The organism is Mameliella sp. CS4, assembly GCF_019392335.1.
Lineage (GTDB): Bacteria > Pseudomonadota > Alphaproteobacteria > Rhodobacterales > Rhodobacteraceae > Antarctobacter.
Map to the genome: position 1 here is coordinate 104,899 of NZ_JAHXRQ010000005.1, position 57,671 is coordinate 162,569.

The 57,671-nt window shown below is 65.6% G+C and carries 47 protein-coding genes (2 of these 47 only partly in view); 24 read left to right on the forward strand and 23 right to left on the reverse strand.

The window, feature by feature from the left end; genetic code table 11:
• On the reverse strand, nt 1-694 hold the 5' portion of the coding sequence (locus KZZ07_RS08795) for a LysR family transcriptional regulator (RefSeq protein ID WP_219513589.1). 212 nt of this gene lie to the left of the window's left edge; 694 of the gene's 906 nt are visible here — the first part of the coding sequence; its start codon is at nt 692-694; its stop codon lies beyond the left edge, outside the window.
• A gap of 208 nt (nt 695-902) precedes the next feature.
• Here KZZ07_RS08795 and KZZ07_RS08800 point away from each other — a divergent pair, with 208 nt between their 5' ends.
• On the forward strand, nt 903-1,343 hold the full coding sequence (locus tag KZZ07_RS08800; RefSeq protein WP_219513591.1) for a DUF4399 domain-containing protein: 441 nt from the start codon (nt 903-905) through the stop codon (nt 1,341-1,343).
• Between the two features lie 75 nt (nt 1,344-1,418).
• Here the strand turns inward: KZZ07_RS08800 and KZZ07_RS08805 are convergent, their stop codons facing one another.
• Both KZZ07_RS08805 and KZZ07_RS08810 read right to left on the reverse strand, forming a co-directional pair.
• Nucleotides 1,419-1,979, reverse strand: a complete 561-nt coding sequence (locus KZZ07_RS08805; protein WP_219513592.1) for a type 1 glutamine amidotransferase domain-containing protein — start codon at nt 1,977-1,979, stop codon at nt 1,419-1,421.
• Nucleotides 1,980-2,054: 75 nt separating this feature from the next.
• Nucleotides 2,055-4,079, reverse strand: a complete 2,025-nt coding sequence (locus tag KZZ07_RS08810) for an NADPH-dependent 2,4-dienoyl-CoA reductase (protein ID WP_219513593.1) — start codon at nt 4,077-4,079, stop codon at nt 2,055-2,057.
• A gap of 147 nt (nt 4,080-4,226) precedes the next feature.
• Here KZZ07_RS08810 and KZZ07_RS08815 point away from each other — a divergent pair, with 147 nt between their 5' ends.
• From KZZ07_RS08815 to KZZ07_RS08835, 5 genes are all read left to right on the forward strand, one after another.
• Entirely contained in the window at nt 4,227-5,318 is a 1,092-nt protein-coding gene (locus tag KZZ07_RS08815) for a hypothetical protein (protein ID WP_219513594.1), read from the forward strand.
• A 50-nt stretch (nt 5,319-5,368) separates the two neighbouring features.
• Nucleotides 5,369-6,364, forward strand: coding sequence for a deoxyribose-phosphate aldolase (gene deoC, locus KZZ07_RS08820; protein WP_219513595.1), 996 nt, complete (start codon nt 5,369-5,371; stop codon nt 6,362-6,364).
• A 127-nt stretch (nt 6,365-6,491) separates the two neighbouring features.
• On the forward strand, nt 6,492-6,782 hold the full coding sequence (locus KZZ07_RS08825; RefSeq protein WP_219513596.1) for a hypothetical protein: 291 nt from the start codon (nt 6,492-6,494) through the stop codon (nt 6,780-6,782).
• Nucleotides 6,779-7,141, forward strand: a complete 363-nt coding sequence (locus tag KZZ07_RS08830) for a hypothetical protein (protein WP_219513597.1) — start codon at nt 6,779-6,781, stop codon at nt 7,139-7,141. The genes KZZ07_RS08825 and KZZ07_RS08830 overlap by 4 nt, the downstream gene beginning before the upstream one ends.
• Entirely contained in the window at nt 7,138-9,471 is a 2,334-nt protein-coding gene (locus tag KZZ07_RS08835) for an aldehyde dehydrogenase family protein (protein WP_219513599.1), read from the forward strand. Before KZZ07_RS08830 ends, KZZ07_RS08835 begins: the two co-directional genes overlap by 4 nt.
• A gap of 25 nt (nt 9,472-9,496) precedes the next feature.
• On the opposite strand, the gene KZZ07_RS08840 is transcribed toward KZZ07_RS08835, so the two are convergent.
• On the reverse strand, nt 9,497-9,712 hold the full coding sequence (locus KZZ07_RS08840; RefSeq protein WP_074622298.1) for a helix-turn-helix domain-containing protein: 216 nt from the start codon (nt 9,710-9,712) through the stop codon (nt 9,497-9,499).
• Nucleotides 9,712-10,254 carry a DUF2975 domain-containing protein gene (locus tag KZZ07_RS08845; RefSeq protein WP_219513602.1) on the reverse strand — a complete coding sequence of 181 codons (543 nt, stop codon included), beginning with the start codon at nt 10,252-10,254 and terminating at the stop codon, nt 9,712-9,714. The genes KZZ07_RS08840 and KZZ07_RS08845 overlap by 1 nt, the downstream gene beginning before the upstream one ends.
• A 79-nt stretch (nt 10,255-10,333) precedes the next feature.
• On the opposite strand from KZZ07_RS08845, the gene KZZ07_RS08850 reads away from it, so the two are divergent.
• From KZZ07_RS08850 to rlmH, 3 genes are read left to right on the forward strand one after another with little or no spacing between them, the layout of a single operon-like run.
• Complete coding sequence (locus KZZ07_RS08850; RefSeq protein ID WP_219513603.1) at nt 10,334-10,882, forward strand: hypothetical protein; 549 nt, start codon at nt 10,334-10,336, stop codon at nt 10,880-10,882.
• Nucleotides 10,883-10,897: 15 nt separating this feature from the next.
• Complete coding sequence (rsfS, locus tag KZZ07_RS08855) at nt 10,898-11,377, forward strand: ribosome silencing factor (RefSeq protein WP_255564239.1); 480 nt, start codon at nt 10,898-10,900, stop codon at nt 11,375-11,377.
• Between the two features lie 3 nt (nt 11,378-11,380).
• Entirely contained in the window at nt 11,381-11,851 is a 471-nt protein-coding gene (gene rlmH, locus KZZ07_RS08860) for a 23S rRNA (pseudouridine(1915)-N(3))-methyltransferase RlmH (protein ID WP_219513606.1), read from the forward strand.
• 3 nt (nt 11,852-11,854) lie between these two features.
• On the opposite strand, the gene KZZ07_RS08865 is transcribed toward rlmH, so the two are convergent.
• The gene (locus KZZ07_RS08865) at nt 11,855-12,658 is read right to left on the reverse strand and encodes an undecaprenyl-diphosphate phosphatase (protein WP_219513607.1); all 804 of its coding nucleotides are present in this window, start codon (nt 12,656-12,658) and stop codon (nt 11,855-11,857) included.
• A gap of 227 nt (nt 12,659-12,885) precedes the next feature.
• Between KZZ07_RS08865 and KZZ07_RS08870 the strand changes: the two genes are divergently transcribed.
• The 7 genes from KZZ07_RS08870 (at nt 12,886) to mtgA (ending at nt 21,911) form a co-directional block, all read left to right on the forward strand.
• Complete coding sequence (locus KZZ07_RS08870) at nt 12,886-14,322, forward strand: NAD(P)-dependent oxidoreductase (protein WP_219513608.1); 1,437 nt, start codon at nt 12,886-12,888, stop codon at nt 14,320-14,322.
• 119 nt (nt 14,323-14,441) lie between these two features.
• On the forward strand, nt 14,442-15,185 hold the full coding sequence (locus tag KZZ07_RS08875; RefSeq protein ID WP_219513609.1) for a hypothetical protein: 744 nt from the start codon (nt 14,442-14,444) through the stop codon (nt 15,183-15,185).
• Complete coding sequence (locus KZZ07_RS08880; RefSeq protein WP_219513610.1) at nt 15,182-15,628, forward strand: GFA family protein; 447 nt, start codon at nt 15,182-15,184, stop codon at nt 15,626-15,628. Before KZZ07_RS08875 ends, KZZ07_RS08880 begins: the two co-directional genes overlap by 4 nt.
• Nucleotides 15,628-16,071, forward strand: a complete 444-nt coding sequence (locus KZZ07_RS08885; protein WP_255564240.1) for a GFA family protein — start codon at nt 15,628-15,630, stop codon at nt 16,069-16,071. Before KZZ07_RS08880 ends, KZZ07_RS08885 begins: the two co-directional genes overlap by 1 nt.
• Nucleotides 16,068-16,502 carry a GFA family protein gene (locus tag KZZ07_RS08890; RefSeq protein WP_219513611.1) on the forward strand — a complete coding sequence of 145 codons (435 nt, stop codon included), beginning with the start codon at nt 16,068-16,070 and terminating at the stop codon, nt 16,500-16,502. The genes KZZ07_RS08885 and KZZ07_RS08890 overlap by 4 nt, the downstream gene beginning before the upstream one ends.
• Nucleotides 16,503-16,505: 3 nt before the next feature.
• Complete coding sequence (gene gltB, locus KZZ07_RS08895; protein ID WP_219513613.1) at nt 16,506-21,041, forward strand: glutamate synthase large subunit; 4,536 nt, start codon at nt 16,506-16,508, stop codon at nt 21,039-21,041.
• A gap of 132 nt (nt 21,042-21,173) precedes the next feature.
• Entirely contained in the window at nt 21,174-21,911 is a 738-nt protein-coding gene (mtgA, locus tag KZZ07_RS08900; RefSeq protein ID WP_219513614.1) for a monofunctional biosynthetic peptidoglycan transglycosylase, read from the forward strand.
• Nucleotides 21,912-21,974: 63 nt separating this feature from the next.
• Here mtgA and KZZ07_RS08905 read toward each other — a convergent pair whose 3' ends face one another.
• From KZZ07_RS08905 to KZZ07_RS08915, 3 genes are all read right to left on the reverse strand, one after another.
• On the reverse strand, nt 21,975-34,880 hold the full coding sequence (locus KZZ07_RS08905) for a DUF7933 domain-containing protein (RefSeq protein ID WP_219513615.1): 12,906 nt from the start codon (nt 34,878-34,880) through the stop codon (nt 21,975-21,977).
• 318 nt (nt 34,881-35,198) lie between these two features.
• A complete protein-coding gene (locus KZZ07_RS08910) occupies nt 35,199-36,407 on the reverse strand; it encodes a type II secretion system F family protein (RefSeq protein WP_219513616.1) in 1,209 nt (402 codons plus the stop codon).
• Nucleotides 36,404-37,906: a GspE/PulE family protein gene (locus KZZ07_RS08915; protein ID WP_255564241.1), complete on the reverse strand. Its 1,503-nt coding sequence runs from the start codon at nt 37,904-37,906 to the stop codon at nt 36,404-36,406. Before KZZ07_RS08915 ends, KZZ07_RS08910 begins: the two co-directional genes overlap by 4 nt.
• 206 nt (nt 37,907-38,112) lie before the next feature.
• Between KZZ07_RS08915 and KZZ07_RS08920 the strand changes: the two genes are divergently transcribed.
• Nucleotides 38,113-39,036 carry a Hint domain-containing protein gene (locus tag KZZ07_RS08920; protein WP_219513617.1) on the forward strand — a complete coding sequence of 308 codons (924 nt, stop codon included), beginning with the start codon at nt 38,113-38,115 and terminating at the stop codon, nt 39,034-39,036.
• 39 nt (nt 39,037-39,075) lie between these two features.
• Here KZZ07_RS08920 and gspD read toward each other — a convergent pair whose 3' ends face one another.
• Nucleotides 39,076-40,971 (reverse strand): type II secretion system secretin GspD, encoded by a 1,896-nt coding sequence (gene gspD, locus KZZ07_RS08925; RefSeq protein ID WP_300442515.1) that lies wholly within the window; start codon nt 40,969-40,971, stop codon nt 39,076-39,078.
• A 155-nt stretch (nt 40,972-41,126) separates the two neighbouring features.
• Entirely contained in the window at nt 41,127-41,600 is a 474-nt protein-coding gene (locus KZZ07_RS08930) for a type II secretion system protein N (protein WP_219513619.1), read from the reverse strand.
• 122 nt (nt 41,601-41,722) lie between these two features.
• Between KZZ07_RS08930 and KZZ07_RS08935 the strand changes: the two genes are divergently transcribed.
• Nucleotides 41,723-42,229 (forward strand): outer membrane protein assembly factor BamD, encoded by a 507-nt coding sequence (locus tag KZZ07_RS08935; RefSeq protein ID WP_219513620.1) that lies wholly within the window; start codon nt 41,723-41,725, stop codon nt 42,227-42,229.
• A 7-nt stretch (nt 42,230-42,236) separates the two neighbouring features.
• On the opposite strand, the gene KZZ07_RS08940 is transcribed toward KZZ07_RS08935, so the two are convergent.
• A complete protein-coding gene (locus KZZ07_RS08940; RefSeq protein ID WP_219513621.1) occupies nt 42,237-43,223 on the reverse strand; it encodes a DMT family transporter in 987 nt (328 codons plus the stop codon).
• 134 nt (nt 43,224-43,357) lie between these two features.
• Between KZZ07_RS08940 and KZZ07_RS08945 the strand changes: the two genes are divergently transcribed.
• Together KZZ07_RS08945 and KZZ07_RS08950 are read left to right on the forward strand one after the other, a co-directional pair.
• Nucleotides 43,358-44,296, forward strand: coding sequence for an ABC transporter ATP-binding protein (locus KZZ07_RS08945; protein ID WP_219513623.1), 939 nt, complete (start codon nt 43,358-43,360; stop codon nt 44,294-44,296).
• On the forward strand, nt 44,293-45,054 hold the full coding sequence (locus KZZ07_RS08950) for an ABC transporter permease (RefSeq protein WP_219513624.1): 762 nt from the start codon (nt 44,293-44,295) through the stop codon (nt 45,052-45,054). The genes KZZ07_RS08945 and KZZ07_RS08950 overlap by 4 nt, the downstream gene beginning before the upstream one ends.
• Before the next feature lie 12 nt (nt 45,055-45,066).
• Here KZZ07_RS08950 and KZZ07_RS08955 read toward each other — a convergent pair whose 3' ends face one another.
• Together KZZ07_RS08955 and KZZ07_RS08960 are read right to left on the reverse strand one after the other, a co-directional pair.
• Nucleotides 45,067-45,867, reverse strand: coding sequence for an alpha/beta fold hydrolase (locus tag KZZ07_RS08955; RefSeq protein ID WP_219513625.1), 801 nt, complete (start codon nt 45,865-45,867; stop codon nt 45,067-45,069).
• Nucleotides 45,867-46,466 carry a 2-hydroxychromene-2-carboxylate isomerase gene (locus tag KZZ07_RS08960; RefSeq protein WP_219513626.1) on the reverse strand — a complete coding sequence of 200 codons (600 nt, stop codon included), beginning with the start codon at nt 46,464-46,466 and terminating at the stop codon, nt 45,867-45,869. Before KZZ07_RS08960 ends, KZZ07_RS08955 begins: the two co-directional genes overlap by 1 nt.
• A 99-nt stretch (nt 46,467-46,565) precedes the next feature.
• Between KZZ07_RS08960 and KZZ07_RS08965 the strand changes: the two genes are divergently transcribed.
• A complete protein-coding gene (locus KZZ07_RS08965) occupies nt 46,566-47,573 on the forward strand; it encodes a ribose-phosphate pyrophosphokinase (RefSeq protein WP_219513627.1) in 1,008 nt (335 codons plus the stop codon).
• 18 nt (nt 47,574-47,591) lie between these two features.
• A complete protein-coding gene (locus tag KZZ07_RS08970) occupies nt 47,592-48,083 on the forward strand; it encodes a c-type cytochrome (protein ID WP_219513628.1) in 492 nt (163 codons plus the stop codon).
• A 25-nt stretch (nt 48,084-48,108) separates the two neighbouring features.
• On the opposite strand, the gene KZZ07_RS08975 is transcribed toward KZZ07_RS08970, so the two are convergent.
• The 9 genes from KZZ07_RS08975 to KZZ07_RS09015 form a co-directional block, all read right to left on the reverse strand.
• Nucleotides 48,109-48,456, reverse strand: coding sequence for an H-type lectin domain-containing protein (locus KZZ07_RS08975; protein ID WP_219513629.1), 348 nt, complete (start codon nt 48,454-48,456; stop codon nt 48,109-48,111).
• 70 nt (nt 48,457-48,526) lie between these two features.
• Nucleotides 48,527-49,177, reverse strand: coding sequence for a MarC family protein (locus tag KZZ07_RS08980; protein WP_219513631.1), 651 nt, complete (start codon nt 49,175-49,177; stop codon nt 48,527-48,529).
• Between the two features lie 99 nt (nt 49,178-49,276).
• The gene (locus tag KZZ07_RS08985; RefSeq protein WP_219513633.1) at nt 49,277-50,500 is read right to left on the reverse strand and encodes an MFS transporter; all 1,224 of its coding nucleotides are present in this window, start codon (nt 50,498-50,500) and stop codon (nt 49,277-49,279) included.
• A gap of 100 nt (nt 50,501-50,600) precedes the next feature.
• On the reverse strand, nt 50,601-51,032 hold the full coding sequence (locus KZZ07_RS08990; protein WP_219513634.1) for a F0F1 ATP synthase subunit epsilon: 432 nt from the start codon (nt 51,030-51,032) through the stop codon (nt 50,601-50,603).
• 89 nt (nt 51,033-51,121) lie between these two features.
• Nucleotides 51,122-52,546, reverse strand: a complete 1,425-nt coding sequence (gene atpD, locus KZZ07_RS08995; RefSeq protein WP_219513635.1) for a F0F1 ATP synthase subunit beta — start codon at nt 52,544-52,546, stop codon at nt 51,122-51,124.
• A gap of 19 nt (nt 52,547-52,565) precedes the next feature.
• Nucleotides 52,566-53,447 (reverse strand): F0F1 ATP synthase subunit gamma, encoded by an 882-nt coding sequence (locus tag KZZ07_RS09000; protein ID WP_219513636.1) that lies wholly within the window; start codon nt 53,445-53,447, stop codon nt 52,566-52,568.
• Nucleotides 53,448-53,459: 12 nt separating this feature from the next.
• Entirely contained in the window at nt 53,460-54,995 is a 1,536-nt protein-coding gene (atpA, locus tag KZZ07_RS09005) for a F0F1 ATP synthase subunit alpha (RefSeq protein ID WP_219513637.1), read from the reverse strand.
• Nucleotides 54,996-55,562 carry a F0F1 ATP synthase subunit delta gene (locus KZZ07_RS09010; protein WP_219513638.1) on the reverse strand — a complete coding sequence of 189 codons (567 nt, stop codon included), beginning with the start codon at nt 55,560-55,562 and terminating at the stop codon, nt 54,996-54,998.
• A 381-nt stretch (nt 55,563-55,943) separates the two neighbouring features.
• Nucleotides 55,944-56,684, reverse strand: a complete 741-nt coding sequence (locus KZZ07_RS09015; protein WP_219513639.1) for a methyltransferase domain-containing protein — start codon at nt 56,682-56,684, stop codon at nt 55,944-55,946.
• A gap of 68 nt (nt 56,685-56,752) precedes the next feature.
• Here KZZ07_RS09015 and gloB point away from each other — a divergent pair, with 68 nt between their 5' ends.
• Together gloB and clpA are read left to right on the forward strand one after the other, a co-directional pair.
• Nucleotides 56,753-57,514 carry a hydroxyacylglutathione hydrolase gene (gene gloB / locus KZZ07_RS09020; RefSeq protein WP_219513641.1) on the forward strand — a complete coding sequence of 254 codons (762 nt, stop codon included), beginning with the start codon at nt 56,753-56,755 and terminating at the stop codon, nt 57,512-57,514.
• Between the two features lie 149 nt (nt 57,515-57,663).
• Nucleotides 57,664-57,671 carry the beginning of an ATP-dependent Clp protease ATP-binding subunit ClpA gene (gene clpA / locus KZZ07_RS09025; RefSeq protein ID WP_219513643.1) on the forward strand. Its footprint extends 2,323 nt past the window's final position, so only the first 8 of its 2,331 coding nucleotides appear in the window; it begins with the start codon at nt 57,664-57,666; the stop codon falls past the right edge of the window.

Consider the following 57,671-nt stretch of genomic DNA (forward strand, 5'->3'; position numbering starts at 1 on the left):
TGCAGGCATTCAGCAACGATTGCCCGTCGTTGACCGTGAGCCAGCCGGCGGTGCGCACCTGGCGCTTTTCGCCCGAGGGCGCGGTCAGCTTCCACACATTGCCGGAAGACTGGTTGGAATAGTGCAGCAGCTTGTGCTCGTTCAGGTCGTCGATCCGCTGCGGGCGGCCGAACTTCTGGAAATACGAAGGCGAGGCGATCATGCGCTTGGTGGTGTCGGTCAGCTTGCGCGCGCGCAGGGTCGAATCCTCCAGTTCACCAATCCGCACCGCCATGTCAAAGCCTTCGGAGATCAGCTCGACGTAGCGGTTGTTCAGCACCATGTTCACGGTGATGTCGGGGAACTCGGCCAGGAATTCACCCAGCACGGGACTGAGGTGATTGACGCCGAAATCCGTCGCCACGGAAATCCGCAGCAGCCCCGAGGGTGCCGATTGCATGGATGTGACCAGTGCATCCGCCTCTCCGGCGTCGTTCAACACCCGGCGGGCACGGTCGTAATAGGCCAGGCCAATCTCGGTAGGGGAAACGCGGCGGGTCGTGCGGTTCAAAAGGCGCGCGCCAAGCCGCGCCTCCAGGCTGGACACATGTTTCGATACGGCAGACTTGGAGATGCCCATCTTCTTGGCCGCATCGGTGAAGCCGCCCTGGTCCACGACTGTGGCAAAGGCCTCCATTTCGGTCAGACGGTCCATTCAGGTCTCCATTCAAAAGTCTTTCGTTTTGCAACCTATGCTTTTGAACTGGGGCGCAACTTGGGCAAGGAGGCGACAATTGAGGGGTAATGCGTCGCGCTGTCTGCGACGGGGAAACACTAAAAGCCTGTCCGGAATCGCGTAAAAGTGTAGCCTGAGCACCTGAAGGCAACTTCGACAGAACTGATTTTCAGGGAGGACTACCCCCATGTTTCGTTCAATTCTCTGCGCCGCCGCTCTGGCCGTCGCACCTTTGGCCGTCATGGCCGACGGCGTGCCCGCGCCCGAAGGCGCCAAGGTCTATTTCATCAACATTGCCGATGGCGACACGGTAAAAAGCCCGGTCGCGGTCCAGTTCGGCCTGGCCGGCATGGGCGTGGCTCCCGCCGGGACCGACAAGGAGAACACCGGCCACCACCACATCCTGATCGACCGCGCCCCCTTCGGCGAGGGCGCCGAAGATGCCGAGTACAAGAATTACGGCATCCCGGGAGACGACAACCACCGCCACTTCGGCGGCGGCCAGACCGAGGTCACGCTGGGCCTCGACCCCGGCCAGCACACGCTGCAGCTGGTGCTGGGCGACATGAACCACATCCCGCACGACCCGCCGGTGGTTTCGGACCAGATCACGATCACGGTGGAATAACCTACCTCCGGACCGACAAAGGGCGCGCCGCAACAGCGACGCGCCCATTTTCATGTCCCGATCGCATGGTCCGTGTCAGGCAGCCTTGCGACTGTGCCGACCCTCTTCGACCTCTTCCACGATCTTGGCCACGAAGGCGTCAAGGTCGCCCGGATTGCGGCTGGTGACGATGCCGCTGTCGGCAATCACGGGTTCATCCATGACCCGGGCGCCAGCGTTCTTCAGGTCGGTCCGGATCGACGGGTAAGCCGTCATTTCGCGGCCCGCCACGATATCGGCTTCGATCAGCACCCAGGGCGCGTGGCAGATGGCGGCAATCACTTTACCCTGTTCGGCAAAGGCCCGCACCAGCGCGATCACGGGCGCCTCGACCCGCAGCAGGTCCGGGTTGATCTGGCCGCCGGGAATCACCAGCGCGTCGTACTGGGTGGCGTCGGCATCCGCGACGCGCAGGTCTGCGCCCGCCGGACGCCCCCAGTCGCTGCCCTGCCAGCCCGTCGCCGCCTCGCCGTCAAGCGTGGCGACATGGACCGTTGCGCCCTTGGCGCGCAGCTGGTCGCGAGGCACTTCGAGTTCTGACTGTTCAAAGCCATGCGTGGCGATGATGAGGATTTTTGCGTTGCCGATATCGGCCATGACAAACCTCCTTGCTTGCGTTTCGGTTGCAGGGGAAACGCAAGCAGGCGGCGTATGTTCCAAGACCCACCGCCGTCAGAGCGTGGCCGCCAGCCGCGTGCCCTGGTCAATGGCGCGTTTGGCATCCAGTTCCGCCGCCACGTCGGCACCGCCGATCACATGGGTCTCGACGCCCTTGGCCTCAAGCGCGTCGGCCAAGGTGCGTTCGCTGACCTGCCCGGCGCACAGCACGATGGTATCGCAGGCGATCACCTCGGGCCGCTCGCGCGCCTCGCCATAGCTGACGTGCAGGCCCGCGTCGTCGATGCGTTCGTAGTTTACGCCGCTGCGCATCTCGACGCCCTTCATCTTCAGCGCCGCGCGGTGAATCCAGCCCGTGGTCTTGCCCAGCCGCTTGCCCGGGCGTTCGGCCTTGCGCTGCAACAGAACGACCTCACGTTCGGCGGCGTCGGGCCGTGGCCCTTCGGGTGCAAGGCCCGAGCGCGCCTCGGCCGGGTCCGTCACGCCCCATTCGCGCATCCAGTCGGGCAGGTTTTCCGTCGGACTGTCCGCCGTCACGAGGAATTCAGCCACGTCGAAACCGATGCCGCCCGCGCCAATGATTGCGACGCGCTTGCCAACCTCGGCCCCGTCGCGCAGCACGGCGACATAGCCCTTGACCGATGCGTGATCCTGCCCCGGGATCTGCGGGTCGCGCGGCAGGACGCCGGTCGCCACGATCACCGCGTCGAAGCCTTCCAGCGTCTCGACCGTGGCCTCTGTCCCAAGGCGCAGCTCGACACCTGCCGCCTGCGTCATGGCAGTGAACCAATCCACCAGCCCGTCGAATTCCTCTTTGCCGGGGACCTTGCGGGCCATGTTCAGCTGTCCGCCCAGGGTGTCGGCCTTGTCGAACAGCACCACCTTGTGCCCGCGCTCCGCCGCCATGATCGCCGCGGACAGTCCGGCCGGACCGGCGCCGACGACCGCGATTTGACGCGGCGCATCGGTCGGGGTCACCACCAGTTCCGTCTCGAAGGCCGCCTTGGGGTTGACCAAGCAGGTCGAAACCTTGCCCTGGAAGGTGTGATCCAGACAGGCCTGGTTGCAGGCGATGCAGGGCGCGATCAGATGCGACTGGCCGCGCGCCGCCTTGGCCACGAAATCCGGGTCGGCGAGGAAGGGCCGCGCCAGGCTGACCATGTCGGCGCAGCCCTCGGCCAGCACCTGCTCGGCCACCTCCGGCGTGTTGATCCGGTTCGAGGTGATCAACGGCACGCCGACCTTTCCCATCAGCTTTTGCGTCACCCAGGCAAAGGCCCGGCGGGGCACGCTGGTGGCGATGGTGGGCACCCGCGCCTCGTGCCAGCCGATGCCGGTGTTGATGATATTGGCGCCCGCCGCCTCGACCGCCTGCGCCAGTTGCACCACCTCGTCATGGGTGGAACCATTGGGCACCAGGTCGATCATCGACAGGCGGAAGATGACGATGAAATCATCGCCGACCGCCGCACGTACCCGGCGCATGACCTCGACCGGCAGGCGCATCCGGTTCTCATAGCTGCCGCCCCAGCCATCGGTGCGCTTGTTGGTATGGGTGACAAGGAACTGGTTGAGGAAATAGCCCTCCGAGCCCATGATCTCGACCCCGTCATAGCCCGCCTCGCGGGCGCGGGCGGCGGATGTGGCAATGTCCGCGATCTGCTTTTCGATGCCGTCCTCGTCCAGCTCGTTCGGCGGAAAGGGAGAGATCGGAGATTTCACCGGAGACGGGGCGACGCAGTCGGGGCCATAGGCATAGCGGCCCGCGTGCAGGATCTGCATGGCGATCTTGCCATCCGCCTCGTGCACCCGGTCGGTAACCATCCGGTGGTTGGCGATATCCTCAGGCGTAAACAGTCCCGCCGCGCCCGGAAAGACACCGCCTTCGCGATTGGGGGCCATGCCGCCCGTCACCATCAGGCCGACCCCGCCACGCGCCCGCGTGGCGTAGAACTCTGCCACCCGGTTCCAGTCGCCCCGCTCTTCGAGATTGGTGTGCATCGACCCCATCAGCACGCGGTTCCTGAGCGTGGTGAAACCAAGGTCGAGCGGGCGCAGCAGGTGCGGATATTCTGTCATCAAGTCCTCCCGGGGTCCTCGCGCTCACCTCACATGATGCACCTGACGCTGTCACGATCAACGTCACGTCATGGCCACCGCGCGATCATCGCTTTACCCCATGCACCCGCTGGGCTAGCGAAATGGGGCGTAATACTGGAAGACCCGATGAGCGATTTCGCCACCCTCAGTCTCGACGGCAGCGGCCTGTCCCGCACACCGCGCGTGCGTGCCTCCAAACGGGCCGAGGATTACCTCGACCGGTTCGATTCTACGACGCTCTGGCTGGACGCGGTCTGGCACGACGGCGCGGTTGTGCTGATCTGCCCGAGGCTCAACAACCTGGACCGGAGCGTGGCGCGGGCGCGTTTCACTTTGGACGGGTCAGAGGTGCGCCCGCGCATCACGCGCTATTACCGCCATACTCTGATCCGTCTGCGCGCCGATGTCCAACCGTCCCGTGTCGCGGTCGAGGTCGGGGATTGGCGGGGGGAAACCCCGGTCAACGGCCCGGACACCCGGCTGGATGGGCGCAACGTTCTGATGACGCTGTCAAAGGACAACCACCCGGACTGGATCGAGGACTGGGCCAGGTTCCACGCCGCCCACCACGGCGCCGACGCGGTGCTGTTCGTCGACAATGGGTCGGAAACCTTGGGGCCTGACCAGATCCGCCCCGCACTGGAACGGGCGGGCTATGAGCAGGTCATCGTCCTGTCGACGCCGCTGCGTTACGGGCCGCGCGGATTGCCCCCTTTTATCAACGCCGAGCTGTTCCTGCAGACGGGCATTCTGAACGCGCTGCAATTCCGGTTCCTGCAGGGCGCGCGCGCGGTCCTGAATTGCGACGTGGACGAACTGGTGATGACGCCCGGCCGCACCGTTTTCGATGCCGCAGTGCAAAGCCGCGCCGGCTTTGTCCGTTTTCCGGGCCGCTGGGTGCATCCCGCGCCCGAGGCAGAGGGTTGGCCCTGGCACGCGCGCCACAGCCACCGGGACGCGCCGGTCAAGACTTGCCCGCCAAAATGGTGCGTGGTGCCCGGCGGTCCGCTGCGCGGCTACCAATGGCGCGCGCATGAACTGGAACGGCTGCCCTTCGCGCGCCGGTTCCAGCTGGACAACGCCTGGTTCTACCATTGCCGGAACATCACCAACGGCTGGAAATCGCTGAAGCGCACGCAGGTGCGCGGGGGCACCGTGCCGGACCCGGGATTGCAAGAGGCGCTGGCCGCGGCGGACCTGCCTCAGCGTTCCGCTTGAAAAGCCCTGCCGCCGGGGGCAGGCTGACCGCAAACCAGTTTGGAGGGCGCATGACACCCGTCACCGTCAAAGGCGACAAGACCGCGCAACTGCCCCAGCTTCAGGATGCGCGCAACCCCGGCATGATGCTGGACATGGACTGGGTCCGCGCCGCCCGCGCCAACCGTTCGGCCATCGAACGGCGCGCAGCCACCTTGCCCGGACGGCGCTCGGTCAAGAAAGAGTATCAGGCCGCCTGGCTGGCGCGCGCGATCTCCTGCATCGACCTGACGACGCTGGCGGGCGACGACACGCCGGGCCGGGTCGCCCGGCTGTGTGCCAAGGCGCGTCATCCCGTGCGCGCCGACCTTTTGGAGGCGCTGGGCCTCGAAGGGCTGACCGTCGGCGCGGTCTGTGTCTACCACGACATGATCGGCCCGGCGCTGGGCGCCCTGCAAGGGTCCGGCATCCCCGTGGCCGCCGTGTCGACCGGATTCCCGGCGGGACTGTCGCCCTTTCGTCTGCGTGTGGCCGAGATCGAGGAAAGCGTTCAGGCGGGTGCACAGGAGATCGACATCGTCATCTCGCGCCGCAAGGTCCTGACCGGCGACTGGCAGGGGCTCTATGACGAGATGCGCACCTTCCGCGCCGCCTGCGGCGAGGCCCACGTCAAGGCGATCCTTGCCACCGGAGAGCTGGGCACGCTGCAGAATGTCGCCCGCGCAAGCCTCGTCTGCATGATGGCGGGGGCCGATTTCATCAAGACCTCGACCGGCAAGGAAAGCGTCAACGCCACACTGCCCGTCAGCCTTGTGATGATGCGGGCGATCCGCGCCTATCATGCGGCCACCGGCTATCGCGTCGGCTACAAGCCCGCAGGCGGAATTTCCAAGGCCAAGGACGCGCTGACCTACCTGGCGATGGTCAAGGAGGAACTGGGCGACCGCTGGCTGCGGCCCGACCTCTTCCGCTTTGGCGCCTCGTCGCTGCTGGGCGATATCGAGCGGCAGCTGGAACATCATGTCACCGGGGCCTACTCGGCGTCCTGGCGGCACGCGGCGGGGTGAGGTCCAGTCCGCGCAGCGGCAGACCGTCCGTGGGACGGTCTGAGGGCCGAACGGGCGGAGCCCCGAAAAGACAGGAAACGAGACCGATGGTGGCATTGGAAAAACCGGAAATCAGGAGCGGCTCCAGATGCAGATGACACCGCAATGGTCGCTGATGATGGTGGCCGTCTTTCTGGTGATGGGGGTCAGCAACTGGCGGCGACGGCGGCTGAAGCGCGCCGCGCGCGACCTGCCGACACGGCTGTTCCGCCAGTTGGGGCCGGAACCGGAATTCGACCTGCCCGACAGCCCGCCCGAGGGGCTGGAAGACTTTGCCGCCCTGCAAAAACGCAGCCTGCGGGTGCAGCACCTCGTCTGGGGCCTGGCGCTGATCTGGCTGGTTTACGTGATCTACCTGGCAATGGGAGCCGCACAATGAAGCCCGCCCTCATGGCCCTTGCCGTGCTTGGTCTTGCAACACCTGTCCTGGCGCAAAGCTATGCCTGCGCGCCTTGGGGCGCGGAGGCCGCCGGTCTTCCCCCCATCGCCGCAATCACCGTAAGTCAGGGCATCATCATGATCGACCAAGGCGGACTGAAGACCACGGCACGCATGGCACGGGGATCGCTGAAACGTCGGGTCTTTCTGTCCGAAGAGGCGGCACTCATTGTCTACGGCGATCCCGTTCTGGCGGGCGGGGAGCCGCCCACCTTCGGGGACCGTGTCACCCTCCAGCACCTGCAATTCGACGCACACGCGCCGAACCTGGCACAAACCGCCTGCGAGAGGCTGAAATGAGCATCAAAGAGATCTTCGAAAACATGGATTACGGCCCCGCCCCCGAAAGCGCCGGGGATGCGCTGGCCTGGATCGTCGACCAGGGATCGCGGTTCGGCCATTTCATCAACGGCGCCTTCACCGAGGCGGGGACAGGCTTCGACAGCCGTAACCCGGCCACCGGAGAGGTTCTGGCGACGCTGACGCAGGCCACGCAGGACGACGTTGACGCCGCCGTGGCTGCCGCCCGCGCAGCCCAGCCGGCATGGGAGGCGCTGGGAGGACCGGGCCGCGCGCGCCATCTCTATGCGCTGGCGCGGCTGTTGCAGAAACACGCGCGGCTGTTCGCCGTGCTGGAAACGCTGGATAACGGCAAGCCGATCCGCGAAAGCCGCGACATCGACATCCCCCTTGCCCAGCGGCATTTCTACTATCACGCGGGCATGGCGCAACTGATGGACAGCGAGCTGCCCGACCGGCAGGCGCTGGGGGTCTGCGGCCAGATCGTACCGTGGAACTTTCCGCTGCTCATGCTGTCGTGGAAGATCGCCCCGGCGCTGGCCACCGGCAACACGGTGGTGCTGAAACCGGCCGAGTGGACCTCGCTGACCGCATTGCTGTTCGCCGACATCTGCCAACAGGCGGGTCTGCCTGCGGGCGTGGTCAATATCGTCACCGGCGACGGCCGGGTGGGCGAGATGATCACCGACGCGGACGTGGACAAGATCGCCTTTACCGGCTCGACCGAGGTTGGCCGCAAGATCCGGCAGGCGACGGCCGGGCGCGGCATCGGCCTGACGCTCGAACTGGGGGGCAAATCCCCTTACGTTGTCTTCGAGGACGCCGACCTGGACAGCGCCATCGAGGGGTTGGTGGATGCGATCTGGTTCAACCAGGGACAGGTTTGCTGCGCCGGGTCCCGCCTCTTGGTGCAAGAGGGCGTGGCGGACGCCTTCCACGACCGGCTGCGTGCGCGGATGGACAAGCTGCGCATTGGCAATCCGCTGGACAAATGCATCGACGTCGGCGCCATCGTCGCCCCCGAACAGCTGCGCCGGATCGAGGACATGGTTTCCGGCGCCGAGGGCACGATCTATCGCGCCAACTGCCCCCTGCCCGAGGGCTGTTATTACCCGCCGACGCTGATCTCTGGCCTGTCGCCCGCCTCGCCCCTGATGCAGGAAGAGATATTCGGCCCGGTACTGGTCTCTTCGACCTTCCGCACGCCTGCCGAGGCAGTCGCGCTGGCCAACAACACGCGCTATGGGCTGGCCGCCAGCGTCTGGTCCGAGAACATCAACACCGCGCTGGACGTGGCGCCGCAACTGGCGGCGGGGGTGGTCTGGGTCAACGGGACCAACATGTTCGACGCCGCCGCCGGGTTCGGAGGTGTCCGCGAAAGCGGCTTTGGCCGTGAAGGCGGCTGGGAGGGCCTGCGCGCCTATACCCGCCCCCGGGGCGACACCGCAACGCTGGCCCCGGTCGAGGCTTTTGCCGGCGACAGCGCCGAGCCGCAGCCGGTGGACCGCACCGCCAAGCTCTATATCGGCGGCAAGCAGGCGCGGCCCGACGGTGGCTACGCGCGCAACATCCATGACGCGACGGGCAAGCTGATCGGCCAGGCGCCCATCGCCAACCGCAAGGACATCCGCAACGCCGTCGAGGCGGCGCGCGGCGCGGGCGGCTGGGCCAAGGCCACCGCGCACAACCGCGCGCAAGTTCTCTATTACATCGGCGAGAACCTCTCGGCTCGGGCAGGGGACTTCGCCGCCCTGATCGACCGGCTGACCGGTGACGACAACGGCGCGGCCGAGGTCGAGGCCAGCGTGAACCGGCTGTTCACTGCCGCCGCCTGGGCGGACAAGTTCGACGGTGGGGTGCGCAGCGTGCCCATGCGCGGTGTTGCACTTGCGATGAACGAACCCTGCGGGGTGATCGGCGCGCTCTGTGCGGACGAGGCGCCGCTTCTGGGGCTGGTGTCGGTCATGGCGCCCGCCATCGCGATGGGGAACCGGGTGGTGCTGATCGCCTCCGACCCCTTCCCGCTGGCCGCGCTGGAGTTCACCCAGGTGCTGGAAACCTCTGACGTGCCGGGGGGCGTTGTAAACATCCTCACCGGCGCGCATGTCGAGCTGGCCCCGGTGCTGGCCGCCCACATGGATGTCGAAGCGGTCTGGTCCTTCTCGTCCAGCGACCTGTCGGAGGCGATCGAGACCGCCTCGGCCGGAAACCTGAAACGGACCTGGGTCAATGACGGGCGCGCGCGCGACTGGCAGGACACCGGCGACACCCGCGACTTTCTGGAACAGGCGACCGAGGTCAAGACGGTCTGGGTGCCCTACGGCGCATGACCGAAGCGGCGGGGTAAACCCCGCCCTACGCTTCCCCCTCGGGCAGGGCCTCCAGCAGATCGCCGGGCTGGCAGTCGAGGACCTCGCAGATCTTCGCCAGTGTCTCAAAGCGGATGCCCTTGACCTTGCCGGATTTCAGCAAGGAAATGTTCTGCTCGGTGATGCCCACGCGCTCGGCCAGCTCGCGTGAGCGCATCTTGCGCCGCGCCAGCATCACGTCCAGCCGCACCACGATCTGCATCAGACGAATCCCTCGTTCTCGGCCCTGAGCGCGACGGCCTGGCTGGTCACCAGCCCGACGATCAGCATCATCCCGCCCGCAAGGACAAAGCCCAGGTCAGCCGAGGACACGGCAAGCGAGACCATCCTTTGTCCCGCGGGCGCGCCGAGGGTCAGAAACAGTGTCTCGACCGGATGGGCCAGCACCCCCACCGCCGACTGCGCCAGGAAACCCAGGCCGATGTGCCGCAGCGCATGGGCCGCCGAGGGGGTCAGTGCCGCGTCCCCCGCGTAACAGGCAAAAAGCCGGCTCATGTGCCAAAGCGTGTAAAGCACGGCGCCCAGTGCCACCCAGGCTCCCGCCACCAGTGCCAGCCGGCTCGCCCCGCCGATGCTGCGCCCGCCCATGTCCAGACCAAGCGCCGCCGCACGGTGCGAAATGAGCAAGGCGGGATCGACGGCAATCCAGACCACCAGCCCGAGGATCACCGCCATCGCGAGGAATGAGAGCCCGCGCAGAACCTGGGCGGCGCGGCGCGTGGCAAGGGGAAGTCGATAGGTCATGGCACTGTCCAGTTTATCTTTTAATTCATATTATTTAATGTAAGACAATAAACCCCGATTCCACAAGAGGAGGTTCTTTGTGTTCCGCCTACTCCCGTTCCTGGCTTTGCTAAGCGCCTGCACGGCCTTGGCGCCACAAACCCTGCAAGACTTGCGCCAGGTTGATCCGTTGACCGCCGATCCGGCGGATTTCCAGATCCACCTGCACTTGCCCGATGGTCTGGACCTTCCGCCCGACTCGGCGCGCTTGACCCTTGCAGCGGCTTCGCCCCGGGGCGCATTCGACGAGGGCTTTGTCCTGCAGCGCCGGGACACGCGCGGCGGGACTCTGATTCTGGCCGTTGCGCCCGCTGACCTGGACACCCTGCGGGCAGCGCAGGCCCGTGCCCGCGCCTGGAAAACCGAAGCCCCCGAACGAACCTCGGGCTCGCTGGAAATGTCCTTTGGCCTTTGCCTGCATGGGGTCGGGCCTGATCCGGATGCGCCTGTTTCCGCCGATCTGGTGCTGGAAAAAGATGGTCAGGCGCGGCCTTTCCTGCGCCCGCAACCCGTTGACCGCTACCTGAAAAAGCTGAAGGCACAGGCAGATACAGTCCCCCTGCCCTGTCCCCCCGCCGCGCGACATTGAGAATTTACATTTCCGATGCTATCTTTAAGACATGCCCATGCGTCCGGGCTTGGGGGGCGCGCAGCGACACAGGAGGACATTGTCCTGTCTTCGACGACACTTGCGGCACATGCCGCTCATCAAGGCCGGGGCATTTCGGCCATGACACAGAGCGAACCGACCGCCGAGGGCATTCTCGCGGCAGTGCTCGAAACTCTCTCCGACAACAAGGCAGAGGATATCGTGCAGATCGACCTGCGCGGCAAATCCTCGGTGTGCGATTACATGGTCATCGCCACTGGCCGTTCGTCGCGCCAGGTCGCGGCGCTGTCGGAAAAGCTGGCGGATGAACTCAAGCAGAGCTTCGGCGTTCTCTCCACGATGGAGGGCAAGGACACCGGGGACTGGGTACTGATCGACGCGGGGGACGTGGTTGTCCATCTCTTCCGTCCCGAGGTGCGCGAGTTCTACCAGCTGGAAAAGATGTGGGCTCCGGTGGCAGGCAATCAGGCCTGATCGGTGCGCGTACATCTTTGCGTGGTTGGCCGGCTCCGCAAGGGGCCGGAAAAGGCGCTTGTCGATGATTACCTGACACGTTTCGACCGGACTGGCCGGGCGCTGGGCCTTGGCCCGGCGCAGGTGATCGAGGTCGAGGACCGCAAGGGCGGCGGCATGGCGGGCGAGGCCGCGCTGCTGCGGCGTGCGATCCCGTCAGGCGCGCGGATCTGTGCGCTGGACGAACGCGGCCACATGTGGTCCTCGCCCGAGTTTTCCGGAAAGCTGGCAGACTGGCGCGATGGTGGCGCGCAGGATCTGGCCTTTGTCATTGGCGGCGCTGACGGGATCGACCCGGCCCTGAGGGCCGAGGCGCAGGACCTCATGTCCTTTGGGCCAATGGTCTGGCCGCACATGCTGGTACGGGTGATGCTGACCGAACAGCTTTACCGCGCCGCCTCGATCCAGGCGGGGGCGCCCTACCATCGGGTCTGACGCTCAGGCGTAGGCGATCCAGAGCAGAAACAGCCCCAGGATCACCCGGTAGATGACGTAAGGCGTAAAGCTGACCGACCGCAACAGACGCATCATCAGCGAGAGCGCACCCAGCGCCGAAACGAAGGCCAGCGCCGCCGCAATCGCCCCGTCGCGCGCGGCCTGTGCATCGGCGCTGGCGATGACCTCGACCCCCAGCAGGGCGGCAGAGGCCATGATCGTCGGGATCGACATCAGCATGGCCAACTTGGCGCCATCGTGCCGGTTATAGCCCAGATGGCGCGCCGCTGTGATGGTGATGCCGGACCGCGAGGTGCCCGGGATCAGGGCCACGGCCTGCCAAAGCCCCATGACGATCGCATCCCGCAGGCTCCAGTCGCTGTCCGCCTTGTCCTGCGCGCCTTTCATGTCGGCCCAGTAAAGCACGAGACCAAAGATCAGCATGGTCCAGCCGATCACCGCCGTCGAACGCAGCATGTCGTCCACGCCAGAGAGCTTGAGCGCCAGTCCGAAAAGGATCACCGGGATCGTGGCAATGAGCAACAGGAAGGCCAGGCGCGCGCCCGGAGTGTCCATACGCCCGGTCATGAGCCTCAGCGTGCCGGCGGCAGCGTCCTTAACATCGGTTCGGAAGTAGAGGATCACGGCCAGCAAGGTGCCGACGTGAACGGCCACGTCGATCACCTGCCCCTGGTCCTGCATGCCCGTCAGATTCGGCAGGAGAATCAGGTGGCCGGAGGAAGAAATCGGCAGAAATTCGGTAACCCCCTGTATCAGGGCAAGAATCAGGAGTTGCGTAAAAGCCATTGTCGGGGTCCAATCAAAGCTACCCGCCTTGGTATAACTCCTTGTTTCAGAGCCGAAAGCGGCAATTTAAGTCCGATTCGGACATAAATTGCGGGGTGAGGTGTGTTTTTTGAGGTCTCAAAACAGGAATATTCTGGATAAAGGTCAGCATGACTGACTTTCATTCTTGCGCAAGCTTCTGTAAGGAGGCGCGGACGATCTAGGGATTACCTGCAAAGGGTGGATGAATGGCGAAGCAGCCGATGCTGAAATTTGTGTCCGTGGGGCGGGAGATGCCGGTCAAGCGGGAGGCCGCAGAGCGCCGGACGGATTTCGACGAGATCTATGCCGAATACGCCGAGGCCAAGGCCGCGGAACAGGCCGCGCGTTGCAGCCAGTGCGGCGTGCCCTATTGCCAGAGCCATTGCCCGCTTCACAACAATATCCCCGACTGGCTGCGCCTGACCGCGACGGGCCGCCTGCAGGAGGCCTATGAGGTCAGCCAGGCGACCAATACCTTCCCCGAGATCTGTGGCCGCATCTGCCCGCAGGACCGCCTCTGCGAAGGCAACTGCGTCATCGAACAATCGGGCCACGGCACCGTCACCATCGGCTCGGTCGAGAAATACATCACCGACACCGCCTGGGACAAAGGCTGGGTCAAACCTGTCACCCCGGCGCAGGAACGCACTGAAAGCGTCGGCATCATCGGCGCAGGCCCCGGCGGGCTGGCCGCGGCCGATATGCTGCGCCGTGCCGGTGTGCAGGTGACCGTCTATGACCGCTACGACCGTTCGGGCGGGCTGCTGACCTATGGTATCCCCGGCTTCAAGCTGGAGAAGGACATCGTGATGCGCCGCAACAAGCAGCTCGAAGAGGGCGGCGTGCGCTTTGTGATGAACTGTAACGTGGGCGACGACCTGTCGTTCGACGAGATCCGGGCACAACATGATGCGGTCATCATCGCCACCGGCGTCTACAAGTCGCGTGACCTGGGCGGCCCGGGTGCGGGCGCGAAAGGAATCGTCAAGGCCATCGACTATCTGACCGCCTCGAACCGCGCATCGAACTTTGGCGACAGCGTGCCCGAATTCGAAAGCGGAGAGCTGAACGCCAAGGGCAAGAAGGTTGTCGTGATCGGCGGCGGCGACACGGCGATGGACTGTGTCCGCACCGCGATCCGCCAGGGCGCGACCAGTGTCAAATGCCTGTATCGCCGCGACCGTGCCAACATGCCAGGGAGCCAGCGCGAGACGCAGAACGCCGAGGAAGAAGGCGTGGTCTTTGAATGGCTGACCGCGCCCAAGGGCTTTAAGGGTGAGCCGGTCAATGCCGTGGTGGTCGAGAAAATGCGCCTGGGCGCACCGGATGCCACCGGCCGCCAGCGCCCCGAGGTGATCGAGGGATCGGACTACGACGAACCCGCCGATCTGGTCATCAAGGCGCTGGGTTTCGAGCCCGAGGAACTGCCGACGCTCTGGGGCTGTCCCGAGCTGGAAGTGACCCGCTGGGGCACCATCAAGGCCGAGTTCACCAGCGGGCGCACCGCGCTGCCCGGCGTCTATGCCATCGGCGATATCGTGCGTGGCGCAAGCTTGGTTGTCTGGGCGATCCGTGACGGGCGCGACTGTGTCGAGGCCGTCCTGCAGGACATGAACGGCAAGGGAGCCGTCGCCGCAGAGTGACCGGGTCGGCCTGTACGTTTTGTACAAAACGTACATCGATTCCAGCATTTTGTACAAACCGGCAAGGGTTGATTAACCAAGGCGCAGACGGCGCCTGAATGGGTCAGAAAGGCTGTCTCATGGGGCTCAAAAGATTGACCAAGGGTAAAGGCTCGACCGCGCTCCGCGCCGGTCTGGCGGCGCTTGCGCTGCTGGGCGGTGCGGGCGCGGGCCAGGCCCAGGGCGGGCTGTTCACCCCGCCCGAGGGCTGCAAGACCTACCTGACGGTTCAATCCCGCAGCTGCGTCGTGACCAATCACTTTGTCTGCCCGCAGATCGACCCGGATCACCGGTTCCGCACCGATTTCGGCGAGGCCGGTGCCTATTTCACCAGCCGCATCGACGGCGACGGCCAGTGGATCGAAAGCGGCCCGCCCGAGGCGCCGACCCGCACCCGGACGGTGCGCCCGATCCGCGATCCCGGCAGCGTGTCCGAGCTGATCGAAAACGGCCTCGACAGTTTCGATTTCACCCAGAGGTCGACGATCGACGGCCCGACCCGCGTGACCGGCTTTGACCGGATCATCGGCGAGATCGAGATCGACGGCGAAAAGCTGTACCGGACAGAGTTCGAGATGACCCGCAGCGATGCCTCGGGGCGGGTGATCGAACATGTCCGGGGACGCGAATACGTCTCGGACAAGCACAAGCGGTTCTTTGCGGGCTTTGCCGCCGACGTCACCGAGGACGCGCGCCAGGCCAACGCGCGCGACCGCAGCCCGGTGGAGTTCATCTATCCCGGCGAACAGGGGTTTCGCGGCATCTATCCGCGCCATGACTGCGACCTGATGAGCGGATTGCCCCAAGCAGAGGACAAGGCATGAGCAAGTTGGCAAGCGGCGGGTGCCTCTGCGGCGCCGTGCGGTACACCCTTTCGAAGCCTCCCGAAGGCTATGGCGCTTGCCATTGCGGCATGTGCCGCAAGTGGAGCGGCGGGATCGAGCTGGGCATCGAGGTCGCCCCAGGTGGGATCACCTGGCAAGGCGAAGATCTGATTGCGACCTACAAGAGTTCGGAGTGGGCAGAGCGCGGCTGGTGCCGCGAATGCGGCTCCAACCTGTTCTGGCGCCTGACGGCGCCCGGCCCGATGCAGGGGCTGCTGGCGCTTTGTGCCGGATCGCTGGACAGGCTGGACGGTCTGGAGTTGCAGTCGGAGGTCTACATCGACCACAAGCCTGCCGGACATGCCTTTGCAGGCGATCGCAAGCGCATGACCGAGGCCGAGGTCCTGGCTTCGGTCGGCATGACCCCGCCGGAGGACACCTGATGGAACGCAAGGGTGGCTGCATGTGCGGCGCGGTCCGGTTTACCGCGCAGGAGGTGCCGGCAGAGGCCGGGGCCTGCCATTGCGAGATGTGCCGCCGCTGGACCGGATCGGCGCTGATCGGCGTGACCGTGCCGCTGAAGAACGTGACCTGGGAGGATGAAACCCACCTGGGGCGTATCCAGTCCAGTCCCTGGGCGGAACGCGGGTTCTGCACGCGCTGCGGCTCGGGGATGTTTTTCCGGGTGACGATGGAGTCCGAGTACTCGGACGACATCGAACTGCCCATCGGCGTCTTTGACGAAGCGGACGGTTTCGAGATCACCAACGAGATCTACATCGACGTGAAACCCGACAGCTTTGCCTACGAGGGCCAGGCCGGGCGCAAGTTGATGACGCGGGCCGAGTGCCATGCGAAATTCGGCGTTCTGGGAGACTCCGAATGAGCGCAACGACCGGTCATTGCCTGTGCGGTGCCGTCACGGTGCGGGTCGAGTCGCTGTCCGACGAGATTTCGGCCTGTTTCTGCGACCTCTGCACGCGCTGGGGCGGTGGCCTGCAGATGGGCATCGAGGCGCCTGCCAACAGGGTGACCATCGAGGGTCCGCTCAAGACGCATCGGTCCTCGGCGCTGGCCGAGCGCGGCTGGTGCGACACCTGCGGCTCGTCGGTGCTGTTTCGCTATGTCGCCGACCGCGACACCGGGTACCTGGAGCTGTCGCCGGGCCTGTTCGAGAATGCCGGGGGCGCGCGACTGACGCGCGTGGTCTATGCGGACCGCCACCCCGATGGATATTGGCTGGAGGGCGCCGAGGTCGCGCAGGTCAGCCAGAAGGACTACGAGGCGGGGAACCCGCATCTCAACGAGGAGTGCTGAGCCATGACCAAGTATGACGCAAATTGGGTCACCCGCGAGGAAGCCAAGCGCAAGTGGATGAGCGACAACGGCCTGTACCACGAAAGCGAAGAGCACAGCTCTTGCGGCGTGGGCCTTGTCGTGAACCTGGACGGAAAGCCGACACGGCGGGTAGTCGAGGCGGGGATCACCGCGCTCAAGGCGATCTGGCACCGGGGTGCGGTGGACGCGGACGGCAAGACCGGCGACGGCGCCGGCATCCACGTCCAGATCCCGGCCCCCTTCTTCTATGACCAGGTGCTGCGCACCGGCCACACGCCCCGCAAGGACGAGCTGATGGCCGTGGGCCAGGTCTTTCTGCCGCGCACCAACTTCGGCGCGCAGGAAGCCTGCCGGACCATCGTGGAAACCGAAGTTCTGCGCATGGGGCACTACATCTATGGCTGGCGCCACGTTCCGGTGAACGTCGACTGCCTGGGGGAAAAGGCCAACGCGACGCGTCCCGAGATCGAGCAGATCATCATCTCGAACGCCAAGGGTGTGGACGAAGAGACCTTTGAGCGCGAGCTGTATGTGATCCGGCGCCGGATCGAAAAGGCGGCGGCGGCAGCGGGAATCACCCAGCTTTACATCGCCTCGCTGTCCTGCCGGTCGATCATCTACAAGGGCATGATGCTGGCCGAGCAGGTGGCGGAATTCTATCCCGACCTGCAGGATGAGCGGTTCGAAAGCGCCTTTGCGATCTACCACCAGCGCTATTCGACCAACACCTTCCCGCAGTGGTGGCTGGCCCAGCCCTTCCGCATGCTGGCCCACAACGGCGAGATCAACACGCTCAAGGGCAACACCAACTGGATGAAGAGCCATGAGATCCGCATGGCAAGCAGCGCCTTCGGCGACATGGCCGAGGACATCAAGCCGATCGTGCCGAACGGGTCGTCGGACTCGGCGGCGCTGGACGCGGTGTTCGAGGTGCTGGTGCGGGCCGGGCGCAACGCGCCGATGGCCAAGACGATGCTGGTGCCGGAATCCTGGTCCAAGCAGGCGGTGGAACTGCCGCAGGCCTGGCGCGACATGTATTCCTACTGCAACTCGGTGATGGAACCCTGGGACGGTCCCGCGGCGCTGGCGATGACCGATGGCCGCTGGGTCTGTGGCGGGCTGGACCGCAACGGGCTGCGCCCGATGCGCTACGTGGTGACGGGGGACGGCCTGCTGATCGCAGGTTCGGAAATCGGCATGGTGCCGACGGACGAGGCGACGGCGCGTGAAAAGGGCGCCTTGGGTCCGGGCCAGTTGATCGCTGTCGACATGAAAGAGGGCAAGCTCTACCACGACGTCGAGATCAAGGACAAAATGGCCGCAGCTCAGCCCTTTGGCGACTGGGTCGGCAAGATCACAGAGCTGGACGAGCCGCTGGGCGCCGTCACCGAAAAGCCGCTGTTCGAGGGGGCCGAGCTGCGCCGCCGCCAGATCGCGGCTGGCTACACCGTCGAGGAGCTGGAGCAGATCCTGGCCCCGATGGCGGAGGACGCCAAGGAGACACTTGCCTCGATGGGCGATGACACGCCCTCTGCGGTCCTGTCCAAGAAGTACCGGCCGCTGAGCCACTATTTCCGACAGAACTTCAGCCAGGTGACGAACCCGCCGATCGACAGCTTGCGCGAATTCCGGGTCATGAGCCTCAAGACCCGCTTCGGCAACCTCAAGAACGTGCTGGACGAGGACAGCAGCCAGACCGAGATCCTGGTGCTGGACAGCCCCTTTGTCGGCAACGCGCAGTTCGATGAGCTGAAAAACCAGTTCAACGCGCCCTGCACCGAGATCGACTGCAGCTTTGCCGCCGGTGAAGGCGCCCTGCGCGATGGCCTGGCCCGCATCCGGGCCGAAGCAGAGGACGCCGTGCGCTCGGGCTCCGGCCACCTGATCCTGACCGACGAGCACAGCGGCCCGGGCCGCGTCGCCATGCCGATGATCCTGGCCACCAGCGCGGTGCACAGCCACCTGACGCGCAAGGGGCTGCGGACCTTCTGCTCGCTCAACGTGCGGTCGGCGGAATGCATCGACCCGCATTACTTTGCGGTTCTGATCGGGTCCGGCGCAACCATCGTGAACGCCTACCTGGCCGAGGACAGCCTGGCGGACCGCATCAATCGCGGGCTGCTGGACATGACCCTGACCGAGGCGGTGGCGCGCTACCGCGAGGCCATCGACCAGGGGTTGCTCAAGATCATGTCCAAGATGGGCATCTCGGTGATCTCGTCCTATCGCGGCGGGCTCAACTTCGAGGCCGTCGGGCTGAGCCGTGCCATGTGCGCTGAGTATTTCCCCGGCATGATCTCCCGCATCTCGGGCATCGGTGTCAGCGGCATCCAGCACAAGGCGGAACAGATCCACGCGCTGGCCTTTGAACGCGGTCAGGACGTGCTGCCCATCGGCGGTTTCTACAAGGCACGGAAATCCGGTGAGACGCACGCCTGGGGCGCGCAGACAATGCACCTGATGCAGGCCGCCTGCGACCGCGCCTCTTACGAGATGTGGAAGCAGTATTCCAACGCCATGCAGTCGAACCCGCCGATCCACCTGCGCGACCTTCTGGCGATCAAGCCGCTGGGCAAGTCGCTGCCGATCGAAGAGGTCGAAAGCATCACCTCGATCCGCAAGCGGTTCGTGACCCCGGGCATGTCGCTGGGCGCCCTGTCGCCCGAGGCGCACAAGACGCTGAACGTGGCCATGAACCGGATCGGCGCCAAGTCCGATAGCGGCGAGGGCGGCGAAGATCCGGCGCATTTTGTGCCGGAACCCAACGGCGACAACCCCAGCGCCAAGATCAAGCAGGTCGCCAGTGGCCGGTTCGGCGTCACCGCCGAGTACCTGAACCACTGCGAAGAGCTGGAAATCAAGGTGGCCCAGGGTGCCAAGCCCGGTGAAGGCGGCCAGCTGCCCGGCATGAAGGTGACGGACCTGATCGCCCGTCTGCGGCATTCGACCAAGGGCGTGACGCTGATCTCGCCCCCGCCGCACCACGACATCTACTCGATCGAGGACCTGGCGCAGCTGATCTACGACCTCAAGCAGATCAACCCGCGCTGCAAGGTGACGGTCAAGCTGGTGGCGTCCTCGGGCGTTGGCACCATCGCCGCCGGCGTGGCCAAGGCCGAGGCGGACGTGATCCTGATCTCGGGTCACAACGGCGGCACGGGCGCCTCGCCCGCCACCTCGATCAAATATGCCGGCCTGCCCTGGGAAATGGGCCTGACCGAGGCGCACCAGGTTCTGGCGATGAACAACCTGCGCGAGCGGATCACGCTGCGCACGGACGGCGGTCTGCGGACCGGCCGGGACATCGTCATGGCCGCGATGCTGGGCGCCGAGGAATACGGCATCGGCACTGCCGCGCTGATCGCGATGGGCTGTATCATGGTGCGCCAGTGCCAGTCGAACACCTGCCCTGTGGGCGTCTGCACCCAGGACGAGAGCCTGCGCGCCAAGTTCACCGGCAACGCCGACAAGGTGGTGAACCTGATCACCTTCTATGCGCAGGAAGTCCGGGAAATCCTGGCCGAGATCGGCGCGCACTCGCTGGACGAGGTGATCGGCCGGGCCGATCTCCTGCACCAGGTCAGCCGCGGCTCGGACCACCTGGACGACCTCGACCTGAACCCGCTTCTGATCCGCGTCGACGGGTCGGATGACATCGTCTACAACCGCAACAAGCCGCGCAACGAGGTCCGCGACACGCTGGACGCCGAGATCGTGCGCGACGCGCAGCGGTTCCTGGAAGACGGCGAGAAGATGCAGCTGTCCTACGCGGTGATGAACACGCACCGCACCGTGGGCACCCGCGTCAGCAGCCACATCGTGCAGAAATTCGGCATGCGCAACGCGCTGCAGCCGAACCACCTGCACGTCAAGCTGACCGGCAGCGCGGGCCAGTCGCTGGGCGCCTTCGCGGCACCGGGGCTCAAGATCGAGGTGTCGGGCGATGCCAACGACTATGTGGGCAAGGGCTTGTCGGGCGGGTTGATCGTCGTCCGCCCGCCGCTGGTCTCGCCTCTGAACGCGGCCGAGAACACGATCATCGGCAACACGGTGCTTTACGGCGCCACCGACGGGCACCTCTTTGCGGCGGGCCGCGCCGGGGAACGTTTCGCGGTGCGCAACTCGGGCGCCAAGGTGGTGATCGAGGGCTGCGGCTCGAACGGCTGTGAGTACATGACCGGCGGCGTGGCGGTGATCCTCGGGACCATCGGGGCCAACTTTGGCGCCGGGATGACCGGGGGCATGGCCTATATCTACGATCCCGAAGGCACGGCGCGGCAGATGATGAACCTGGAAAGCCTCGTCACCTGCCCGGTCACCGTGACCGCCTGGGAAGACCAGCTGAAAGGTCTGATCGAGCGCCACGTCGAGGAAACCGCAAGCCGCAAGGGCAAGGACATCCTGCTGAACTGGGACCTGGAAAGGGCGCATTTCGTGCAGGTCTGCCCGAAGGAGATGCTGGACAAGATCTCTCACCCGCTGGGGATCGAGGGTGACCTGGCGGTGCCGGCGGAATAAGCCGGAGCGAAACTGTCACGAAGGGGCCCGGTCTGCATGACCGGGCCCTTTCTCTTTTTGGCATGGGCGGATCGGGGGGCCGCCCGTTTTCCGGAGATTGGCGCCGCCGCGCCGCTGGGGTAGAGAACTGCTATGGCGACCAAGGCGAAGAAACCGGCGCGCAAGCGCAAGACAAAGGGCAAGGGCGCGCAGCGCCCGCGCCCGCTGGCCTTTCTGCGGCGCTGGCTGCTGCGGGTGGCGTTTGGCGCGGCGGTGATCGCGGTGCTTGTGGTGCTGCTCTTCCGGGTGGTGAACCCGCCCGTCACCCATACCATCTGGTCCGAGGCGCGGCGGCTGGGCGGGGTCGAGCGCGCCTGGGTGGACGTTCAGGACATCGCCCCGGTCATGCTGCGGTCCGCCGTGGCAGCGGAGGATGCGAATTTCTGCACCCACTGGGGCTTCGACATGGGCGCGATCCGCGCCGCGATCGAGGATGGCGCCCAGCGCGGCGGCAGCACGATTTCCCAGCAGGTGGTCAAGAACGTCTATCTCTGGCAGACGCGCAGCTATGTCCGCAAGGCGCTGGAGGCGCTGATGACCCCGCTGGTCGAGGCGCTCTGGCCCAAGCGGCGCATCCTTGAGGTCTACCTGAACGTGGCCGAGTTCGACGAGGGTGTCTTTGGCATCGATGCGGCGGCGCGGCACTATTTCGGCGTGGCGCCGGATGCGTTGAGCGCGCGGCAGGCGGCGCTGCTGGCCGCTGTCCTGCCAAACCCCAAGGCGCGCGAGGCGGACCGGCCCAGTGCCGCGCTGAACCGCCGGGCGCGGACGATCATGGACGGCGCCGCGCTGATCGCCAAGGACGGCCGCGCCACCTGTTTCGAGAAATGACAACGGCCCGGCGATAAGCACCGGGCCGTTGCCTGATCGGGTCGCTGGTCGGGCCGTCCTTCCTCAGAAGTCCAGCTGCAGCCCATGTTCCAGTTGCAGGGTCTGCTGCGCCGGCATCGAGAGCCGCGTCACCACCGAGCCGAAGCCGTTGGCGATCGGGCGCTCGCGCTTGATGTTGAAGGTAAAGCGCTGGGTCTCGTCGATCTTCTCGACGTCCACTTCCACCCCCCAGGTCAAGCCGCTGGACAGATCCCGGCGTTCCCAGGAGAACGCCATACCCAGGCCACACTCCGCCGCGTCCTCGTAAGAGGAGAGGGTACAGGCGAGGCGCGGGGTGAAGGCGGTGCGCATCTGGTCGGCCAGGGCCTCGGCCCCGCCGGGGGCGCCCAGGCTTTCGAACCGGATTTCCGCTGTGGCGCGGGCGCCCCGGAAGTCATCCAGCCGGATGGCGCCGGTGTGGGTCAGCCCCATCTGGCGCGCTGTCACGTCCGCGTCCCCTGCGCTTGCATAGGCAAGGTCGAGGCCCACGCGCGGTTTCATCACAAAGCCGTCGAACTCGCGCTGCCCCGAGAGGCCCACGCCCGCGAAACCGGCCAGGTAGCTGTAGTCGCCGGTGGCGTTGATCGGCGCCAGGGCGGTGTCGAAGTCGATGTCAAAGCTGTGCCGTCCGGCGGCACCGGCCATGTAGTAGTCCAGGAAGAGCCCCTGGCCAAAGCCGCGCGCGCCGTAGACACCGCCGTTGACGCCGAACCCGTCGATCGACCCATCGCCAAGACCGCTGACATCCGTCCGGCTGTAATAGCCGCCCAGGAAATAGCCTGCGATGGCGTTGTCGCTGGTAAAGCGTTCCCGCTGCCAGGCGAATTGCAGCAGCGCCTGCACGCCGGTGTCCTCCGTCTTGTTCAGCGAGAAGGTCCCGTCGAGGATCTCTCGGCTGCCCGAGGCACAGTTGTAACGGTCGCTGCCGAAGGTGCCGCGCGCGTTGCCGGTGGCATCCTGGATCTGGATGCTGCCATCCACGTCAAAGGCCTGAAGCGTGCCACAGGGCAGGTCGCGGCCCGCCTGCAGGCGGTCCAGCGCGCCCTTGGCCATGCGGCTGAAGGCCCGCGACTGGGTGTCGATGGTTTCCGACAGGTCATCCTCAAGGATTTCCGTCAGCGGTTCGCGGATCTGGTCGACAAGGTCGTCGGTGATGGTCACGGCGGCCAGCGGCAGCGGCGCACCGTCATAGCGCGTGTCTGCCGAGGCCACGGTCACCGTGGGCTGACAGGTATGCGTGCCTTCGACCTTTTCATCGTCGATGGCGCGGATCGTCAGCGCCTGCGGCGTGGTGTAGTTGCCCGCGGTAAAGGTCATGGTTGCCGGGGCCACCGTACACTGAGAGTCTCCCGCAAAGCTGAGCGTGACCGGCGAGGTCGGTGTCCCCAGCAAGGCAAAGGTCATGGTGGCATCGTCGCCGCCGCCCTCGTTGGTGGTGAGATCGACATTGACCACGGCGATATCGGCAAAGTCATCGTCGGTGATCGTCGCCGTCTGGGTCAGAGTACTGCCCAAGAGGGTCGTCAGGTCGCCCGAGACCAAGCTGTTGACCGTCAGGACCACGGTTTCCGGGCCTTCGATATCGCCGTCTTCGAGCACCGGAACAGTGATGGTGACAGAGGTGTCACCCGCCGGGATCGTCGCCGTGCCCGAAAGGGCGGTGAAATCCGTGCCCGAGGTGGCGCTGCCGGCGACGGTGTAGCTGACCACCGTGTCCTGGGTCGAGACGCGCGCCTGCGTCAGGGTGAAGGTTGCGTCCGTCGGCGCGCCTGCGTTGAACTCTGCACCATCGGTGGCCGCGCTCAGTGTGACCGCGTTTTCGGCGCATTGGGTCATCGGGATGTTGTTGCCGATGACATAGGGATCACCCGGTTCGATCACGAAGCCGGTGTAGAACGCCGAATTCGCTGCCGCCGAAGCATCCGCCAGGAAGCCGGTCGAGCCTGCCTCGGACGAGCCCAGAACCCCGGGGTTCGACGGCAGGAGCGTGGTCAGGTCCAGCGTGCCCGAGGAGGTGCGCGTTGTGCTGGGGACACCCACCGCGGTCGGATAGACCAGCGACATGGTGTAGGTGCCGGGGCGCAGGGCGAACCACTGCAGCTCACCCGTCGATCCGTCGCGGGTGATGTTGATGAAATTCGTGGTGCCCAGCGTGCTGTTGGACCCCGCCGGCCCGGTGACGGTGAAGCCGCCGCCCGGGATGATGCGGCCATCGTCTTCGCAGTAGAAATAGCCCTGCGGGTCGAAGTCCTGGTCATCCGGGATACCGTCGCCGTCGCGGTCGCCGGTCTCATAGATGTCCGGGACACCGTCGCCGTCCGCATCGGGCAGCGGGGTCGGGTTCGGCGTGCCGGTCAGGTCGGCGGTGACGGTGATCGGAGCGGCTGCGGTTGCGAGGTTGCCCCCCGCATCGACAGCCGCGCCTGCATCGACCGAGATTTCCACCGGCCCGTCGTGATCCGGGGTAACGGTAAAGCCGTAGACTGCACCACTGCCGGTCAGGGCCGAGGCCGTGCCGTTGGTGATCTGCACCGAGGTCAGGGCAAAGCCCGTCACATCCTCGGAGAAGGTCAGCGTCACAGGGAAGGGATCGGCCTGCGCGTCCAGCGGCCCGGTCAGCGTGGCGGTGGGGATCTCGGCGTCCTTGAGCGCCTGGTCGGTGGCATCCGCGCCAGTGTTGCCCGCCGGATCGGTCAGGGCAACGGTCAGCGTCAGGGTGCCGTCATTCAGTCCGCTGAGGTCCAGCCCGGTGACCTGATCCGTCGCCGTGGCGATGGTGCCGGTTCCGGTGACAGGCGTGCCCCCGCCGTCAGAGGTGATGGTATAGGCGAAGGTTGCGACAGGCTCAGCGCCCGCGAAGGTAAAGCTGGCCGCCGTCTGGTTGGTGCTGTTCACCGGGTCCTGGTCGAAGGCCACGGTATAGCCGGCGGGCGCGGTGGCGTCCTTGTTGGCTGTGGCCGTGGCTTGCGGGGCCGCGTTGCCAGCGGCGTCCGAGGCATCCGCCGTGATCGACAGGGCGCCATCGGCAAGGCCGCTCAGGTCCAGCGTTGTGCTCCAACTGTTGCCGCTGACAGTTGCCGTGCCCATGACGACGCCCGAGGCCCCGTCCGAGACGGCCAGGGTCACGATGGAGCCGTCCGGCAGGTCGGTCGACGTGCCCGAGAGCACGGTGGCCGGTGCCTCTGCGGCATTGACGACATCGTCATCCTCGATGGGGGCGTCGATGGCGAGGCTGGGAATTGTGGCATCCTTGAGCGCCTGGTCGGTGGCATCCGCGCCGGTGTTGCCCGCCGGGTCGGTCAGGGCAACGGTCAGCGTCAGGGTGCCGTCATTCAGCCCGCTGAGGTCCAGCCCGGTAAGCTGGTCGGTGGCGGTGACGATGGTTCCGGTTCCAGTGACAGCTGTGCCGCCGCCGTCCGAGGTGATGCTGAAGGCATAGGTGGCGCTGACCTCGGCCCCGGCAAAGGTAAAGCCGGTGGCGGTCTGGTTGGCGGCGTTCACCGGATCGTCGTCCAGCGTAGCGGTATAGCCCGTGGGCGCCACCGTGTCCTTGGACGCGCTGGCCGTGGCCTGCGGCGCGGGGTTGCCCGCCGGATCGGTGGCGTCGGCGGTGACACTGAGCGCCCCGTCGGCCAGGCCGGACAGGTCCAGAGTGACGGTCCAGGTGCCCGCCGTGACGCCGGCCGTTCCGGTGACGCTACCGCTGGCGGCATCGGCGACCGCAACCGCAACGTCGGTGCCGTCGGGCAGATCGGTGGAGGTGCCGGAGATCACGACCGTTGCCGCCTCGGCGGCGTTGACCACGTCGTCGCCCTCGATCGGGGTGTCGATCACCAGGCCCGGCGCGGTGGCATCCTTAGTCGCGGTCGCCGTGGCGGCGGCGCCGGTGTTGCCCTTGAAGTCGGTCAGCGTGACGCTCAGCGTCAGGGTGCCGTCGGCCAGGCCGGACAGATCGAGGCCGGTTACCTGCTGGGTGGCGCTGGTGATCGTGCCCGACCCCGTGACCGGCGTGCCGCCGCCATCCGAGGAGATGGTATAGTCAAAGGTGACATCCGTGCCGGTCACACCCGGCCCGACCTCTGCATCGGCGAAGGTAAAGTCGATGGCGGCCTGGTTGGCGATATTCACCGGGTCCTGGTCGAAGCTCGCGGTGTATCCCGCTGGCGCCGTTGTGTCCTTGAGGAAGGAGGTCGTCGCCGAAGAGCTGTTGCCCGAGGTATCGGTGATCACGGCGGTCAGGGTGATGGTGCCATCCGCCAGTCCCGAGAGATCGAGCGCGTCGGACCAGCTGTGGAAGACCCCCGGACCGGCGGTCAGGCCGGTGGTGACCGAGACAGAGCCAGCCGCGCCGTCGGTGGCGGTGATGACCACCTGCACCGCGTCCGCTGCATCCAGAGCGACGCCCGAGGCGGTGAATGCCGCCGCCTCGGCGGCGTTTACCGCGTTGGCATAAAGGCTGTCGGCCACGGTGGGATCGGGATCCTGGATCTCGATCGAGGGGGCAAGGGTATCCTTGGCGATCAGCGTCACGGCCTGAATCGCCGGGTTGCCAGCGGCATCCGTGACATCGGCGGAGAGGTCATAATCGCCGTCGGCCAGGGCCGAGATGTCGAAGGACAGGCTGTAGGCGCCGCCGCTGACCGTGGCCTCGCGGTAGTAGACCGCCGCGCCGCCGGTATCGCGCAGGATCAGGCGCACGATGGTGCCGTCTGCCACGCCCGACGCCGTGCCGGAGACGGTAAAGGCCCCTGCCTCGGCGGTTCTGATGACGTCATCGCCCGCGATGGGTGTGTCGATGGTGACAACGGGAATCCCGCTGTCCTTGTCGGCCGAGACGCTGGCCTGCGGGGCCGGGTTGCCCACCGGGTCCGAGGCATCGGCCGTGACCGTCAGCGCCCCGTCCGCCAGCCCCGAGAGGTCCAGGGTCGTGGACCATGCATTGCCGGTAACGGTTGCGGTACCCGTGACCACGCCCGAAGCGCCATCCGCCACGGCCAGGTTGACCACGGTGCCATCCGGAAGATCGGTCGAGGTGCCGGAGACCGTGACCGAGGGCGCCTCGGCAGCATTGATTACATCGTCGCCGGCCAGCGGCGTGTCGATGACCAGAGCCGGGGCCACGGTGTCCTTGTCCGCCGTGTCAGTGGCGTCCGGGCCGGTGTTGCCGGCGTCGTCGGTGAGCGCGACGGTCAGCGTCAGCGTCCCATCCACCAGGCCTGACAGATCCAGTCCGGTCACCTGTTCGGCGGCAGTGGTGATGGTGCCGCCGCCCGTCACCGGTGTCCCGCCCCCGTCCGAGGAGATCGCATAGGCAAAGCTGGTGCCCGGTTCCGCCCCGGCGAAGGTAAAGCCGATGGCAGTCTCGTTGGAGATGTTCACCGGGTCCTGATCGAAGGCCACGGTATAGCCCGACGGGGCCAGGGTATCCTTGGTGGCCGCGGCGGTGGCCTGCGGCGCCGGGTTGCCCGCGGCATCGGAGACGTCGGCGGTCAGGCTCAGCGGTCCATCCGCCAGGCCCGAAAGATCGATCACCAGCGACCAGGTGCCGCCGGTCACGGCGGCGGTGCCGCTGGCGCTGCCCGCCGCGCCGTCATTCACCGCAACGGTGACGATGGCCGCGTCCAGCACGCCGGAGGTGGAGCCGGTGATGGTCACCGAGTTGACCTCTGCCGCGCTGACAAATCCGTCGGTGGCAATGGGGGTGTCGATGGCCACGGCAGGCGCATCGGTGTCCTTGACGACCGTATCGGTGGCGTCGGCGCCGGTGTTACCCGCAGGATCGGTCAGCGCGACGGTCAGGGTCAGCATGCCATCGGTCAGCCCGCTGAGGTCCAGCCCGCTGACCACATCCGTGCCGGTGGCGATGGTGCCTGTTCCGGTCACGGGCGCACCGCCCGCATCCGAGCTGATGCTATAGGCGAAATCCGCGCCGACCTCTGCCGCAGCAAAGCTGAAGCTCATCGCGGAGGCATTGGCCGCGTTCACCGGGTCCTGGTCGAAGGCCACGGTATAGCCTGCGGGCGCGGTGGCATCCTTGGTGGCGGCGGCGCTGGCCTGCGGCGCCGGGTTTCCGGCCGCATCCGAGGCATCGGCCAGAACGGTCAACGCCCCATCGGCCAGCGAGGTCAGGTCAAGCGTGACCGTCCAGGCATCACCGGTGATGGTGGTCGTGTCCGTCACGGAGCCCGCGCCGGAATCCGTGACCTGCACGGTGACGGTGGCCCCATCGGCCAGATCGGTCGAGGTGCCGGAGATCACGACGGTCGTCTGCTCGGCGGCATTGACCACGTCATCCCCTTCGATCGGGGTGTCGATGGCCAGGCTGGGGGCCGTGGCATCCTTGGTCGTGGTGTCGGTCACCGGAGCGCCGGAATTGCCCACCGGGTCAGTGAGGGTCGCCGTCAGGGTCAGGGTCCCGTCAGCCAGGGTCGACACGTCGATCCCCGTCACCTGGTCGGTCGCCGTGGTGATTGTCCCCGTGCCCGAAACGAGTGCCGCCCCGACGGAGGATTCGATGCGATACGCATAGTTCGCCCCCGGTTCGGCCCCCGCGAAGGTAAAGCTGACCGCCGCCTGGTTGGCGATATTCACCGGGTCCTGGTCGAAGGTGACGCTGTATCCCGCGGGCGCGGTGGCGTCCTTGGTCGTGGTGTCCGTGGTATCGGGCCCGACATTGGTGGCCGCGTCGGTCAGGGCCACGGTCAGGGTCAGCGTGCCATCCGGCAAGGCGGTGACGTCGACGCCCGTGACCTGATCGGTCGCGGTGGCGATGGTGCCGCTGCCGGTCACGCTGCCCGCGCCGCCATCCGAGGTGATGGTATAGGCGTAATCCGCCCCCACTTCGGCCCCGGCAAAGGTAAAGCTGATGCCGGTCTGGTTGGCGCTGGTCACCGGGTCCTGGTCCAGGGCCACGGTATAGCCGGTGGGCGCGGTGACGTCCTGCGCGGTGCCCGAGACGGTGATGTCATAGGGCGCCTCATCCACGTCGTCGTTGCCCAGCGAGAGATCAAAGCTGAACGGCAGGGTCGTTGTCGGATCGGTCTGGATCGCCGTGGCGGGGGTGTAGAGGATGGTGATCGTGGTGTTGCCACCAATCGGCACGGTGGTGGCAAGCGGCCCGGTCACGGAATCCACCACCACGTTGCTTTCCCCCGAGATCACCGGCGCGGCGGCCAGCGTCAGGGCATCGGTGCCGGTGTTCGAGATGGTCAGGACAAGGCTCTGCTGCGTGCCCGCGTCCAGCGTGCCCTGGTCAAGGGTGCCGCCATCAGCGACAGCCCCGCCGATGGAGCCGCTCAGCCCGATCTCGGGGGTGATCACGGTCAGCGTGTCGGCGGCGGTGCCGGAATTGCCCAGCGAGGAGGTCAGGTCGCCGCTGGTGTTCACGAAGCTGCCCGCGCTGGCCGGGGTCACGTCGACGCTGACGGTACAGCTGGCGCCCGCCGTCGCGGTGCCGCCGGTGTAGCTGATGCTGCCGGTCCCCGCAGTCGCGGTCAGCGTACCGCCGGTACAGGTGGTCGAGGCGTTGGGCGCGGTGGCCACCACCAGGTCCGTGGGAAGCGGATCGGTGAAGTCGAGCGCGGTGGCGTCAAGCACGGAACCGCTGTTGTCGACGGTAAAGGTCAGGGTCGAGGACTGGCCGAGATTGATCGTATCGGGCGCAAAGACCTTGGTGAAACCCGGCTGCGGCACGACGGTCACCGTGTCGCTGGCGGTGCCGGAATTGCCCAGCGAAGAGGTCAGGTCACCGCTGGTGTTGACTTGTGCGCCAACCGCCGTGCCGGTGACATTCACCGCAACGGTACAGGTGGCCCCGGCCGCGACGGTGCCGCCGGTATAGGTCACGGACCCCGCCCCGCCCGTGGCGGTCAGCGTGCCGCCGGTACAGGTTGTCGAGGCCGCCGGCGTCGCTGCGACCTGAACCCCGGCAGGCAGGCTGTCGGTGAAATCGAGCGCTGTGGCGTCGATGATCGACGTGCTGTTGTCGATGGTGAAGGTCAGCGTGGTGTCAAAGCCCAGCGCGATGGCGGCATCGGCAAAGGACTTGGTGAAACCGGGCTGCGGCATGACGAACAGGATGTCGGTCGCAGGGCCGGAGTTGCCCATCGACGAGGTCAGGTCGCCGCTGGTGTTGGTATAGTTGCCCGCCGCACTGGCCACCACGTCGACCGCGATGGTACAAGCGCCACCGGCCAGTTGCTGGCCACCGGTCAGCGAGATCGAGCCGCTGCCCGCCGTCGCGGTCACGGTGCCCGCGCAATTGTTCACGACATTGGGGCTGGAGGCCACGACCATGCCCGCTGGCAGGGTGTCGGTGAAGGCCAGGCTGGTGGCGTCCAGCGTCACGGGGCGGTCGTTGTCGATGGTGAAGGTCAGCGTGCTGACCTGGCCCGCGCCCAGGATGTCCGGGGCAAAGACCTTGGTGAAGGCGGGCGGCGGAACAACGGCCAATGTGTCCGAGGCACTGCCGGAGTTGCCAAGGCTCGACGTGAGATCACCCGAGGTGTTGTTCAGCAGGCCGGTGGTGGTCGCGGTCACGTCCACCTGGACCGTACAGATCGACGAAGCGGACACGGAGCCGCCGGTATAGGAGATCGTCCCGCTGCCGCCGGTGGCGGTGATCGTGCCGCCGGTACAGGTGGTCGAGGCATTGGGGGTCGCCGCGACTTCGGCTCCGGCGGGCAGGTTGTCGGTGAAATCCAGCGACGTGGCGGCGAGGATCGACTGGCTGTTGTCGATCTCGAAGACCAGCGTGGTCGAGAACCCGTCGGCAACCAGATCGGGCGTAAATTCCTTGGCGAAACCCGGCTGCGGCACAACGATCAGCGTGTCCGAAGCCGTGCCGGAGTTCCCGGCGGAGGAGGTCAAATCGCCGGTCGTGTTGACATGCGTGCCGACGGCCGTTCCGACGACGTCAATGGAGTAGGTACAGATCACCCCCGGGGCCACATTCGCGGAAGACAGGTTTACCAGGGACGTGCCAGTGCCCAAAACCCCTCCGCAAGCTGCCGCAATGCTCGCGTTCAAAGCGGCCATGTTGGCTTCTATTCCCGCAGGAAGGTTGTCGACAAAGTTCAGACCGTTGGCGGGAAGTGCAGACGCGCTGTTGTCGATGGTGAAGGACAGCGTCGTGACCTGACCCAACCCCAGCGTGCTGGTGGCAAAGCTCTTGGAGAACGCCGGCAGCGGTTCGGCTGTCAGGACGTCTGTCGCGTTGCCCGAGTTGCCCGAGGACGAGGTCAGATCGCCCGTCGTGTTGGTATGCGAGCCCACGTTTGTCGAGGTCACATCGACCGAGACGGTACAGCTTGCCCCCGCGGCCACGGTGCCGCCGGTGTAGGTGATGGTGCTCGTCCCGGCTGTGGCGGTCAGGGTGCCGCCGGTACAGGTGGCCGAGGCATTCGGCGTCGCCGCAACCTGCACAGTGGCCGGCATGTTGTCAGTGAAATCAAGGCTGCTGGCCGCGATGGCCGAGGCGGTGTTGTCGACTGTAAAGGTCAGGGTCGAGGTCTGGCCGACCGTGATCACGTCGGCGGCAAAGACCTTGGCAAAGGTCGGCGCGGGTTCGACGTTCAGGGTCGCCGTCGCCGGTGCGGCAAGCTGGATGCCGCCGGAGAAGAGCGTGCTGGTGGTATTGGTATAGCTGCCGGGGCTGGCGCCCGCCGGCACCGCCACATCGGCCGTCAGCGTGCAGGTCTCTCCCACACCGACACTGCCGCCCGAGAAGGTCAGAAAGCTGACGCCCGAGAAGGTGCCGCCGCCGCATTCCGCGCCGACATTCGTCGACGTGGCGACCAGCCCGGTCAGGACCGAGTTCAGATCGTCACTGAAGGACAGCAAGCTGGCCGTGCCGCCGCCGGTGTTCTGGATGGTAAAGGTCAGCACCGCCGTGCCGGTGGCGCCCACCGGGCCGTCAAAGGACTTGGTAAAGGTCAGGTCGATATCCGGGGTGACCTCGATCGTATCGGAAGCCGCGAGCCCCGTCAGGGTAACCAGATCCGTCCCCGCTCCCGGATCGTTGTCGAAGCTGCCGGAGAGCGCCGATGTCGTGTTGGTGGCGGTTCCTGCGGGCGCGCTGGTGGCGGTTTGCAGGGTGACGTCGAAGGTACAGTTCGCTCCCGGCGCCAGCGACCCGGAAATAAATGTCAGCGTCGATGAACCGGACAGCGAAGACCCGGTGCCGCAGATATCGGCCTGCGGTGTCCCCGTGGCAACCGTCCCGGTGAGGAAGCCATCCAGATCGTCGGTGAACGCGAGGTCCGAAATGGTCTGCGCCGAGGTGTTGGTCAGAGTGAACCGGACCTGGGTCGTGTCACCCGCCTGCACCGCGTCGCTGAGGAACAGCTTTTCGATGGTCAGCAGGTTGGTGTCGACGGTCAGCTCGGGCGAGCTTTGCACCGTAAAGACCTGCGCACTGACAATGCCCGTCGGCGAATAGGAGAAAGAATAGATTCCGTCATTGGCGCCGGTCGGCACCAGGACCTGCGCCGTGAAGGAACAGCTTCCGTTGGCCGGGATTTCGACCGACTGCATCGCAAGGCGACCGGCCACAGGTTCGCTGGCGATGCTGGACGCGCCGCAAAAGCCGTTGGTCGGCTGCCCGACGACATCCATGCCCGACAGACCGCTGGTGAAGATGACCGTTTCGTCAAGCAGGGTCGCGACAACCGCATTCGGGTTGGTCAGGGTGAAATCGACGTCGATCGTCTGTCCGGGAACCACGGTGTCGACCGGAAAGGTCATCTCGGCGGTAAATGGCTCGAATTCGCCGATATAAAGAGCGTCGGTGGCGGCGGGCGCGATGACGGCGTCTCCGCCCGCGGTGCCGGTCAATGTCGAAGAGGTGTTGGTGACATTCGTATTCGGTGCCGCCCCGCCGCCCAGCACGACATCGACGGTGAATTCACAGGTTGCGCCGGGCGCAAGCGTGCCACCTGTCAACGTGAGGGTAGAGGTGCCGGCAAGCGACGACCCGGTGCCGCAGGGGTCAGCTATCGGCGTCCCCACGGCAGCCGTGCCGGAGAAGAAGACGTCCAGATCATCGGTGAAGGTCAGGCCTGTCGCCGTGCTGGGCGATTCAAGCGCGCTTGTGATGGTAAAGGTCAGTTGAACGGTGTCGCCCGGCGTTGCGCTGGCCTGCGTGAAAGTCTTGCCAAAGGTCAGGCTTGCGCCACCGCTGAAAACAAAGGTGTCCGAGGCGGTGCCGCCAGTGACCACCGAAGTGCCGTCATTGTAGGACAGGGCGCCGCTGGTGCTGGGATAGGAGCCCGGCAATTCCCCGGGCACGGTTTGCAGCACAACGTCAAAGGTACAGCTCGCCCCGGCGGCGATGTTTCCGCCCGAAAGAGTGATGGCCGGGCCATATCCGACACTGCTGCTGTTGGAAACAAAAGTCGAAAGGAGTGACCCGCTGCCGCAGATACTGGCGCCGGAACCGCTGACAAAGGTCGTGGACCCGGAAAGGAAGTCCAGCACGTCGGTGAAGGCAAGGTCGGTGACAGTTGCCGAACCGGCGCTGTTGTCGATGGTATAGCGCAGGGTGATCTGGTCCCCCGGGGTGGCCGGATCGTCGATGAACTCCTTGGCGAAGCCCGGCTGTGGCACGGTGGCGCTGCGCACCGTCAGCGTGTCGGTCGCCGTGCTGCCGCTGACCGGGCTGCCGTCCATCGTGGCCGTCAGGGCCGATGTCGTGTTGATATAGGCGCCGCCAGACGCGCCCGCGGGAATCGCAACCTCGACCGAGAAGCTACAGTTTGAACCGGCAGGCAGCGTGCCGCCCGCAAAGGTGATCGTCGACGTGCCACTGAGCGTCGATCCGGTCCCGCAGGGATCGGTGGGGATCGAGGAGGCGACCAGCGTCGCGCCCGACAACATGGCGTCGAGATCGTCGGTGAAGGCAAGGTCGGTGGCGGCAAAGTCGCGGTCGCCGTTCGACAGGAAGAAATCCAGCGTCGCGGTGCCGCCCGGGTTGACGGTGTCCGGGACAAAGAATTTCTGGATCTGCGGCGTGGCCGTTGACAGGCCGGTGACGGCGAGTTCGGCGTAGCTGCGTCCGAAACTGCCGCCCGACGACAGCGTGAGCTCGTCTGACAGCAACTCGTAGACGTCGACCGAAGAGGCGCGCACGTCCATCGAGATCGTACATGTCTGACCGGCCTCGACGATGAGGCCGGAAACCGAAATGTTCGACCCGGAGCTGCCGTTGTTGTTCAAGACACCCAAGACAGTGAAGCCGGCCGGCGCCTCGTAACAGCCGGACACGTCGAAGTTCGGCGCAGCGGTCATGGTGACGCCGGCTGGAAGTGTCTCGGAAAAACTTGCCGACGATGTGACCGATACGAACGACGTCCCAAATATGGCGTACGCCCCGAAATCCGATGCGTTTGCGGAATTGTCGATGGTATAGGTCAGCCGTGCGGTACCGTTGATTGCGATGCTGGACGGAGACACCGACTTGGAGAACAGCGGCCTGGACGTGGGCGAACTGACATTCAGGTTGACGGAGGCGGTGCCGGAATTGCCCGCATCGGACGTCAGATCCCCCGAGGTGATGGTGAAGATCCCGGACGACGCGGCGGTCAACACCAGCGAAACGTCGCACGAGGCGCCGGGCGCAATGGCTGCATCCGCAAACGTCAGCGTCGAGCCGCCCGAGGGCGCATTGACCGTCGCGCCCGAGCAGGACGACGATACCGTCGGGGACCCGAGAAAGGTCAGCCCCGCGGGAAGCGTCGTGGAAAAGGCATTGTTCGAAACCGGTACGCCGGACGTGTTGGTGATCGTGTAGGTCAGGAGCGAGGCGCCGCCTTGCCCGATTTCCGTTGGCGAGAGGGATGCCGTGAAGCCCGGCTGTGTCTGCGCCTCGACTGGTCCAAGCGCTGCAATCAACCAGACCAGGCTCAGGCCAAGAAGCCTCTGAATCGTCGACATGCCGTGTTCCCCTCGTCTCATATCGATCTTGCCCCCCCGCGAGGCGCCCTGAGAAGGGCGCAGCTCAAGACTCGGCTGACCGATCTGTTCTGATACTTGCGTAGCCGAGGGGGTTACGTCGGGAAAGCCTGCCGTATCGCGAAGCGGGCGGAAATCACGACGTGGGTGGCAATGTGCGGCTTTCTGGCGACACCAGAGGAGGGGAATCATCCCCCGCCCCTGCAACCCATGATCAAAAGATTAACAACACCAGCCTGTTGCGTCGAAGAGTTTAGACATCACCTCGGGGGCATGTCCGCAACACCTGTGGCTTGGACCTCACGGGGCGACCAGGGTCTGCAGATCGAAAATCGGCAGCAGGACCGACAGCACGATCACCAGCACCATCGCGCCCACCAACATCATCAGCGCCGGTTCCATCAGCGCCGCGATCCGTTTGCGCTGTGTCGACAGGCCGTTTTCCACCAGCGCCGCGGCCCGCCCTGCCATCCGCGCCAGACGGGCAGAGACCTCTCCGGCGCCGATCAGCTGGCGTGCGACGGGCGGCACGAAACTGAGCGCCGCAAGCGCGTCGGACAGGGACTCCCCGGCCCGCACCGCCGTGGCCACCCGCTCTGCCTCGATGCGGAACGGGGTCACGGTCAGCACCGACCCGGCGCTTTCGATTGCGATGGGCACCGTGTGGCGTGCCTCCAGCACCAGCGCCAGGGTGCGCAGGTACTGCACCGCCGCCCCCTGCCGGATCAGCCCGCCGACCAGCGGCAGGCGCAGCAAGAGCCTGTCCCGCCTCTCGCGCAGGGCGGCGATCCGTCCGCTCAGCAGCGCCAGCACCAAAAGGCCCAGCGCGGCGGCGGCCAGCAGGGGCCAGTGCCCTTCGACCCAGCGGGCAAAGCCCATCATGATGCGCGTCAAGTCGGGCAGCGGGCGCCCCGAGGTTTCAAACAGGGCCACGATCTCGGGTGCGACGGTAACAAAGAGCACACCCGCCACCAACACAGAGACCACCGCCACGAAAGCCGGGTAGACCAGCGCCGACCCCAGCTGCGCCCGATCGCTGCGGGCGGTTTCAAGGTGATCCGCCAGGCTGTTGAAGACGCTGGACAATTCCCCCGCCCTCTCGCCCGCCTGGACGGCGGCGAGGTAGTAGCGGGGAAAGCCCGCGCCGCTGGCCTCCAACGCCCGCGACAGGGGCTCTCCTTCCAGCAAGGCGGCCTGCGCGCGCGCCACCACAAGATCAAGCGCCGCTGTGCTGCCGGCGCTTTTCAATGTGCCCAGCGCCGCGTCCACAGCCATTTCCCCCCCCAGCAGGACCGCCATCTGGCGGGTAAAGACCGCCTGCAAGTCGCGCGACAGACGCGCCCGGCCCAGGCGTGGCCCCCGCGCGCTGCGGGTGCGCACCGTCAGTTCAGAGACATAGAGCCCCTGCGCCTTGAGTTGGTCCGAGGCGTGGGCCTCTGTCTCGGCCACCAGCGTGCCGGACTTGCGCTGGCCCTCGGCGGTGTAGGCGGTATAGGCAAAGGCCCTCACGCGCTGTCCCCGACCACGCGCAGGGCCTCTGCCAGGCTGGTCTGCCCGGCGGCCACGGCGCGCAGCGCCTGGCCGATCAGGCGGTCACGCGGCGCCAGCGCCTTCGCCCACAGCGCACTCTCTCCCGCGCCGTGATTGATCCCCTCGCGCAGCGCTTCGCCCACTTCAAGGATCTCGAAGATGCCCAGCCGCCCCGCATAGCCGGTGCCGTTGCAGGCCTCGCACCCCTGCGCATCAAACAACGCCGTCGGCAGCGGCAGGCCCGCGCGGTCGAACTGAGCCGCCTCGCTGGCAGAGGGGGCGTGCGATCTGCGGCACTCGGGGCAGAGCCTGCGCAGCAACCGTTGCGCAATCACGCCGCGCAGGGTGGCGGCGATCAGGAAGTTTTCCAACCCAAGGTCGCGCAGGCGGACCACCGCGGCCACGGAACTGTTGGCATGCAGCGAGGAAAAGACCAGGTGCCCGGTCAATGCCGCCTGCGCGGCGGTGCTGGCGGTTTCGGTGTCGCGGATCTCGCCCACCAGGATCACGTCCGGGTCCTGCCGCAGGGTGGCGCGCAGACCGGCGGCGAAACTCATGCCGATCTCGGCGTTGATCTGGGTCTGGCTGATACCGGTGAGGTCGTATTCGATCGGGTCCTCGACCGTGACGATATTGCGTTCCTCCCGATCCGCCAGTTTCAGCAGGGAATAAAGCGTCGTGGTCTTGCCCGCGCCCGTCGGTCCGGTGGCCAGAATGATGCCGTTGGGTGTGGAGGCCAGCCGTTCCAGCAGCGCGATCTGCCCCGCGTCCAGCCCCAGCCGGTCGAGCGGCATCAGCCCCGCCGCCCGGTCGAGGATCCGCAGCACGATGCGTTCGCCGTAGTTGCCGGGCAGCGAACTCACCCGCGTGTCGATCATCCGCCCGCCCAGCCGCAGCGGGATGCGCCCGTCCTGCGGCAGGCGGGTTTCGGCGATGTCGAGCCCCGCCATGACCTTGAGCCGCGAAACCACGCGTTTCACCGGCACATCGGCGCGGTCCATCACCGTTTTCAGAAAGCCGTCAAGACGCATCCGGGCGCGCAACCCGCCCTCGTGCGGTTCGATGTGCAGGTCCGAGGCGCCGTCGAGCACGGCCTGCCGGAGCAGCTGGTTGACCAGCTGGATGACCGGCGCCTCCTCGGCGTCCTCCAGCAGGTCGCGGCCGCGCTTATCGGTGGCGGTATCGACCAGATCGAAGGTCACCCCCTGCGCCTGGGTATCGCGGGCGCCGGAATGGTAGAGCCGCGCCAGAACCGCCTCGAACCCCGCCGCGTCGGCCGGTTCAAGCGGCGCGGTCAGCCCCGCGCGGCGCTGTGCCTCGCGCAGGCCGGTCACGGACGCCCCCGGCCCCGCAACGATCCGCGTGCCGTCAAGGGCCACGCCGTGATCGCGGGCAAAGGCATAGGGCAGCGGGGCGGTTGGGACGGAAGGCGGGTGATCTTCGGGCATCCCTGTCGGGCCTTTCTTTCGGCGTGGCATGGGCACATCCCTTTGTGCCCTCAAGTCCATCCCCCTCGCAACGCCCTTTCCGACCGGACCCGGCATCCGCGAACACGTTAATAAAAGGTTAACAAAAGTGCACGTTTTACGGTAAGCGGGTTGGGATCGGGGAGGCTGGCTCTGGCTCCCGTTCGGCCAGAACGCCGCGAAGCGGCCCCCGGCAGGTAAAGGTAACGAGGAATTCTATGGCCACATATGACGCTGGAACATACTTCATTTACGAGTTGGATGCAGGAACGACCTACAACTTCCTCGAACAGAACTTCTCAGGTCCGTATACCTACGATGACACGGAGGCGGACAACACCTTTGAAGTCGGTGACGACATCAACGACAATGCCATCGTCACCACCTTCCTGGGAACCTTGACCGTACCGTTGAACGGCGGCGGCACGGTCGTGGCGATGGTCGGGGAATTCAGTTCCGTGGCGAGCAACCAGCGCGTGTTGATCCTGCCGGACGGGGTCCCACCTGCATATGTGACCCTGCCCGACAGTATCGATCTCGCAACTCTGGACACCAGCGATTTCGCGACCTGCTTTGCCGCAGGCACGGGGATTGCAACCGCCCTTGGGGATCGGCCGGTCGAAGAGCTGCGGATCGGGGACAGGATCACCACCGCCGACGGTCGACAGGTCTCTGTCAAGTGGATCGGACGCCAGACGATCCTGACCCGGTTCCGGTGCGACCGCGCCCGGATGATCCGCATCCGGCAAGGCGCCCTGGCAGAGGGACAACCGAATGCCGACCTGACCGTGACCGGCGATCACGGCATGGTGCTGGATGGCTACGTGGTGAATGCCTCGGCGCTGGTGAACGGCCAGTCCATCACCCGGGTTCCCCTTTCGGCCCTGCCCGAGCGCTTCACCGTTTACCATGTCGAGACAGAGGCGCATGACGTGATCCTTGCCAATGGTGCGGCGACAGAGACCTATGTCGATTATGTCGCGCGCAGCAGCTTTGACAATCACGATGAATACCTGGCGCTCTACGGCGCGGACACTGACATCGCGGAATTGCCAATGCCCCGGATCAGCTCTGCCCGGCTTTTGCCCGGACACCTGCGCGCGCGGTTGACCCAAGGGACCCAAGGTTCCGACGCCGCCTGACCTCGGCGGCGCGACGGGGTGCGGGGCTTTCGCCCCGCTCTAGTATTTCCCGTTGAATTTCAGTCGGCTGGGCAGTGGCGGATAGTTCTTGGCCCGCGCGGCCTTGTCGATGAAGGTCTCATCGAAGGGCTGGTTCAGATCGGCGCCGTCAAAGGGCAGCGCGCCCAGCGGTGTCTGCGGGAACCGGGTGCTGTCCTCGGGCTGGATCGCAAGGCTGGCCCGTTGCGCCTCGCGCGCCAGTTCGCGGGTGAGGCGCGTCGCCTCACGGTCGGAACTGACGATCCGGGGCCGCAGCATGACCAGTAGGACGCGCTGGTTCTTGGACCCGGATTTACCCCGGAACAGCCCGCCCACGATGGGCAGCTTGGACACGCCCGGCACCCGCTGCGCGTTGGAGCCAAAGCCGTTTTCCAGCAGACCGCCCAGCATGATCACGTTGCCGTCGCGCACAAGGACGGTGGTCGAGAGCGCGCGTTTCGCGGTGATCTCTCCGCCCGCCGAGGAGGTGGCGTTGGTCAGATTGGACACTTCCTGCTTGATCACCAGCCGCACGGTGCCGTCGGCATTGATCTGCGGGATCACGTTCAGGGTCAGGCCGACGTCCTGGCGTTCGATGGTCTGGAACGGTTCCTGCACCGCGCCCTGCCCGACCTGGGTGAACTGTCCGGTGACGAAGGGCACGTTCTGGGCCACCACGATCTCGGCCTCCTGCCCGTTCAGGGTCAAGATCGAAGGGGTCGACAGCAGCCGCGTGCTGCGGGTCTGGGCGATGGCGGTCAAAAGGCCCGCTATCCCTGTATGCGCGTCCCCCCTGCGACCGCCGATCACGCCACCGTTGCCCGGGTTGGCCACGTCGCCATTCAGGACGGTGGACACCAGGCTGGTCAGGCTGGGCCGTCCTTCCAGCGCGAATTGCACGCCACCAACGATTGCGTCGTTCAGGATCGCGCCAAACTGGACCGAAAGATCGGCAAAGCCGTCCACCGACATTTCAAAGATCACCGCCTCGACCAGCACCTGGGTCGGGCGGCGGTCGAGATGCTGCACCATCGCGACGATCTCGTGCATCCGGTCGGCAGGGGCGGAAATCAGCAGCGAGTTGGTGCCCGGTTCCGGAACGATGCGGATCTGGCCGCCAGAGCCGTCACCCTGGAAACTGCGCAGCACCACGTCCGCCAGGGTGGCCGCCTGGGCATAGTTGACCTGCACCACGCGGCTTTGCTGGCTGTTGCGCTGTGCGTCCAGCCGTCCGGCCAGCACGCGTACCTGTTCGCGCAACGCCTGCGGTCCCAGCACAAGCAGGGCGTTGGAGCGCGCATCGACGCTGACGCTGGCGCCATCGGGAACAATGCCCATCGACTGGATCACCTGCAGCACCTCGCGCGCGTCGGCGTTGCGCAGGCGGATCATCTCGATCGGCTCGGACCGGGGCTGATCCAGCTCGGAAATCAGCGCCTGGATGCGGCGATGGTTGCCGGCACGGTCGGACAGGATGATCAGCCGCGCATCGGGGACGGTGGAAATCACCGCCTCGGAGGGCAAGAGCGGGCGCACCACGTCCACGACCTCGGAAACCGGGATGTGATTGACGCGGATCACGCGGGTTTCATAGACACCGGACCCGGCGACCCCGGGCGAGAGTTCCCGCGCGGTGGTCAGCGGCACGATGCGGTCGGCATCGACGCCCTTGACGATGGTCAGGCGGTTGACCTCCAACACGTTGAGAAAGATCTCATACAGGGCGGCGGGGGTGACATTTTCCGGCGCCAGCACGGTCACGGTGCCGCGCACGCCGGGGTCGATCACGAAATTCCGGTTCGTGGCCTCCGACACGATCTCGACGAAGCTGCGCAGGTCCGCATCGCGCAGATCCAACGCGCCCTGCGCGCGGGTCAGCCCCGGGATCGTCACCAGAATTGCAAGGAGTAGCGCCACACACCACGACCGCACCCACCCGGTGCCGGCCATGTCGACCGAAGTTCCTGCCCGCACTTTCGTGCCCTCTCGATTATGTTTTTGCCGCGTGTTTCGCGGTCATTGGGCGTAACATACCGCGAAACACGCGGCTTGTCTCCCCCCGGGTGGCTGGGTCAATCGGTGAAGGCGAGGAAGTCCGGGGTGCCGTGATTGTCCAGCCTTATGCCGCCCGCCTCGATAGCGGTGACGGTGACGCCGTCGGCCAGGGTATCCCCCACACGCATCAGCTGCTCTCCCGTCGGATGTGAGACGATCGCCCAGCTGCTGTCGCCGTTGCTGACCACGCCTTTCAGCGAAAAGCCGAGGCTGTCGATGGGCGGCGCGGGCGGCTGTGGCTCATCGACGACGGGCGGCGCGGGCGGTTTCGGCGGCTGCGGTTCCGGCGGCTTGTAGCTGCCAAAGAGCGAGGGCCAGCGCATCGGTGGCTGCGGTTGCGGCAGGTCCAGCGCAAGCCCCGCGTCCGGCGTGGCAGAAGGCGCCGCGCGGGGGGCAGGCAGCGGATCCTGAAGGGTCCGGTAGAGGCTGTTCCCGGCCCAGACCGCGGCGGCCAGGGTCAACGGTGTCAGGAGCCAGGCCAGCCAGCGCATCACGGTTTTCCATCCATCCCACGGGCGGGCTTGGGTTTTCGTGGACGCCGCCCCCAGTCAGGTGGTATCATGGCGGGCGATCAAGGCAAACCTTGGCGACGTTGAGGACAGAGCAGATGATAATGGGACGGGTGATGCCGGCGCTGATGGCGTTTGGCGTGATGTTGCCGCTGGCGGCCTGTGACACGGCAGAGGGCAACGCATCGGGTTTTCGCAAGAACTATTTCGTAGCGCGCTCGGCGCTGGAAGAGGGCGAATACGGCCAGGCCAACCGGCAATACGCCAAGCTGATGAGCAGCGCCGGGCCCTTCCTGCCACGCATCCAGCTGGAATATGCCCACAGCCTGCTGCGCGCCGGGGAATATGCCCAGGCCGCCGACCTGGCCGAGGGCATGGCGATGAGCAGCGAGGGCGCGGCCAGCGCCGCGGCGCTGGCGGTTGCGGCCACGGCCCGGCATGAGCTGGGGCTGGCAGCGCTGGCGCAGGGCGACCGGCAAGGCGGCAAGACCCAGCTGGAACGCGCTCAGCAAGCCATGACGCAGGTGCTGGACACCCACCCGGAACTGGATCCGCTGGGATCGCTGGCCGGACGGCAGGCCAGTATCGCGGTGCGGCTGCGCGCGCTGTAAGCGGGTCCTAGCGACGCCCCCAGCGGGCACGGCGGCCCGGCATGGGGCGGGCCTTGGCCTGTTCGCGCAGAAAGACAAAGACCCCGGCGCCGATGATCAGCACGCAGCCGGCCCAGGTGGCCGGAACCGGCCATTCCCCGAAGATCATCCAGCCCCAGAGGATCGCCAGCGGCAGGCCGATGTACTCGAACGGGGCGATGGTCGCCGCGTCGGCCAGCCGGTAGGCCGCGCTGAGGCAATACCCCACCACCCCCGAACAGACCCCAAGCCCCAGGAACACCAGCCAGTCGTCCGGCGTGGGCCAGACCCAGGCCCGCAGCAGGAAGATCATGCTTTCGTTGGTGACACCCTCGGCATAGCGCCCATCGCCCGCGACAAGGTAGAACAGGGCGGACACCATGAGAAAGGTGCCCTGGATATAGACGGCCAGCGCCGAGGCGCGCGTCGTCATCCCCAGCCGCCGGGTCAGCACCTGCATCAGCGCGTAGAACCCTGCCGCGATCACCGGCAGCAGCATCACGAGGCGTGAGACCGAGAGATCGGCCTTCCACGGCTCCTGCATGATGATCACCCCGGCAAAGCCCACCACGACGGCCCCGATCCGCAGCGGCCCCACCTTTTCGCCCAGGATGGGGATCGACAGCAGCGTGATCATCAGCGGCGCGACAAAGAACAGCGCCGTCGCCTGGCCCAGCGGCAGCACCGCCAGCGCGCAGAAATAGGTCATGTTCGCGCAGACGACCAGCAGCCCGCGCAACAGGTGCAGGCCCGGCGTCGCGGTCTTCAACAGACCCAGCCCGCCTTCGGCAAAGACAAAGCCGAAGGTAAAGACCAACCCGATGGCAGAGCGGGTAAAGACCATCTGGTGCAGCGGATAGCCGCCCGACAGGACCTTGATCAGCATGTCGTTGATCGAGATCGCGAGGATGCCGAGGCAAATGTAGAAGATGCCCAGGGCAGGACGGTTGAGCGCGGCTGTGGTGAGGGTCGTCATGCCAAAGGGCTTAGTCGCCGGCGGCCCGGGGCGCCAGTCTGTTTGCGACATGCATGCGGCCTATGCATTTCTGCTCAATTGCGCATCACGACATGAGGGTTAGGTTGCAGACGTGCGAACAAGGAGGGCGGACCATGCCCACGGTAGAAATCCGCGACGTGCGGAAACGGTATGATAGCGGGTTCGAGGCGCTCAAGGGCGTTTCACTCGACATCGAAGAGGGCGAAATCCTGGCGCTGCTTGGCCCGAACGGCGCCGGAAAGACCACGCTGATCTCGGCGATCTGCGGGATCACCCGCATCACCGACGGCAGCATCCGGGTCGGCGGACATGACGTGGTGTCAGAGTTCCGCGCGGCGCGCAGCCTTGTCGGGCTGGTGCCGCAGGAAATGAACCTGGAGCCTTTCCAGACGGTCATCGCAGGGGTGCGGTTTTCGCGCGGGCTGTTCGGCAAGCGCCCGGACGAGGCGCTGATCGAACGCATCCTGCGGCGGCTGTCGCTTTGGGACAAGCGCAACGCAAAGGTGATGGAGCTGTCGGGCGGGATGAAACGCCGGGTGCTGATCGCCAAGGCGCTGGCGCATGAACCGCGCGTGCTGTTCCTGGACGAGCCGACGGCAGGTGTGGACGTGGAATTGCGCCGGGACATGTGGGACACCGTGGCCGAGCTGAAGCGCGACGGCGTGACCATCATCCTGACCACGCACTACATCGAAGAGGCCGAGGCCATCGCCGACCGGGTGGGCGTCATCAACAAGGGCGAGATCCTGCTGGTCGAGGACAAGGCCAGCCTGATGACCCGCATGGGACAGAAGGAACTGACCATCGAACTGACCGATCCGGTTGCCAGCGTGCCCCCTGCCCTGTCGGATTATGACCTGCGGCTGAGCGAGGACGGCGGCAGCCTGACCTATCGTTACGACACCGGGGCCGAACGGACCGGCATCGGGCGGCTGATGGGCCTGCTGGCCGAGACGGGCTGCCAGGTGCGCGACGTGCACACCGCGCAAAACTCGCTGGAGGATATTTTCGTCGGGCTTGTGGCCCGGCAGGAAGAGGAGAGCGCGGCATGAACCTTCCCGCGATCTGGGCCATCTACAAGTTCGAGATGATGCGGTTCTTTCGCAGCATCCTGCAAAGCTTCGTCTCGCCCGTCATCTCGACCTCGCTGTATTTCGTCGTCTTCGGCGCGGCCATCGGGTCACGCATCGACCAGGTCGAGGGCGTCAGCTATGGCGCCTTCATCGTGCCGGGGCTGGTCATGCTGTCGGTCATGACGCAGGCGATTTCCAACGCCAGCTTCGGCATCTACTTCCCGAAATTCATCGGCACGATCTACGAGCTGCTCTCGGCCCCGGTGAACTTCCTGGAAATCGTGCTGGGCTTTGTCGGCGCGGCGGCGACCAAGGCGCTGTTCATTGGCGTGGTGATCCTGGGGACGGCGGCGTTTTTCGTCGACCTGCAGATCATGCATCCGGTGGCGATGGTCATCTTCCTGCTGCTGACCTGCATGAGCTTCTCGCTGCTGGGCTTCATCATCGGGATCTGGGCCAGGAACTTTGAACAGCTGCAACTGGTGCCGCTGCTGGTGGTGACGCCGCTGGTCTTCCTGGGCGGCAGTTTCTACTCGATCTCGATGCTGCCCCCGGCCTGGCAGACGGTCGCCTACTTCAACCCGGTGGTCTACCTGGTTTCGGGGTTCCGGTGGTCGTTCTTCGGGCTTGCCGATGTGCCGATTGCTGTCAGCCTGCTGGCCATTGCGGGGTTCACCGCGATCTGCCTGGCGACGGTCTGGTGGATCTTCAAGACCGGCTGGCGCATCCGAACCTGAGGTCGCAGTGGGTCAGGGCAGCGCGCCAAGCTGCTCTGACAGCGCCTGCGTCACCGCCTGAGGATGTGACATCAGCACCATGTGACCGGCGCCACCGACAACCATTTCCGAGGCCATCGGCAGACGCGCCATCAGGCCACGATGCACCTCGGCGATGACAGGCACGGTGTCGGCCCCGCGCAACAGCGTGACCGGGAAATTCAGGCTTTCCAGCCCGCCGGGATTCAGCATCCCGGCGCCGTCGCGCCAGAGGGCCGGCTCTGTTGCGCGGACAAAGGGCAACTGGGCGGCCATACCCCTTTGCACCTTCTCGGGAAAGCTGTCCCAGGGCACACCCCCGCCCCAGAGCCGGTTGAACCCGCGCGCGGCCCCCATCAGGTCGCCTGCATCCACATCGGCGTAAAGCGTTTGCTCGGCGGCCTTGTGGTCGCGTTTCAAGGCGCTGTCTGGCGCCGCGGCAAAGAACACCGGCTCGATCAGCAGGAGTGAGGCAATGCGCTCCGGCGCCTCCAGCGCCAGACGCAGCGCCAGCGTGGCGCCAAAGCTATGGCCCGCAAGGTGGATGCCGTCGGCCAGATGCGGACGGATTGCGGCGCAAGCGATGTCATGCACGTCCTCGCCGTCCGGGAACGCCGGGCTGCGGCCATGCCCCGGCAGGTCCGGGGCGCGGAAATGGCACCGGCTGTCCAGGGCCTGCGCCACGGATTTCCACATGCTGCCCTGTCCCAGACCGCAATGCAGGGCCAGCACCTCTGTCGGCCCCTGCCCCCAGTCCCGCCAGTGCAGCGCCATCTCCGGGCCTGCGTCCCGCATCAGAGCTTGCCCGCCAGATGCGCGTCAAGATCGTCCAGACGGTCATTGCCCCAGAAGACCTGCCCGCTGTCGACGACATAGGTCGGCGCGCCGAAGACTCCCTTTTCCACCGCTTCTTCGAGGTTGGCGGGATAGGTCTCGGCCCCCGCCAGCAGGCCGGTATCCGCCAGCGCGGGATCGAAACCCGCCTCGGAAAGGCAGGCCTTGATGACATCGTCCTCGGCGATGTCCTTGTCCTGCGCCCAGCAGGCCGCAAGCAACCCGTGCACAAGTTTGCCCATGTCGCCGCCGCCCGCTTTCTGGGCGGCGATGACGGCATAAGAGGACGGCGCCGGGTTGGTCGGGAAATGCGCGGGCTTCGGGTTGACCGGGAGGCCGGTCTTTTTCGCGGTGCGCTCGATCTCTTGCAGGCGGTAGGCCTGCCGGTTGGGATGCCGTTCCGCCGGGGTCACGCCGCCGGTGCGACCAAAGAGGGCGATGATATCGAAGGGTTTGTAGGCGATACTGGCGCCATGTTTCGCAGCGATCTCTTCCAGCCTGGTGCCTGCAAAATAGGAAAAGGGCGAGATCGTAGAGAAGAAATAGTCGATGTGAGCCATGCTGTCGCCTTCCGGTGCCTGTGCTGGCGCCGACCGTAGGCCCATGCTAACGGGACCGCAACATCGTCACGAATCCGTCACCTGCCCAGGACGCATCACATGCCCAGTGTCATCGAACCCAAGATCATCTCCGGAAACGCCAACAAGCCGCTGGCCGAGGCGATTGCCCGGCGCATGTCGCTGTACCGCGGCATGAGCGTCGGCCTCGTGGATGCCCGCGTCGAGCGGTTCAACGATCAGGAGATCTTTGTCGAGGTTTTCGAGAACGTGCGCGGCGAGGACATGTTCATCCTGCAAAGCACCTCGAACCCGGCCAACGACAACCTGATGGAGTTGCTGATCATGTCGGATGCGCTGCGCCGGTCCTCGGCCGCCCGCATCACCGCCGTGATCCCCTATTTCGGCTATGCCCGGCAGGACCGCCGCACCAAGGCACGCACGCCGATCACCGCCAAGCTGGTGGCCAACATGATCGCCGAGGCGGGGATCGAGCGGGTGCTGACGATGGATCTGCACGCGGCCCAGATCCAGGGCTTTTTCGATATGCCGGTGGACAACCTCTATGCCTCGCCGATCTTCGCGCTGGATATCCTCAAGCAGTTCGACGACCTGAGCGACGTGATGGTGATCTCTCCCGACGTGGGCGGTGTCGCCCGCGCCCGCGAACTGGCCAAGCGGATCAACGCGCCGCTGTCGATCGTCGACAAGCGCCGCGAAAAGCCCGGCGAAGTGGCAGAGATGACGGTGATCGGCAATGTCGAGGGAAAGCGCTGCATCATCGTCGACGACATGTGCGACACCGCCGGCACGCTCTGCAAGGCGGCCGAAGTGCTGATGGAACATGGCGCGACAGAGGTGCATGCCTATATCAGCCACGGTGTCATGTCCGGCCCGGCGGTCGAACGCGTGACCAATTCGGTCATGAAATCTCTGGTGTTGACCGACACGATCCAGCCGACGGCTGCCGTTGCCGGGGCCCCCAACATCCGGATCCTGCCGACGGCACCGCTGTTCGCGCAGTCGATCCTGAACATCTGGAATGGCACTTCGGTCTCATCCCTGTTCGAGACCGAAACCCTTGGCCCGATCTACGAGGGCATCCTCTGACCGTTATAGGAGGCGGTAATGTTACGGCGAGCTTGGTTATCAGTACTTGCAATCCTCAGCCTGATGTCGGGCGCGCCTGGCCAGGCGCAGGACATCGACGCACATGCGGTCTACGAACGGTCCTGCGCGAGCTGCCATTCGGCACATGCCGGGGATTTCGTCTTTGAAAGCCTGATCGTCAGCGGCGATGACCTGGTCGGCAAGAAGACCGGGATGCCCGTCGCGGCGATGCTGGCCTCCGGGCATGGCAAGCTGTCTGCCGAAGAAACAGAGGCGCTCGTCGCGCAGTTCCTCGCCATCCAAGAGGGCGGACAACTGTTCCAGCGCAAATGCTTTATCTGCCATCAGCGGGCCGTCGTCCTGTCGAAGTTGAAACTTGTCGAACAGGACGGTCGCCTGGTGGGCCGCTACACGGGACGCGACATCGAGACGTTCCTCACAGAACACGGGCGGCTGACACCGGAAGAGGTGCCGCTGATGCTGGAGCGCCTGACCTCGCAGGTGAAATAGCCCGGCCCGAGAAACCGGGGCCCTGTCACAGGTCCCAGTCGTCCTCACTTTTCGCCTCTCCGATGGCGAGCCAGCTCATCCGCACGCGCGCCACACGGGTGTCGCCCCAGGTCCGGAACACCAGATCACAGCCGGTCCGGGTGACATTCTCGGCGGCGACATCCGCCCGCACGTTGGCACGCTGGTCGATGTCCCAGAGCGACATGGCCACCTGCACCGTTGGCGGCGTGCGGAACGGCTCGGAGAAGGTGACGGACTTGCGGCGCTCGCGGCTGCCCTCTCCTGTCCACATGTCGCCACCGGTGGCAAATTCGGAAAAGACTTCCTCGTCGCCCTGGTCAATCCCGACCCGGCTGCCGGTCAGTTTCTGCATGTCCCGCCTCTCTCCATCCCTGCAGACATAGTTCTGCAATCGGGCGGATTTGTGAAGGCCGATCATCCGCTTACAGCGGACCGGTTCCCCCTTTCAGGTCCAGCACGCCGACCTCTGCCAGGCCGCCCAGCACCGCGTCCACTGCCACGGTGGCCAGGATGATCCCCATGACCCGGGAAATCACCAGAGCGCCGGAATTGCCCAGCAGCTTTTTCAGCAGCGTCCCCAGCAAGAGCAGGAGCAAGGTCAGGACCAGGACAATCGTCAGCAGGACAGCCGTCGCGATCTGGTCAGGGATTGAGTTCTGGTGATTGTCCGTCAGCACCACAACGGCCAGCATCGCACCAGGCGACGCGATGGACGGCATCGCCAGCGGAAAGATCGCACCGGACAGGTCGCTGCGCCCGGCCTCCTCGATCTCACGCTCCGGTTTGGACTCGCCAAAGATCATCGTCAGGGCAAAGAGAAACAGAACGATCCCGCCCGCGATCTGGAACGATCCGAACCGAAGGCCCAGTCCCTCGATCAACAGTTGGCCGACGACCAGGAACGCCATCAGCACGATCCAGGCGACAAGCACCGCGCGCAGGGCAAAACGCCAGTGCAGCGCCGCCGGCACGGCCGCCGTGGCAAAATAGAACACCGGGAGCGAACCGATCGGGTCGATCACAACCAGCAACGTGATGAATTCGCGCAACAATGCGCTTGGGTCGTAAATCATGACAGGAACTTCCGCGCGCGCCGCCCCACAGACGGGCCGGTCACATGGCTCCTGTCAGATCACGCCCCATCGTGCAAGGCACCGGGACTCGCACGGCAGTCAAACGGCAGAGACAGGTTGCCGGCTCGGGCGCAACGGCCAGAAAACAGCCGCACTGAGAAGCAGCAGCAGCGCAGTCAACAGGAACGGCGCCCCGGGCAGATAGAGCGCCGCGTCCGGCGCGGCAAAGGTCCGAAACAGCGGGGTCACGATCAGCGGTGCGGCAACGGCGGCGACGGCGCTGAGACTGGCAATGACCCCCTGCAACACGCCTTGCCGGTCCTCGTCCACGAGGTTCGAGGCGATGCCGGTGGCATTGGGCGGCGCCATATCCGACAGGCAGGCAAAGGGCAGGAAGGCCCAGACCAGCCAGGCCGCCGAGATGAACCCATAGGCAACAGAGGCGATGACGCCCGCGGCCACGGCCACCATCAGCGTGCGCCATTCACCGATGCGCGGGATCAGCACCCGCATCAGACCGCCCTGGGTGATGACAACGCCAACGCCATAGGCCGCCAGAGACAGGCCGATCAGGGTCGAAGGCCAACCAAAGGCCTCGCGCGTCCAGAAGGCCCAGAGGACCGGGTAGACCATGTTGGCGAACTCGAAGAGGAACAGGCCGAACAACGGCAGGCCCAGCCCCGGGAGACGTGCAGCCGCCAGGATACTGCCGAAGGGATTGAGGTCCCTGCGGTCGAAACTGCGGCGTTTCTCGACCGTCAGGCTTTCGGGCAGGACGAAGACGCCGAAAAGGAAATTGGCCGCAGCCAGCCCAGCCGCCGCCCAGAATGGCGCCGTGACATGCACCCCGGCCAGCAAGCCCCCCAACGCCGGGCCAAAGATGAACCCCACGCCGAAGGCCGCCCCGATCAGGCCAAAGTTCGCGGCCCGGTCCTTGGGCGCCGAGATATCGGCGAGATAGGCAGAGGCGGTGATATAGGTGGCCCCTGCGATACCGGCCAGAAAGCGGCCCACCAGCAAGAGCCAGAAGGTCCCCGCCAGCGCCATGATGACGTAGTCGACCGCCAGCGCCGCCAGCGTGACCAGAAGGACCGGCTTGCGCCCCAGCGCGTCCGAAATGCCGCCCATCGCGGGCGAAAACAGGAACTGCGCCCCGGCATAAGTCGCCAGCAGGACTCCGCCCCAGAAGGGGCCGGTGGCGGTGTCGCCCGCGCCGACGCGTTCCATCAGGTCCGGCATGATGGGAAAGATCAGCCCGATGCCGATGGCATCCAGCAGGATTGTGGCCAGGATAAACCAGACGGCGCCGCGTTTCGTTTCCATGTTGTCTGTCCCGGGGGCCGCCGCACAACACCGGCGGGTCACAAAAAATGAAAGGCCCCGCCGGGTGGCAGGGCCTTGTCAGAATAGTCTGTCCGGTGCCTCAGATCGAGGGCTGTTTCGGGTCCAGGCCAATATGGGTGCCGACGGCAACCATGTCCTGCAGCAGCTTGACCGCGTCGTCCACCAGGCCCGGATGCTCGGCGGTTTCCTTGGTCTGCTGATAGACACGGTGAGCTTCGTCCACCAGGGCCTCGTAGGTGGCCTGGTCCATGTCCTCGCGCGGCAGGGCCTTTTCGGCCAGGATCGACAGGCTTTCGCCGATCTCGGCGAAACCGCCGGTCACGACGAACTGTTCGGTGCCCTTGGCGGTCTCGACCGTCAGGATGCCGGGGCGCAGCGTGGTGATCAGCGGCGCGTGGTTCGGCATTGCGGTGAGGTCGCCATCGGCGCCCGGGATCTGAACCGAGGTGGCCTCGGTCGACAGCAGGCGGCGCTCGGGCGACACCAGATCGAATTGCATCGTTTCTGCCATGTTCATCTCCTGTACCGGGCGGCGGGGTAAACCCCGCCCTACACCCGGGGGTTAGGGTCACGTAGGGCGGGGTTTACCCCGCCGCACGCTCAGGCAGCCTCGGCGGCCAGTTTCTCGGCCTTGGCGAGCACCTCGTCGATGCCGCCAACCATGTAGAAGGCCGCCTCGGGCAGGTGGTCGTATTCACCGGCAACAACCGCCTTGAACGACTTGATCGTGTCTTCCAGCGGAACCTGAACACCGTCCGAGCCGGTAAAGACCTTGGCCACGTCGAAGGGCTGCGACAGGAAGCGCTGGATCTTGCGGGCACGGGCCACGGTCAGCTTGTCCTCTTCGGACAGTTCGTCCATCCCGAGGATGGCGATGATGTCCTGGAGCGACTTGTAACGCTGCAGGATCCCCTGAACGTCACGCGCCACCTGGTAGTGCTCTTCGCCCACGATCTGCGGGTCCATCAGGCGCGAGTTCGAGTCGAGCGGGTCCACGGCGGGATAGATGCCGAGTTCCGAGATCGCACGGTTGAGAACCGTGGTCGCGTCGAGGTGCGCAAAGGTGGTTGCCGGGGCCGGGTCGGTCAGGTCGTCCGCGGGAACGTAGACGGCCTGGATCGAGGTGATCGAGCCGGCCTTGGTCGAGGTGATGCGTTCCTGCATCTGGCCCATGTCCGTAGCCAGCGTCGGCTGGTAGCCCACCGCCGAGGGGATACGGCCGAGCAGAGCCGACACCTCGGAGCCCGCCTGCGTGAAGCGGAAGATGTTGTCGACGAAGAACAGAACGTCGGTCCCGGACTGGTCGCGGAACTGTTCGGCCAGCGTCAGGCCGGTCAGGGCAACGCGGGCACGAGCACCCGGAGGCTCGTTCATCTGGCCGTAGACAAGCGCCACTTGGCTTTCCGACAGGTTGTCGGGCTTGATGACGTTGGATTCGATCATCTCGTGATACAGGTCGTTGCCCTCACGGGTCCGTTCACCAACACCGGCGAACACGGAGAAGCCCGAGTGCACCTTTGCGATGTTGTTGATCAGTTCCATGATGAGAACGGTCTTGCCCACGCCGGCGCCGCCGAAGAGGCCGATCTTGCCGCCCTTCGAGTAGGGCGCCAGCAGGTCGATGACCTTGATGCCGGTGACGAGGATTTCCGATTCCGTCGACTGCTCCTGGAAGGCAGGGGCTTCGGCGTGGATCGGACGGTATTCGTCGGCCTCGATCGGCTCACCTTCGTCCACCGGCTCGCCGATGACGTTCAGGATGCGGCCCAGGGTTGCGTTGCCGACCGGCACCGAGATCGGCGCGCCGGTGTCGGTCACGGCCTGGCCGCGAACCAGACCTTCGGTCGCGTCCATCGCGATGGTGCGGACGGTGTTCTCACCAAGGTGCTGGGCCACTTCCAGCACCAGCTTCTTGCCGTTGTTGTCGGTGGTCAGAGCGTTCAGAATTGCCGGCAGGTCGTCGTCGAACTGAACGTCGACCACGGCGCCAATCACCTGGGTGATCTTGCCTTGTGCATTTGCCATGTGGTTTCTCCGGAAGTCTTTAGAGCGCCTCGGCGCCCGAGATGATTTCGATCAGTTCGTTGGTGATGACGGCCTGACGCGAGCGGTTGTATTCGATGGTCAGCTTGTCGATCATCTCGCCTGCGTTGCGGGTCGCGTTGTCCATTGCGGACATCCGGGCCCCCTGTTCCGACGCGCCGTTTTCCAGCAGAGCCGCGAAAATCTGCGTCGCGACACCGCGCGGCAGCAGATCGGCGAGGATCGATTCCTCGTCGGGCTCGTAGTCGTAGAGCGTGCTTTCGCCCGCATCGTCCGACCCTTCGCTTTCATAGGCGGCGGGAATGATCTGCTGCGCCGTCGGGATCTGCGCGATGACAGACCGGAACTCTGCGTAGAAGATCGTTGCCACGTCGAATTCGCCACCGTCGAACCGGGCCAGCACATCGCGGGCGATGTCCTGGGCATTGCCGTAGCCGATGCGCTTGACCTCCGAGAGGTCGACGTGTCCCACGAAGAGATCGCCATAGTCGCGCTTCAGCTGCTCGCGGCCCTTCTTGCCGACGGTCAGGATCTTGACCGTCTTGCCGTCTGCCTTGAGCTTTTCGGCATGGCTCTTTGCCAGCTTCACGATGTTGGTGTTGAAGCCGCCGCAAAGCCCCCGCTCGGAGGTCATGACCACCAGCAGGTGCACGTCCGACTTGCCGGTCCCCGCCAGAAGGCGGGGAGCTGCATCACTGTCACCGACCGACGCGGCCAACGACGCCATCACACCGTTGAAGCGTTCCGCATAGGGGCGGGCCGCCTCGGCCGCATCCTGGGCGCGGCGCAGTTTTGCTGCCGCGACCATCTGCATAGCCTTGGTGATCTTGCGGGTCGATTTGACCGACGCGATCCTGGTTTTTAAGTCCTTCAGGTTGGGCATCTGCTGATCCCCTTACGAGAAGTCGGCGGCGTATTCGTCGAGAACCGCTTTGATCTTGGCTTCGTTGTCACCCTTGATCTTGGGATCTTCGTTGGTGATCCAATCCAGCAGATCCTGGTGCTTGCCACGGACATGGGCCAGCAGGCCCTTCTCGAAACGGCCCACGTCGGAGACCTTGACCTTGTCGAGGTAGCCCAGCGTACCGGCGCAGATCACGATAACGATCTCGGCGTTGGTCAGCGGCGAATACTGCGGCTGTTTCATCAGCTCGGTCAGGCGGGAACCACGGTTCAGCAGCTGCTGGGTGGCGGCGTCGAGGTCGGAGCCGAACTGCGCGAAGGCGGCCATCTCGCGGTACTGGGCGAGCGACAGCTTGATCGGGCCGGCGACCGATTTCATCGAGTTGGTCTGAGCCGAGGAGCCGACGCGCGAGACCGACAGACCGGTGTTCACGGCGGGACGGATGCCCTGGTAGAACAGTTCGGTTTCCAGGAAGATCTGGCCGTCGGTGATCGAGATCACGTTGGTCGGGATAAAGGCCGACACGTCGCCGCCCTGGGTTTCGATGATCGGCAGCGCGGTCAGCGAGCCGGCACCGTTGTCCTCGTTCAGCTTGGCCGAACGCTCCAGCAGGCGCGAGTGGAGATAGAAAACGTCACCCGGGTAAGCTTCACGGCCCGGCGGGCGGCGCAGCAGCAGGGACATCTGACGGTAGGACACGGCCTGCTTGGACAGGTCATCGTAGATGATCAGCGCGTGCTTGCCGTTGTCGCGGAAGTACTCGGCCATCGCGGTTGCGGCATAGGGCGCCAGGAACTGCATCGGGGCCGGGTCGGAGGCGGTGGCGGCAACGACGATCGAGTAGTCGATGGCGCCGGTTTCTTCGAGCTTCTTCACCAGCTGGGCCACAGTCGACCGCTTCTGGCCGATGGCGACGTAGACGCAGTACAGCTTTTCCGAGTCGTCCTTGGCCGCGTCGTTGTACGTCTTCTGGTTCAGGATCGCGTCGAGCGCGACGGCGGTCTTGCCGGTCTGACGGTCGCCGATGATCAGCTCACGCTGGCCACGGCCGATCGGGATCATGGCGTCGACGGCCTTGAGGCCAGTCGCCATCGGCTCATGCACCGATTTACGCGGGATGATGCCCGGCGCCTTGACGTCCGCGACGCGGGTTTCCGATGCGTTGATCGGGCCCTTGCCGTCCAGCGGGTTGCCGAGACCGTCAACGACGCGCCCCAGCAGCTCGTTGCCTGCGGGCACCGACACGATCGAGTTCGTGCGCTTGACGGTGTCGCCTTCCTTGATGTCCCGGTCGGAACCGAAGATCACGATACCGACGTTGTCGGTTTCCAGGTTCAGCGCCATGCCCATGATGCCGCCGGGGAACTCGACCATTTCACCCGCCTGGATGTTGTCGAGGCCGTAGACACGGGCGATACCGTCACCGACCGAGAGCACGCGACCGATCTCGGCAACTTCGGCATCCTGGCCGAAGTTCTTGATCTGGTCCTTCAGGATCGCAGAAATCTCTGCAGCTTGGATACCCATTTATCCGACCTCTTTCATTGCATTCTGGAGGGAGTCGAGCTTCGAACGGATCGAAGTGTCGATCATCTTCGAGCCCACCTTGACGACGAGACCGCCGATGAGGCTTTCATCGACGGTCGCACTGATCTTAACATCTTTGCCGACCTTTGCCTTCAGCGCATCCGCGAGCTGTGCCGCCTGCGCATCGGTCAGGGCCTGGGCCGAGGTCACTTCGGCGGTCACTTCGCCCTTTTCGACCGCGATCATCTCGCGCAGGCGGGTCACCATCTGCGGGACCACGAAAAGGCGACGCTTGGAGGCCATCAGGCCCAGCACGTTGGTCACGGCCGGCATCAGGCCCATCTTGGAGGCGACGGCCTTGATGGCAGCGCCCTGCGCATCGCGCGAGTAGACGGGGTTGACCAGGAGATCCCGCAGGTCTGCGCTTTCAGCCAGCGCAGCAGAGAGATCATCCAGGTTGCCTTCGAGCGCGGGAAGCTCGCCGGCCTCCTTCACGATCTCGAAGACGGCGGTGGCATAGCGCTCTGCGATGCCGGAGGAAATCGATGCTGAGTCAGACACGTCCACCCTTCCGATAGTAAGCCACCAAGACACGCGCGCCCCGGGCCGGGGCGGCGTCTGGCAGCGTTTCCTCACCTTGACTTGCGTCAAAGCAATCAAATCGTGGCGGATGTAGCAGAGCCTCCCCCACCTCGCAACATGCTTAGGAAAGATAAACGCTTGCGCTAAATTTAGCGTTTTCAATGACTTGACTAAAACGCCCCGTTTAGTGCGACCTTTCGTGCTCTGCCAAGATGCCTCAAAGCCACAGTTTTTGCTGCAAATGCACGATTCCCGGGCAGTTTTGGCCCCCTCTGACCGCATTTGCCGCAGGTCTGAGAGACTTTGGGCCCCGAAAAGGGCCGAGCACGTCAGAATCCGGCTCCCACCCCCTCCTCTGACGGTCTCTCAGACCGGCTTGGCCTTGCCCGCCGGGCTGAGCACCTCCAGCGGGTTGAGAACCTTGGCGGCCTCGCCCACCTCCCGGCGCGACGGCGGGTGCCGCTTCGAGGCCTCTACTATCATGACGCCCCCCGCGGTCACGGGCACCGCGCGGCCCATCCGTTCCCAGACCGGTCCTGTCTTCATCCAGAACCGGCGGGTCGATGGCGGCTGGTACAGGACCGAGACATGCGCCTCGGGGACGAAATCATGGCGCTTCAGCTGTGCCTCGAGCTGGCCAAGCGAATAAGGCCGGCCATAGCCGAACGGCGTGTGATCCGCCCGCGCCCAGATCCCCGCCCGGTTCGGCAGGATAAAAAGCGCCCTGCCCCCCGGCCCCAGCACGCGATACGCCTCGTCCAGCAGGTCCGAGGGCCGTTCAGAGGTTTCCAGCCCGTGCATCAGAATCAGCCGGTCGGTGTGTCCCGTCTCCAGCGGCCAGAGCGTCTCTTCGCTGAGCACCGAGACATTGGGCATTCCGGCGGGCCAGGTCATGACCCCCTGCGGCGCGGGCATCAGGGCGACAACCCGGCGCGACTCCTTCAGGTACGGGCGCAGCATGGGCACGGCGAACCCATAGCCCACCACCGTCTGGCCCTGTGTCTCGGGCCAGAATTGCTGGACCTGGGTGCGCAGGATCTTTTGCGCCGCGCGCCCCAGCGCACTGCGGTAGTAGAAATCGCGCAACACCTGCACATCCAGATGCATTGATACCCCAGCCCTGATGCGCCACTCTGACGTTGAGCGCATCCTGACAAAGCCGCGAAGGAAAGACCATGCCCCTCGACATCGTGACCGTCCCCTGCCTCAAGGACAACTACGCCTATCTTGTCCACGGCCCCGACGGCGTGGCCCTCATCGACGCCCCCGAGGCCGGCCCAATTATCGAGGCGCTGGAGGCGCGCGGCTGGTCGCTGGGCGTCATCATGATCACGCACCATCATCACGACCACGTCGACGGGGTTGCCCAACTGCGCGAGAAATACGGCTGCCCGGTCATGGGACCAAAGGCCGAAGAGGGCAAATTGCCAAAACTGGACATGGCGCTGGAGCCCGGTTTCTCTGGCGGCACCGGCGAGGGACGCTGCGAGGTGATCGCCGTTCCGGGTCATACGCTGGGGCACATCGCCTATTATTACCCCGAGGGCGGCGCCGTCTTTACCGCCGACAGCCTGATGGCGCTTGGATGCGGCCGCGTCTTTGAAGGCACGCCTCAGATGATGTGGGATAGTCTGGAAAAGCTGGCCTCTTTGCCGCCGGAAACCGTGGTATACTCGGGGCATGAATACACCTCGGCCAACGCGGCCTTCGCGCTGACCATTGAACCGGAGAACGAAACCCTTATCTCTCGAAAGCGGGAGATCGACGCAGCCCGCGCCGAAGGGCGGCCCACCGCACAGGTGCCGCTGTCGGTCGAACTTGAAACAAATCCCTTCCTCCGTGCCACCACCGACAGCGTGAAATCGGCCGTCGGCCTGCCGGGCGGAACGGATGCAGAGGTCTTTGCAGAGGTGCGCGCGCGCAAGGACCGGTTCTGATCACGCACACGGCAGGTTTCGCCCGTTTGTCCAAAAGTGATGCAGGAACCTTGAGAAAAAACTTGAAGAGTGGCCGCAATCGACCAAACTTTAACACTATGAGGCAATGCTGATCCTCACGGATCGGCGCAGACAAGAGGAGCACTCCCGTGCCTTC

What these genes read in the sequence shown, in the direction of transcription:
- KZZ07_RS08875 (WP_219513609.1), top strand. Translation starts at nt 14,442, where the DNA reads ATGGGGCTCAAAAGATTGACCAAGGGTAAAGGCTCGACCGCGCTCCGC.
- deoC (WP_219513595.1), top strand. Translation starts at nt 5,369, where the DNA reads ATGACACCCGTCACCGTCAAAGGCGACAAGACCGCGCAACTGCCCCAG.
- KZZ07_RS08975 (WP_219513629.1), bottom strand. Translation starts at nt 48,456, where the DNA reads ATGCAGAAACTGACCGGCAGCCGGGTCGGGATTGACCAGGGCGACGAG.
- KZZ07_RS08800 (WP_219513591.1), top strand. Translation starts at nt 903, where the DNA reads ATGTTTCGTTCAATTCTCTGCGCCGCCGCTCTGGCCGTCGCACCTTTG.
- KZZ07_RS08935 (WP_219513620.1), top strand. Translation starts at nt 41,723, where the DNA reads ATGGGACGGGTGATGCCGGCGCTGATGGCGTTTGGCGTGATGTTGCCG.
- atpD (WP_219513635.1), bottom strand. Translation starts at nt 52,546, where the DNA reads ATGGCAAATGCACAAGGCAAGATCACCCAGGTGATTGGCGCCGTGGTC.
- KZZ07_RS08880 (WP_219513610.1), top strand. Translation starts at nt 15,182, where the DNA reads ATGAGCAAGTTGGCAAGCGGCGGGTGCCTCTGCGGCGCCGTGCGGTAC.
- KZZ07_RS08840 (WP_074622298.1), bottom strand. Translation starts at nt 9,712, where the DNA reads ATGCAGATCGTGGTGCGGCTGGACGTGATGCTGGCGCGGCGCAAGATG.
- KZZ07_RS08865 (WP_219513607.1), bottom strand. Translation starts at nt 12,658, where the DNA reads ATGGCTTTTACGCAACTCCTGATTCTTGCCCTGATACAGGGGGTTACC.
- KZZ07_RS08940 (WP_219513621.1), bottom strand. Translation starts at nt 43,223, where the DNA reads ATGACGACCCTCACCACAGCCGCGCTCAACCGTCCTGCCCTGGGCATC.
- KZZ07_RS08950 (WP_219513624.1), top strand. Translation starts at nt 44,293, where the DNA reads ATGAACCTTCCCGCGATCTGGGCCATCTACAAGTTCGAGATGATGCGG.
- KZZ07_RS08915 (WP_255564241.1), bottom strand. Translation starts at nt 37,906, where the DNA reads ATGCCACGCCGAAAGAAAGGCCCGACAGGGATGCCCGAAGATCACCCG.
- KZZ07_RS09000 (WP_219513636.1), bottom strand. Translation starts at nt 53,447, where the DNA reads ATGCCCAACCTGAAGGACTTAAAAACCAGGATCGCGTCGGTCAAATCG.
- KZZ07_RS08845 (WP_219513602.1), bottom strand. Translation starts at nt 10,254, where the DNA reads ATGACCTATCGACTTCCCCTTGCCACGCGCCGCGCCGCCCAGGTTCTG.
- KZZ07_RS08960 (WP_219513626.1), bottom strand. Translation starts at nt 46,466, where the DNA reads ATGGCTCACATCGACTATTTCTTCTCTACGATCTCGCCCTTTTCCTAT.
- gltB (WP_219513613.1), top strand. Translation starts at nt 16,506, where the DNA reads ATGACCAAGTATGACGCAAATTGGGTCACCCGCGAGGAAGCCAAGCGC.
- KZZ07_RS08815 (WP_219513594.1), top strand. Translation starts at nt 4,227, where the DNA reads ATGAGCGATTTCGCCACCCTCAGTCTCGACGGCAGCGGCCTGTCCCGC.
- KZZ07_RS08805 (WP_219513592.1), bottom strand. Translation starts at nt 1,979, where the DNA reads ATGGCCGATATCGGCAACGCAAAAATCCTCATCATCGCCACGCATGGC.
- KZZ07_RS09015 (WP_219513639.1), bottom strand. Translation starts at nt 56,684, where the DNA reads ATGCATCTGGATGTGCAGGTGTTGCGCGATTTCTACTACCGCAGTGCG.
- KZZ07_RS08965 (WP_219513627.1), top strand. Translation starts at nt 46,566, where the DNA reads ATGCCCAGTGTCATCGAACCCAAGATCATCTCCGGAAACGCCAACAAG.
- mtgA (WP_219513614.1), top strand. Translation starts at nt 21,174, where the DNA reads ATGGCGACCAAGGCGAAGAAACCGGCGCGCAAGCGCAAGACAAAGGGC.
- KZZ07_RS08970 (WP_219513628.1), top strand. Translation starts at nt 47,592, where the DNA reads ATGTTACGGCGAGCTTGGTTATCAGTACTTGCAATCCTCAGCCTGATG.
- KZZ07_RS08825 (WP_219513596.1), top strand. Translation starts at nt 6,492, where the DNA reads ATGCAGATGACACCGCAATGGTCGCTGATGATGGTGGCCGTCTTTCTG.
- KZZ07_RS08870 (WP_219513608.1), top strand. Translation starts at nt 12,886, where the DNA reads ATGGCGAAGCAGCCGATGCTGAAATTTGTGTCCGTGGGGCGGGAGATG.
- KZZ07_RS08885 (WP_255564240.1), top strand. Translation starts at nt 15,628, where the DNA reads ATGGAACGCAAGGGTGGCTGCATGTGCGGCGCGGTCCGGTTTACCGCG.
- KZZ07_RS08835 (WP_219513599.1), top strand. Translation starts at nt 7,138, where the DNA reads ATGAGCATCAAAGAGATCTTCGAAAACATGGATTACGGCCCCGCCCCC.
- KZZ07_RS08810 (WP_219513593.1), bottom strand. Translation starts at nt 4,079, where the DNA reads ATGACAGAATATCCGCACCTGCTGCGCCCGCTCGACCTTGGTTTCACC.
- KZZ07_RS08930 (WP_219513619.1), bottom strand. Translation starts at nt 41,600, where the DNA reads ATGCGCTGGCTGGCCTGGCTCCTGACACCGTTGACCCTGGCCGCCGCG.
- KZZ07_RS08920 (WP_219513617.1), top strand. Translation starts at nt 38,113, where the DNA reads ATGGCCACATATGACGCTGGAACATACTTCATTTACGAGTTGGATGCA.
- atpA (WP_219513637.1), bottom strand. Translation starts at nt 54,995, where the DNA reads ATGGGTATCCAAGCTGCAGAGATTTCTGCGATCCTGAAGGACCAGATC.
- rsfS (WP_255564239.1), top strand. Translation starts at nt 10,898, where the DNA reads ATGCTATCTTTAAGACATGCCCATGCGTCCGGGCTTGGGGGGCGCGCA.
- KZZ07_RS08890 (WP_219513611.1), top strand. Translation starts at nt 16,068, where the DNA reads ATGAGCGCAACGACCGGTCATTGCCTGTGCGGTGCCGTCACGGTGCGG.
- KZZ07_RS08830 (WP_219513597.1), top strand. Translation starts at nt 6,779, where the DNA reads ATGAAGCCCGCCCTCATGGCCCTTGCCGTGCTTGGTCTTGCAACACCT.
- KZZ07_RS08905 (WP_219513615.1), bottom strand. Translation starts at nt 34,880, where the DNA reads ATGTCGACGATTCAGAGGCTTCTTGGCCTGAGCCTGGTCTGGTTGATT.
- KZZ07_RS08955 (WP_219513625.1), bottom strand. Translation starts at nt 45,867, where the DNA reads ATGCGGGACGCAGGCCCGGAGATGGCGCTGCACTGGCGGGACTGGGGG.
- KZZ07_RS08980 (WP_219513631.1), bottom strand. Translation starts at nt 49,177, where the DNA reads ATGATTTACGACCCAAGCGCATTGTTGCGCGAATTCATCACGTTGCTG.
- KZZ07_RS08990 (WP_219513634.1), bottom strand. Translation starts at nt 51,032, where the DNA reads ATGGCAGAAACGATGCAATTCGATCTGGTGTCGCCCGAGCGCCGCCTG.
- KZZ07_RS08985 (WP_219513633.1), bottom strand. Translation starts at nt 50,500, where the DNA reads ATGGAAACGAAACGCGGCGCCGTCTGGTTTATCCTGGCCACAATCCTG.
- KZZ07_RS08945 (WP_219513623.1), top strand. Translation starts at nt 43,358, where the DNA reads ATGCCCACGGTAGAAATCCGCGACGTGCGGAAACGGTATGATAGCGGG.
- gloB (WP_219513641.1), top strand. Translation starts at nt 56,753, where the DNA reads ATGCCCCTCGACATCGTGACCGTCCCCTGCCTCAAGGACAACTACGCC.